53 protein-coding genes, 1 tRNA gene, 1 pseudogene and 1 riboswitch (1 of these 56 running past the window's edge) are annotated in these 55,664 nt (G+C 60.7%); of the genes and pseudogenes, 32 read left to right on the top strand and 23 right to left on the bottom strand.

The genetic code is table 11. The features are described from left to right. From QZ498_RS05145 to QZ498_RS05155, 3 genes are all read right to left on the bottom strand, one after another. Positions 1–407 (bottom strand): ParA family protein (locus tag QZ498_RS05145; RefSeq protein WP_294620754.1); only part of this gene is annotated, 407 nt, incomplete at its 3' end. A 150-nt stretch (positions 408–557) separates the two neighbouring features. Beyond that, a complete protein-coding gene (locus tag QZ498_RS05150; RefSeq protein WP_294620665.1) occupies positions 558–938 on the bottom strand; it encodes a hypothetical protein in 381 nt (126 codons plus the stop codon). A gap of 425 nt (positions 939–1,363) precedes the next feature. After that, positions 1,364–1,954, bottom strand: a complete 591-nt coding sequence (locus QZ498_RS05155) for a recombinase family protein (RefSeq protein WP_294620755.1) — start codon at positions 1,952–1,954, stop codon at positions 1,364–1,366. Between the two features lie 197 nt (positions 1,955–2,151). Between QZ498_RS05155 and QZ498_RS05160 the strand changes: the two genes are divergently transcribed. From QZ498_RS05160 to istB, 4 genes and pseudogenes are all read left to right on the top strand, one after another. Further along, positions 2,152–3,087 carry a transposase gene (locus QZ498_RS05160; RefSeq protein WP_294620666.1) on the top strand — a complete coding sequence of 312 codons (936 nt, stop codon included), beginning with the start codon at positions 2,152–2,154 and terminating at the stop codon, positions 3,085–3,087. 159 nt (positions 3,088–3,246) lie between these two features. Then, positions 3,247–4,278, top strand: coding sequence for an IS110 family transposase (locus QZ498_RS05165; RefSeq protein WP_294620667.1), 1,032 nt, complete (start codon positions 3,247–3,249; stop codon positions 4,276–4,278). A gap of 453 nt (positions 4,279–4,731) precedes the next feature. Continuing rightward, positions 4,732–5,193 (top strand): annotated as a pseudogene (locus tag QZ498_RS05170) (IS21 family transposase); the annotation flags it as partial. Then, positions 5,190–5,999 (top strand): IS21-like element helper ATPase IstB, encoded by an 810-nt coding sequence (gene istB, locus QZ498_RS05175; RefSeq protein ID WP_294620668.1) that lies wholly within the window; start codon positions 5,190–5,192, stop codon positions 5,997–5,999. The pseudogene QZ498_RS05170 and the gene istB, both read left to right, overlap by 4 nt. 84 nt (positions 6,000–6,083) lie before the next feature. Here istB and QZ498_RS05180 read toward each other — a convergent pair whose 3' ends face one another. After that, entirely contained in the window at positions 6,084–6,995 is a 912-nt protein-coding gene (locus QZ498_RS05180; RefSeq protein ID WP_294620669.1) for a hypothetical protein, read from the bottom strand. A 629-nt stretch (positions 6,996–7,624) separates the two neighbouring features. Here QZ498_RS05180 and QZ498_RS05185 point away from each other — a divergent pair. Further along, on the top strand, positions 7,625–8,167 hold the full coding sequence (locus QZ498_RS05185; protein ID WP_294620670.1) for a recombinase family protein: 543 nt from the start codon (positions 7,625–7,627) through the stop codon (positions 8,165–8,167). A 437-nt stretch (positions 8,168–8,604) separates the two neighbouring features. After that, positions 8,605–9,072 carry a hypothetical protein gene (locus tag QZ498_RS05190; protein WP_294620756.1) on the top strand — a complete coding sequence of 156 codons (468 nt, stop codon included), beginning with the start codon at positions 8,605–8,607 and terminating at the stop codon, positions 9,070–9,072. A gap of 145 nt (positions 9,073–9,217) precedes the next feature. On the opposite strand, the gene QZ498_RS05195 is transcribed toward QZ498_RS05190, so the two are convergent. Further along, a complete protein-coding gene (locus QZ498_RS05195; protein WP_294620671.1) occupies positions 9,218–11,245 on the bottom strand; it encodes a PAS domain-containing hybrid sensor histidine kinase/response regulator in 2,028 nt (675 codons plus the stop codon). A 211-nt stretch (positions 11,246–11,456) separates the two neighbouring features. After that, complete coding sequence (locus QZ498_RS05200) at positions 11,457–11,828, bottom strand: hypothetical protein (protein WP_294620672.1); 372 nt, start codon at positions 11,826–11,828, stop codon at positions 11,457–11,459. A 372-nt stretch (positions 11,829–12,200) separates the two neighbouring features. Here QZ498_RS05200 and QZ498_RS05205 point away from each other — a divergent pair, with 372 nt between their 5' ends. Beyond that, complete coding sequence (locus QZ498_RS05205) at positions 12,201–12,467, top strand: hypothetical protein (protein WP_294620673.1); 267 nt, start codon at positions 12,201–12,203, stop codon at positions 12,465–12,467. Between the two features lie 479 nt (positions 12,468–12,946). Here QZ498_RS05205 and QZ498_RS05210 read toward each other — a convergent pair whose 3' ends face one another. Then, a complete protein-coding gene (locus QZ498_RS05210; RefSeq protein ID WP_294620674.1) occupies positions 12,947–13,564 on the bottom strand; it encodes a TetR/AcrR family transcriptional regulator in 618 nt (205 codons plus the stop codon). 104 nt (positions 13,565–13,668) lie between these two features. Here QZ498_RS05210 and QZ498_RS05215 point away from each other — a divergent pair, with 104 nt between their 5' ends. The 5 genes from QZ498_RS05215 to QZ498_RS05235 all read left to right on the top strand — a co-directional run bounded on the left by QZ498_RS05215 (position 13,669) and on the right by QZ498_RS05235 (position 18,311). Next, complete coding sequence (locus tag QZ498_RS05215; RefSeq protein ID WP_294620675.1) at positions 13,669–13,962, top strand: hypothetical protein; 294 nt, start codon at positions 13,669–13,671, stop codon at positions 13,960–13,962. Between the two features lie 89 nt (positions 13,963–14,051). Beyond that, the gene (locus QZ498_RS05220; protein WP_294620676.1) at positions 14,052–15,338 is read left to right on the top strand and encodes a homoserine dehydrogenase; all 1,287 of its coding nucleotides are present in this window, start codon (positions 14,052–14,054) and stop codon (positions 15,336–15,338) included. 68 nt (positions 15,339–15,406) lie between these two features. Further along, complete coding sequence (glpX, locus tag QZ498_RS05225) at positions 15,407–16,372, top strand: class II fructose-bisphosphatase (RefSeq protein WP_294620677.1); 966 nt, start codon at positions 15,407–15,409, stop codon at positions 16,370–16,372. Between the two features lie 3 nt (positions 16,373–16,375). Further along, the gene (gene recJ / locus QZ498_RS05230) at positions 16,376–18,124 is read left to right on the top strand and encodes a single-stranded-DNA-specific exonuclease RecJ (RefSeq protein ID WP_294620678.1); all 1,749 of its coding nucleotides are present in this window, start codon (positions 16,376–16,378) and stop codon (positions 18,122–18,124) included. A gap of 112 nt (positions 18,125–18,236) precedes the next feature. After that, positions 18,237–18,311 (top strand) — tRNA-Glu (locus tag QZ498_RS05235). A gap of 38 nt (positions 18,312–18,349) precedes the next feature. On the opposite strand, the gene idi is transcribed toward QZ498_RS05235, so the two are convergent. The 6 genes from idi to pqqA all read right to left on the bottom strand — a co-directional run bounded on the left by idi (position 18,350) and on the right by pqqA (position 22,137). Beyond that, a complete protein-coding gene (gene idi, locus QZ498_RS05240) occupies positions 18,350–18,877 on the bottom strand; it encodes an isopentenyl-diphosphate Delta-isomerase (RefSeq protein WP_294620679.1) in 528 nt (175 codons plus the stop codon). Between the two features lie 159 nt (positions 18,878–19,036). Next, the gene (pqqE, locus tag QZ498_RS05245) at positions 19,037–20,113 is read right to left on the bottom strand and encodes a pyrroloquinoline quinone biosynthesis protein PqqE (RefSeq protein WP_294620680.1); all 1,077 of its coding nucleotides are present in this window, start codon (positions 20,111–20,113) and stop codon (positions 19,037–19,039) included. Further along, entirely contained in the window at positions 20,113–20,397 is a 285-nt protein-coding gene (gene pqqD, locus QZ498_RS05250; RefSeq protein ID WP_294620681.1) for a pyrroloquinoline quinone biosynthesis peptide chaperone PqqD, read from the bottom strand. Before pqqD ends, pqqE begins: the two co-directional genes overlap by 1 nt. Then, on the bottom strand, positions 20,394–21,122 hold the full coding sequence (gene pqqC, locus QZ498_RS05255) for a pyrroloquinoline-quinone synthase PqqC (protein ID WP_294620682.1): 729 nt from the start codon (positions 21,120–21,122) through the stop codon (positions 20,394–20,396). Before pqqC ends, pqqD begins: the two co-directional genes overlap by 4 nt. Then, complete coding sequence (gene pqqB, locus QZ498_RS05260) at positions 21,119–22,006, bottom strand: pyrroloquinoline quinone biosynthesis protein PqqB (RefSeq protein ID WP_294620683.1); 888 nt, start codon at positions 22,004–22,006, stop codon at positions 21,119–21,121. The genes pqqC and pqqB overlap by 4 nt, the downstream gene beginning before the upstream one ends. A gap of 23 nt (positions 22,007–22,029) precedes the next feature. Continuing rightward, positions 22,030–22,137 (bottom strand): pyrroloquinoline quinone precursor peptide PqqA, encoded by a 108-nt coding sequence (gene pqqA, locus QZ498_RS05265; protein ID WP_154149101.1) that lies wholly within the window; start codon positions 22,135–22,137, stop codon positions 22,030–22,032. Positions 22,138–22,226: 89 nt separating this feature from the next. On the opposite strand from pqqA, the gene QZ498_RS05270 reads away from it, so the two are divergent. Together QZ498_RS05270 and QZ498_RS05275 are read left to right on the top strand one after the other, a co-directional pair. Then, a complete protein-coding gene (locus tag QZ498_RS05270; RefSeq protein ID WP_294620684.1) occupies positions 22,227–24,383 on the top strand; it encodes a 4Fe-4S binding protein in 2,157 nt (718 codons plus the stop codon). Next, positions 24,380–25,267, top strand: coding sequence for an FAD:protein FMN transferase (locus QZ498_RS05275; RefSeq protein ID WP_294620685.1), 888 nt, complete (start codon positions 24,380–24,382; stop codon positions 25,265–25,267). Before QZ498_RS05270 ends, QZ498_RS05275 begins: the two co-directional genes overlap by 4 nt. Before the next feature lie 174 nt (positions 25,268–25,441). Here QZ498_RS05275 and QZ498_RS05280 read toward each other — a convergent pair whose 3' ends face one another. The 6 genes from QZ498_RS05280 to pedF all read right to left on the bottom strand — a co-directional run bounded on the left by QZ498_RS05280 (position 25,442) and on the right by pedF (position 31,427). Further along, entirely contained in the window at positions 25,442–26,227 is a 786-nt protein-coding gene (locus QZ498_RS05280) for a xanthine dehydrogenase family protein subunit M (RefSeq protein WP_294620686.1), read from the bottom strand. 22 nt (positions 26,228–26,249) lie between these two features. Continuing rightward, positions 26,250–28,622, bottom strand: coding sequence for a xanthine dehydrogenase family protein molybdopterin-binding subunit (locus QZ498_RS05285; protein ID WP_294620687.1), 2,373 nt, complete (start codon positions 28,620–28,622; stop codon positions 26,250–26,252). 90 nt (positions 28,623–28,712) lie between these two features. Then, positions 28,713–29,195 (bottom strand): (2Fe-2S)-binding protein, encoded by a 483-nt coding sequence (locus tag QZ498_RS05290; protein WP_294620688.1) that lies wholly within the window; start codon positions 29,193–29,195, stop codon positions 28,713–28,715. A gap of 24 nt (positions 29,196–29,219) precedes the next feature. Next, positions 29,220–29,759, bottom strand: coding sequence for a CoxG family protein (locus QZ498_RS05295; protein ID WP_294620689.1), 540 nt, complete (start codon positions 29,757–29,759; stop codon positions 29,220–29,222). 72 nt (positions 29,760–29,831) lie between these two features. Continuing rightward, positions 29,832–30,728: an ABC transporter substrate-binding protein gene (locus tag QZ498_RS05300; RefSeq protein WP_294620690.1), complete on the bottom strand. Its 897-nt coding sequence runs from the start codon at positions 30,726–30,728 to the stop codon at positions 29,832–29,834. Positions 30,729–30,746: 18 nt separating this feature from the next. After that, positions 30,747–31,427: a cytochrome c-550 PedF gene (gene pedF / locus QZ498_RS05305; RefSeq protein ID WP_294620691.1), complete on the bottom strand. Its 681-nt coding sequence runs from the start codon at positions 31,425–31,427 to the stop codon at positions 30,747–30,749. Between the two features lie 173 nt (positions 31,428–31,600). On the opposite strand from pedF, the gene QZ498_RS05310 reads away from it, so the two are divergent. From QZ498_RS05310 to QZ498_RS05360, 11 genes are all read left to right on the top strand, one after another. Then, a complete protein-coding gene (locus QZ498_RS05310; RefSeq protein ID WP_294620692.1) occupies positions 31,601–32,764 on the top strand; it encodes an ABC transporter substrate-binding protein in 1,164 nt (387 codons plus the stop codon). 5 nt (positions 32,765–32,769) lie between these two features. Next, positions 32,770–33,726 carry a YVTN family beta-propeller repeat protein gene (locus tag QZ498_RS05315; RefSeq protein WP_294620693.1) on the top strand — a complete coding sequence of 319 codons (957 nt, stop codon included), beginning with the start codon at positions 32,770–32,772 and terminating at the stop codon, positions 33,724–33,726. A gap of 66 nt (positions 33,727–33,792) precedes the next feature. Continuing rightward, the gene (locus tag QZ498_RS05320) at positions 33,793–34,245 is read left to right on the top strand and encodes a hypothetical protein (RefSeq protein WP_294620694.1); all 453 of its coding nucleotides are present in this window, start codon (positions 33,793–33,795) and stop codon (positions 34,243–34,245) included. Next, complete coding sequence (locus QZ498_RS05325; protein WP_294620695.1) at positions 34,242–34,961, top strand: ABC transporter ATP-binding protein; 720 nt, start codon at positions 34,242–34,244, stop codon at positions 34,959–34,961. The genes QZ498_RS05320 and QZ498_RS05325 overlap by 4 nt, the downstream gene beginning before the upstream one ends. After that, positions 34,958–35,749, top strand: a complete 792-nt coding sequence (locus tag QZ498_RS05330; RefSeq protein WP_294620696.1) for an ABC transporter permease — start codon at positions 34,958–34,960, stop codon at positions 35,747–35,749. The genes QZ498_RS05325 and QZ498_RS05330 overlap by 4 nt, the downstream gene beginning before the upstream one ends. A gap of 73 nt (positions 35,750–35,822) precedes the next feature. Then, on the top strand, positions 35,823–36,371 hold the full coding sequence (locus QZ498_RS05335; RefSeq protein ID WP_294620697.1) for a sel1 repeat family protein: 549 nt from the start codon (positions 35,823–35,825) through the stop codon (positions 36,369–36,371). Between the two features lie 119 nt (positions 36,372–36,490). Next, on the top strand, positions 36,491–36,907 hold the full coding sequence (locus tag QZ498_RS05340; protein WP_294620698.1) for a c-type cytochrome: 417 nt from the start codon (positions 36,491–36,493) through the stop codon (positions 36,905–36,907). 330 nt (positions 36,908–37,237) lie between these two features. Continuing rightward, positions 37,238–39,004, top strand: a complete 1,767-nt coding sequence (locus QZ498_RS05345; protein WP_294620699.1) for a PQQ-dependent methanol/ethanol family dehydrogenase — start codon at positions 37,238–37,240, stop codon at positions 39,002–39,004. Between the two features lie 148 nt (positions 39,005–39,152). Further along, positions 39,153–39,827: a response regulator transcription factor gene (locus QZ498_RS05350; RefSeq protein ID WP_294620700.1), complete on the top strand. Its 675-nt coding sequence runs from the start codon at positions 39,153–39,155 to the stop codon at positions 39,825–39,827. Positions 39,828–39,871: 44 nt separating this feature from the next. Further along, positions 39,872–41,065 carry an FIST N-terminal domain-containing protein gene (locus tag QZ498_RS05355; RefSeq protein ID WP_294620701.1) on the top strand — a complete coding sequence of 398 codons (1,194 nt, stop codon included), beginning with the start codon at positions 39,872–39,874 and terminating at the stop codon, positions 41,063–41,065. Further along, a complete protein-coding gene (locus QZ498_RS05360; protein ID WP_294620702.1) occupies positions 41,046–43,280 on the top strand; it encodes a PAS-domain containing protein in 2,235 nt (744 codons plus the stop codon). Before QZ498_RS05355 ends, QZ498_RS05360 begins: the two co-directional genes overlap by 20 nt. Here the strand turns inward: QZ498_RS05360 and QZ498_RS05365 are convergent. Beyond that, positions 43,277–44,236: a LysR family transcriptional regulator gene (locus QZ498_RS05365; RefSeq protein WP_294620703.1), complete on the bottom strand. Its 960-nt coding sequence runs from the start codon at positions 44,234–44,236 to the stop codon at positions 43,277–43,279. The two genes, QZ498_RS05360 and QZ498_RS05365, sit on opposite strands and share 4 nt — an antisense overlap. Positions 44,237–44,367: 131 nt before the next feature. On the opposite strand from QZ498_RS05365, the gene QZ498_RS05370 reads away from it, so the two are divergent. The 3 genes from QZ498_RS05370 (at position 44,368) to QZ498_RS05380 (ending at position 48,926) form a co-directional block, all read left to right on the top strand. After that, the gene (locus QZ498_RS05370) at positions 44,368–45,378 is read left to right on the top strand and encodes a TAXI family TRAP transporter solute-binding subunit (RefSeq protein WP_294620704.1); all 1,011 of its coding nucleotides are present in this window, start codon (positions 44,368–44,370) and stop codon (positions 45,376–45,378) included. A gap of 85 nt (positions 45,379–45,463) precedes the next feature. Then, complete coding sequence (locus QZ498_RS05375) at positions 45,464–47,680, top strand: TRAP transporter permease (protein WP_294620705.1); 2,217 nt, start codon at positions 45,464–45,466, stop codon at positions 47,678–47,680. Positions 47,681–47,684: 4 nt separating this feature from the next. After that, positions 47,685–48,926 carry an FAD-binding oxidoreductase gene (locus tag QZ498_RS05380; RefSeq protein WP_294620706.1) on the top strand — a complete coding sequence of 414 codons (1,242 nt, stop codon included), beginning with the start codon at positions 47,685–47,687 and terminating at the stop codon, positions 48,924–48,926. Here the strand turns inward: QZ498_RS05380 and QZ498_RS05385 are convergent. After that, on the bottom strand, positions 48,905–49,963 hold the full coding sequence (locus tag QZ498_RS05385; RefSeq protein WP_294620707.1) for a GGDEF domain-containing protein: 1,059 nt from the start codon (positions 49,961–49,963) through the stop codon (positions 48,905–48,907). The two genes, QZ498_RS05380 and QZ498_RS05385, sit on opposite strands and share 22 nt — an antisense overlap. After that, entirely contained in the window at positions 49,960–50,556 is a 597-nt protein-coding gene (locus tag QZ498_RS05390; protein WP_294620708.1) for a heme NO-binding domain-containing protein, read from the bottom strand. Before QZ498_RS05390 ends, QZ498_RS05385 begins: the two co-directional genes overlap by 4 nt. Before the next feature lie 121 nt (positions 50,557–50,677). Further along, positions 50,678–50,784, top strand: a riboswitch (TPP riboswitch). A gap of 62 nt (positions 50,785–50,846) precedes the next feature. On the opposite strand from QZ498_RS05390, the gene QZ498_RS05395 reads away from it, so the two are divergent. The 4 genes from QZ498_RS05395 to QZ498_RS05410 are packed head-to-tail and all read left to right on the top strand — an operon-like array spanning position 50,847 to position 53,924. Continuing rightward, on the top strand, positions 50,847–51,782 hold the full coding sequence (locus QZ498_RS05395; RefSeq protein ID WP_294620709.1) for an ABC transporter substrate-binding protein: 936 nt from the start codon (positions 50,847–50,849) through the stop codon (positions 51,780–51,782). Next, on the top strand, positions 51,779–52,456 hold the full coding sequence (gene tenA, locus QZ498_RS05400; protein ID WP_294620710.1) for a thiaminase II: 678 nt from the start codon (positions 51,779–51,781) through the stop codon (positions 52,454–52,456). Before QZ498_RS05395 ends, tenA begins: the two co-directional genes overlap by 4 nt. Beyond that, positions 52,453–53,175, top strand: coding sequence for an ABC transporter ATP-binding protein (locus QZ498_RS05405; protein ID WP_294620711.1), 723 nt, complete (start codon positions 52,453–52,455; stop codon positions 53,173–53,175). Before tenA ends, QZ498_RS05405 begins: the two co-directional genes overlap by 4 nt. Continuing rightward, on the top strand, positions 53,175–53,924 hold the full coding sequence (locus tag QZ498_RS05410) for an ABC transporter permease (RefSeq protein WP_294620712.1): 750 nt from the start codon (positions 53,175–53,177) through the stop codon (positions 53,922–53,924). Before QZ498_RS05405 ends, QZ498_RS05410 begins: the two co-directional genes overlap by 1 nt. A 131-nt stretch (positions 53,925–54,055) precedes the next feature. Here the strand turns inward: QZ498_RS05410 and QZ498_RS05415 are convergent, their stop codons facing one another. Next, positions 54,056–55,664, bottom strand: the 3' portion of a protein-coding gene (locus tag QZ498_RS05415) for an iron ABC transporter permease (protein WP_294620713.1). Its footprint extends 59 nt past the window's final position; the window shows 1,609 of its 1,668 coding nt (coding positions 60–1,668); the start codon falls outside the window, past its right edge; its stop codon occupies positions 54,056–54,058.

A 55,664-nucleotide genomic window follows, 5' to 3' on the forward strand; every position in this document is an offset into this window, starting at 1 on the left:
ATTGACCTCCGCGCCATACGCTCTTGGTTGCGGATTAAGCGAATGGTCTTTGCGGCGCCGCGCGCATCCATCGACGAGCCTTGGGTAGGGATAATCACCAGGTCGGCCATGCCGATGGCATTCGCGACCATGAGACTTGCTGTGCCTTCGAGATCAACGATGACAAATTGCGAGGATTGTGCGGCCTCGTCGATTTGTTCAACGATCGAGTCCTCGGTCACGTCGCTATGAACGGTGATCGTTTCGGGTTTGTCGGGCAGGCTTGCCCATTGAGAAATCCATTTTTCTGGATCGGCATCGAGCAAGGTCACGGAGGCACCCTTCTCTGCAAGCTCTGTCGCGAGCAGAAGTGCGCTTGTGGTCTTCCCTGCCCCGCCTTTGGGGTTTGCGAATGCAATAACTGGCATGGCGGTTCTTTCGGGTTCGGGTTCAACAAATCGACGCAATGATACCAGATAGCTACCAGTTAGCCAAATGTTATCTAGTAGCTAACCGATACTAAACAGGTATTAATATAGTAGCTAGTAGCTATCCAATACCAATGGGCTATCTATTAGCTACCACTCAGCGACTTTCGTTCGCCGCTCCGGTCCATCATCGCGATCGCGATCCCTACGACGGGCACGTTCCCGCGCTTCCCGAGCCTTCTGGCGACGGATAGCCTTTTCAAGCTCAAGGGCTTTCCGGCGCTCCTCTGCATCCGGTCCCTTATAGTCAGGCTCAAGGTGGCGCGGACCGCGCGCACGATCCGCCTGCTTCTCGGCGCGGCGCTTTCGGTTGCCTTCGGAAAACAGCCCGGTCTTGCCATCCTTGTCTGGCTGCGTGCGAAGCCTCTGTCTTCTCTGCTTTGGCTCCGGCTCGGACTTGTCAGGGGCGAGCGCTTTCTCAGCCGCGGCGCGACGATCTTTTCGGCCCGCATTGGCCAGGAAGTCAGGCATCTCGGTTGGATCGTCCGCGCGCGACGGTTGGCTGCGCGGCGGGGCAGGGGGCGTGCCCGCATCGCCTCCACGGCCGTCGCCGGTGTCATCACGGCTCTTGCCTGTCTCGCCCTGGCCGCCCACCTCGGCCTCGTGAGGCGACGGCGGCGGTGCGTGCCTATCCCAAATCCCTGAGAGCCCCTCACGCGGCTCTGTGATGGCATCTGAGCGCTGCTCCTGCTCGGGCTCGGCGGGAAGGGCAGGGGGCTCCTGAGAGGGCAGGGGAGGGGTCTCTTTCTCCTCCGACTGCCGCTGATCGGCGGCTTCGCGAGCGAGCAGGATATCCTCCGCTCGCTGAGCGCGCGCCTGTGCCGCGCGCAAGAGAGACTGCTCGCGCTCGAAACGCTGCTCTTGGGGTCCTTTCCGGCTGAGTGCAGGATCGTACGTTAGGCGGCCAGGACGCGTCTTCCGTTGTCTCGGAGCTCTCCGTTAGGGCCGACATATCGGTAAATAGTGACAGGCTTGACGCCGAGCTCCTTTGCGAGCTGCGCGACGGAGGTATCGCGGTTTGACATGGCCGCCTGCGCAAGGCGCACTTGAGCTTTGGTCAGCGCGAATTTGCGACCGCCTTTTCGCCCTCGCGCCCGGGCCGCCTTGAGACCTGCGACAGTGCGCTCGCGGATCAGTTCCCGTTCAAATTCCGCCAGAGCTGCAAAGATGCCGAATATCAACCGCCCTGCAGCGGTGGTGGTGTCGATCTGCGCCCCTTGGCCGGTCAGGACGCGGAGGCCGATCTCGCGATCGGTCAGTTCCTGCACGATTGTAACGAGGTGTTTGAGATCACGGCCGAGGCGGTCGAGCTTCCAGACGACCAGGACATCGCCTTTGCGCAGAGCCTTGAGGCACGCATCGAGGCCTGGCCTGGTGTCGCGCTTACCTGAAGCCTGATCTTCGTAGATGCCGTTGGCTGCCACGCCCGCTTCGATGAGCGCGTCTCGCTGTAGGTCGAGGGATTGGCTGCCGTCGGCTTGTCTTATGACTTGAGCAGGCTTCCGTGGTATTGGAAGCCACTGCACGCCACGCCATTTATGGCGTGCAGTGGCGGCGGTTGGATCGTAAGCGGCTGGGTCTATTGAAGGACCGTTCTCGAGTTTGATCGACCGCCGTCTTCCCCTTGGGCCTGAACGGATACGCGTGTTTCAGTCACGCATGACAAGCATAGGACGTGGAGAAGATGACAGAGCATACCATCGGCGTGGATATTTCCAAATCCCATTTGGATGTTTTTGACGCGGAACGCCGCGAAGCGAAGCGTTTTGAGAATTCCATCAGCGGATTTCGGGCTTTTGAAAAATGGCTAGGCAAGGCGCACATCGCCCGTGTGGTGTACGAACCCACCGGCCCGTATCATCGCAATTTCGAAGAACGATTTTGTGACAAACTTCCCTTGGTGAAGGTGAACCCACTGCAGGCGCGCCGGTTCGCCGAGGCCTGTGGAACGCGCGCCAAGACCGACGCATTGGATGCGCGAGGACTGGCGCGCATGGGGGTCGCCCTGGAGCTGGAACCTGACATCCCGGTTGCGAAGGCAGCGCGTATTCTCAAAGACTTACAGGTTGCGCGAGCGGCCCTGATCAAAGAGCGGACACGTTTGAACAACCGCGGGTATGTGCAAACGAATACCGTCCTTAAGCGCCAGACGAAAGCGCGTCTGGCCTTAGTGGAAAAGCAGCTCAGCGAACTTGACCGGGAAATTGATGCCCTGATCAAAGCGGACAAGACCTCTGCGCGGCGCCGTGAAATTGTCCAGTCGATCCCCGGCCTGGGCAGCGTCGCCAGCGCCGCAATTCTCACCTATCTGCCAGAGATCGGAACACTGGACCGGCGCCAGGTTGGCAGCCTCGCTGGCGTGGTACCTTACAACCGCGACTCAGGGCAGTGGAAGGGTAAGTCATTCATCAGCGGAGGACGCAAACCACTGCGGGACGCGCTCTACATGCCAGCGCTTGTGGCGATGCGCTACAACCCAGATCTAAAGACAAAATACGAGGCCCTGCGAGCCGCAGGCAAACCCGCAAAAGTCGCCATCGTCGCGATCATGCGCAAGCTCATCGAAACCGCAAACGCCTTGGTCAAAGCAGACCGCTTATGGGTGCCAAAAAGCTCTTGATCAAGATGCTGTAATGGGGCTTGGCGCTCAACATCACTGTTGTGAATTGCCATCGGGGATTTGTTGAGGTGTCGTTGCCCTTGGCACGTCGGAAGCGTGTCAACGGGGTCGTGCGGTTAGGCGGGCCCCAGAATTTCTTTGCGAAGAAAGGGCAACATCATGGAACTGTATATCGGTTTGGACGTCTCTCTGGCAAGCACGGCGATTTGCGTGGTGTCGTCCCATGGTAAGGTGATCAAAGAAACGACAGCGGCCAGCGAACCCGAAGAGCTGGAACGAGCATTGCAGTCGCTGCCGGGCACCGTGGTCGGTGTCGGTCTGGAGGCCGGGCCGTTGTCACAATGGCTCCATCGGCATCTCACCGAGGCTGGGTTCGATACGGTTCTGATGGAAACACGACAAGTGAAGGGCGCGCTCAAGGCGATGCCGATCAAGACCGACAGGCGGGATGCCGAAGGCATCGCGCGGCTTTTGCAGATGGGCTGGTTTCGGCAGGTCCACTGCAAGTCGATATCGGCGCAGGAATTGCGCGCGCTGTTGTCTGCGCGCAAGGCGATCCAGCAAGCCATCATCAACCTTGAGCTGTCGATCCGTGGCGTGCTGCGAAATTTCGGGCTGAAGATGGGACGCGTGGCCAAGGGGCGGTTCGAGGACCGGGTGCGGGAGCTGGCCGATGGCAATGTCATGCTGCAAGCCGCCGCAAATCCGATCCTGACAGCGCGCAAGGTGCTGCGTACAGAGTTGGCGGGCTTGGAGAAGCTCTCGCGCGACCATGCCAAATCCGACCCCGTGTGCCGCCAGTTCATGAGTATGCCTGGCGTGGGGGCGATCGTGGCGCTGACGGTCAAGTCGGCCATCGATGATCCGGATCGCTTTCGATCCTCGAAGGACGTCGGCCCGTGGGTAGGCTTGACCCCAAGGCGCGAGCAATCCGGGGAACGCGACATCTTGGGTGCCATCTCCCGAGCCGGCGATGTAGGGCTACGCACCGCGCTCTACCAGGCTGCCTTGGTAATGCTGAACCTGGGTCGCCCCAGCTGGCTGACGGCATGGGCGTGGAATGTCGCCAAGCGGCGCGGCAAGAGGCGTGCGACTGTTGCGCTGGCGCGTCGCATCGGGGTGATCCTGCATCGCATGTGGCAAGACGGCACTGAATTCCGCTTCAAGCGTATCGAGACAGCGGCTGCGTGAGCGTCAAAAGCCACCGATAACACGGAACCTGCAAGAAGGAGGTATCGGGCCGCGCCGATACGCGGCGGCTCACCGAGGTCCCGACCGGGACGCGGTCCCCGATGATGCCGTTATCCGTCTCGCAGCCAGACACGCATAGTCTGAGCGCGTGAATAAGATAGGCACTCGGGATCCGCATTTGGACCAGGCATGATGTGGCAGCCATCGCGCTGACTACGGACGGAAGCATCATCCCGGTATGGGAAGCCTTTGGAGCAATCGCAAACGTGCAGCCCAGAGCGGCAACACCGAAAAAACGGTTGGCTTGGCAGAGATCCGGTGCGTCCGGCCCTCCGATATATCAGGTCTCCGCGCCGAACGCACCTTGCGTCGTCACCACGCCAAACCGTAGGTGACTGTTTTATCGACTGGAAAACCGCTTGACAGAAAACGCCCCATTACGGAAGACGGATACTCGAGGTGTTTCTAGGGAGCACGCTCCTGATGACGCTGCCGCGCGGTCGTGCCTTCCGGGATGGCAGCCATGGCCATGTGGTCAACTATCACCACGTCATCCATTCGCTGCGCAAAAAGCCTATGGCTCTGATGGGGTTGGTCTACCGTGATCAGCTCTTTCCGCGGCAGGCCTTCCGCGACATGTTCGAAGTTCTCTTGGAGAGAGCCGGCGAGAAGGCCGCGTGCCGCGTAACGGTCGATCTTCTGGCGCTGGCCCACGATCGGGGGTGTGAAGCCGAACTGGCCGCGCACCTCGAAGAAGATCTCTCACAGCACCGCACACCAGACATTCCAACGCTGCGGGCGCTGTTTGGCCCATCAGAAGATACGCTTCCGACCGTCAAGGTGCAGTTGGCCGATCTCAAGTCCTATAACCGGCTGGCCAGCACCCCGGCATCCGATCTGGAGGTAACAGCATGACATCGACCCAGACAGATGCCGCCCGCCTCAACCTTGCCCTCACCGAGTTGCGCTTGCCGGCCATCAAAGCCCTCTGGCCACGCTTCGCGGAGCAGGCCGATAAAGAAGGGTGGCCCGCCGCACGCCTGCTCAGCACCTTGGTGGAACATGAACTGGCGGAACGTGATCGCCGCCGGATCGCGCGACATCTGGCACAAGCCAGACTGCTGCCAGCAAAGACGCTGGAGACCTTCGACTTCTCAGCCGTCCCCATGGTGTCCAAAGCGCATGTCAGCGCCATCACCGCGGGCGACAGCTGGATCTCAAAGGGCAGCAACATACTGCTGTTCGGCCCGCCCGGTGTGGGCAAGTCGCATCTCGGATCGGCCATCGGCCTGTCCCTTGTCGAGAAAGGCTACCGCGTGCTCTTCACCAGAACCACCGACCTGGTTCAGAAGCTGCAGCAAGCCCGGCGCGATCTCGCCCTCGAAAGCACCATCGCGAAGCTGGATAAATTCCACCTTCTGATCCTCGACGACATCACCTACGTCACCAAGGATCAGGCCGAAACCAGCGTCCTCTTCGAACTCATCAGCGCACGATACGAGCGCCGCTCAATGCTGATCACGGCCAACCAACCTTTTGGGGAGTGGAACGCAATCTTCCCTGATCCGGCCATGACCTTGGCCGCCGTCGACAGACTCGTTCATCACGCAACCATCTTCGAGATGAACGTGGAAAGCTATCGGCGCCGCGCTGCCGAGCAGGCAAAAGGTCCTGGACGACCAGCACAAAGAGCGACACCAGCCAACACCAAACCTGATTGACGCCCCGCGACAATCAAAACCCAGAAAAAACTTGATGGTGGCGGCAAAGCCCGCCATCATCACAAACGTTGCGACCAAGGACTCTCATCCTGATTGACGCGCAACTCTCACCCAGATTGTCGCGCTACAGTCTTTGATCTCGGCTTTTTTGAAGCCTTCGGCAATCAAGTTTTCGTAAGGGTTCAGCACCTCACAACCAAGCCAACTTGGATGAACTTTACCGGTCATTGCGGTCAGAATTGTTGGGTTACAGGCACTAATATCAACCTCGACAATTGCTTCCCCGTTCAAGGTATACTTGGCTCGCTCTGTTGGTGGCTCATTCGTGTAGGCGCACTGGTATCGCCCACCCACGTCAAGGTCATAAGCGTTGAACAAACGTGTCCCATAACCAAGTTTAGCGCCTTCAGGGGTAACCAAAGGCATAGCTGTATGCCAATCGCGTAATTTGATAAAATCTTGGTAGACTTGGGAACTTTCACTGATCGAAATAGTTTGCGTGTCTTTGCTCTTGTCGCGTCGAACCGTGGCCGTCACCGGGTTGAGGTAGCTGCAATTCGTGAATGATAACTCTGTTGACGCAACCTTGCTCCAGAGGCTGTGAGAGATTTCAAAAAGCTCAGCCTTGCTATCAAACCCGTAACCGTCAGTGTCATTGTAGTGACCCCGCACCTTGATGATCACACCACTTTTGATTAGCGCCTTTCGAAACGCCTCGATGACTTTCGTCCCGATCTTTGTTCTATTATGCCAGTGATTTCTGTTGCCTCTGAAGATGAAATTCCTCCTGCCCTTCTTCTGCATCCGTCGAACAGCACTCAGGAAGTTTGCAGCCAAGCACGCCCGCTTCCTGTTGAGAGTTGCCGCCTTATCTTTCCCAAGAGGGAGACCGCCATCACGATGCAGTATTTCTAGCAGTTCCCAGACTAAATCATTGGTGGCTACATGGTCAGGATTGGCGTCCTGAGAGATGAAAAAGAACTCTGGATTGTCCATGAACATCGCCTCACAAAAAAGTGCTTAATAGAGCCTGATGAATTCCGCTAAAGTGAGAGACTTGGTAAGAGTATTATATTCATAATTATAGATATACCTTACAGTGGGTAGCTTGAGTCCGTCCCTATTGGTCGTACTATAAGCTTGATGCAGCCGGGTTATGTCTGAATACATTCAATCAAGAACGCTACAGAGCTGAATTCCCGCAATAATATCAGCAACTTAAGGGGTTTGTTTTGCTGTTAGATCATGGGGTTAAGCCCTCTTTGTTGCAGTGGCGCTTTGCCCTCGCCATAGGTGACGAAGTGTAATGATGCCAAGGGGTTACCAATGGTTCGCTCTCTATTTTTTGGGGCTTTATTTCTATCTCGGGGATGGCTTTCCACCGCTGGGCAGTTCAACAGGGCCTTGGCTCAAAGGTCGATTTGATAGACGTAAAGTTGTTTCAGGCAGGGTCACCCCTCTGAGCAGCTTTAACCCGACTAAAGCGCACGATTGTCACATCCAAGTGTAGTCTAGTGACGCTACTGTGACTGTTACCAAAAAGCGGTAACATTAGACTTAAATTTGCTTTCTGTTGTTACCGAATCACTGTAGTCTAGTGTCAGATGTTACCAATGGAGAATGTCATGGCTACTATCGGATACCGTCGCGTCAGTTCAGAAGGCCAGAACCTAGATCGCCAAGACTTGGGTGAACTGGATAAAGTGTTTGAGGAAAAGCTCTCAGGTAAGTCCGCCAAGGATCGCCCAGCGCTGCAAGCCATGATCGACTATGCCCGTGAAGGTGATAGCGTGGTTGTCTACTCCATCGATCGACTTGCCCGTGACCTCAGAGACCTTCAGGACATTATTAGCACCCTAAACGACAAAGGCGTTGATATTAGCTTCTTGTCTGAGAGTCTGACCTTCAGCGCCGACGCTGATGATGCATTCGCCAAGCTACAATTGCAGATGATGGGTGCCTTTGCTGAGTTTGAACGCAACATCATCCGTAAACGCCAAGCTGAAGGGATTGCCAAAGCCAAGGCCGCTGGGAAGTTCAAGGGCGGCAAGAAACGGATCGACCGCGATCAAGTCCACAAGCTACGCTCTGACGGCCTCAGCACCTACAAGATTGCAGAACAGATGGGCATCTCTCGAATGTCAGTTCATCGCATTCTAAACGAGTAAATATTACTGACATAATATGTGAGGGGTTCTGCTTAGGCGCGTAGGGAACCCTTAGTTTCACACAGCTAGGGATTGCGTTGGTCTAGTAACGCCCCCAATTTTTAAGAGAAAGTTTTTACTTTTGCGCTTAGACCCAAACAGAGTGTCACTGGCGCTGTGCCCAAGACTCAAACTCAGCAATTGAATCGAAGGTAATACGACGCACAACCAACTTTCCGCCATCTTGCCGCAGCTTGATACCATTGACCTCCGCGACGACGGATTCGTTATCATCGCCAGAGTCCAAGCGCGTAGTACTCCGATTTTCGGGAGTAGGCGTTAGCACTTTGCGGTTTTTTTTCACCTCCACCACAACTGCATCAAAGGCGAGGAGTTGTATACCAGGGACTAACAGCCCCAATGTGGGTACAAAATATAGCCATCCCTCAGAAAAAGAGATGATCAACCCAACCACAGAAAGAGCAATTGCCACATACCCAACCATTCGCAGTGTCAACATAGGTAATCCACGCTATCTATTTTTAGCCTCAAGCATAGCCTCAACCAATTTACCAACTACACCTGCCACGGAATTGTTCCGCTCCTTTGACTTATTTTTTTTGCCACAAATGAGAAACATCATGCCACAGAACCCACCCCCTGAATTCCGCGCCGAAGCAGTGCGTGTCGCGTTGACGAGCGGGCTGCCACGCAAGCAGGTAGCAGCAGATTTTGGCGCCGGCTTCTCAACGTTGAGCCGCTGGATAAAGCAGGACCGGCGTAATCCTGAGAAACCAGTCGCCCAATCTGATCTCAAGCGCGAGGTCGCAATCTTCGAATACATCAACGGCTTCTACAATCCACGTCGAAGGCACTCAGCATTGGGATGGAAAAGGCCATTGGCTTTCGAAAGAAAGGTCGCTTAAGTGAGCAACCGGAGCGGCACGAAAGCGTGACGGGTCCGTGAAGCCCTCTTTTCCCACGAAAAGTCTCTGACGGCAGCGCATATGGGACAGATTTAAGGTTTTTTAACGGAGGATTTCTGGTTCATCATAAAAAAATCAGCACAACTCAATGGGTAGGCAAAGATAAAGACTCTTCCAGCTCCATAAGCTTGGCTCGCAACAATCTAGCACTTTCCGCGATGCCCCCCACGTCAGAAGTAAGCGCGGTGGCTTCAACGTCGCTTGCCCAGTTTTCCACTTCCCGAAAACCAACTGTCCTCGCCGAGCCCTTTAACGTATGCACCTGTAAAGCGACTTCAGCGTAGTCACCGTCGGTCTCCGCTTCTATGATACTGCCAAGGCGCCGGTTAGCGTCCTTCAAGAACTTGCGCGCAAGGTCTAATAGCCCCTGTGTGCCAAAATCAGGTAAAAGCTTTTTATGGACCTCCGGTGCTATCACCTGTTGCAGCGTTTCCAACGCCGTAGCTGAGTTGTTCGAAAGTGGTAGGTCCGCTGCGTTACTCTCCATGCGTCGTACCGCCGGCCTCGGCTCAAGATTCAGCGCGTCTTCCAATTCTCGTTTGAGCGTTTCATATTCAACAGGCTTGGCAAGGATACGCTCGACACCCAGAAGCACTGCTTGTTTCTCAATGAAGTCTGCTGTGTGTGCGGTAAGTGCCAGAATGGGTGGCAGTTTTTCCTTACCATATTTTGACTGGATGAAGGATATGGCCTCGAAGCCATCCATCTCAGGCATTGAGACATCCATCAGAACGAGGTCATATTTGCCTGGTTCAAATTGCTCAGTGGCGCTGCGGCCGGTTTCTGCAAGGTCGGTTTTTAGGCCCATGCGCCGCGCAAAGGTCAGGAACAACTTTTGGTTAATGATATTGTCTTCTGCCACGAGGATGCGTCGCCCCTCTAGTTCCAAGACGGGCGGCTCATCTGTTTCAAAAGCATCCACATCTGACCCCTCTTTAGAGGTGACATCCAGCTCGAACCAGAACGTTGTTCCCTCGCCCAACCGGCTCTCGACACCGATATCGCCATCTAATCCTTCGATGATACGCTTACAAATTGCCAAGCCTAGCCCTGTTCCTTTGGCCGCAGCACTCAAAGGGTTGTCAATCTGTGAGAAATCCCTGAACAGGTTCGTCTTGTCCTTCTCGGAGATCCCCACCCCGAAATCTTCTACTTCAACCCGCAAGCGCCATTTCGCACCCTTTTGATCCGCATTTGCGCGGATAATAATTGGTCCGTCCTGCGAATAGCGAATTGCGTTGCTGACGAAATTGGAAATCAATTGTCGAAGACGGTTCGCGTCGCCGATGAAATAGTTTGGTACGCTGTTACTAATTTTGGTGACAATCGAGCGGTCCTGTCCACTATCTGAAGACCCGAAGATCACCTTGGCGGTATCAAGGACATCGCGAATACTGACAGGCTCCTGCTCGAACACCAGAACGCCCGCTTCCATCTTGGAAAAGTCGAGTACGTCATCGACAATCCTGTTCAGGCTTTTGCCCGCCAATTTGGCGTATTGTAGGAGTTCCTTTTTTTCGGGGTCAGTTTCGTCAAGCGCCATCAGATCAATAATACCTAACATCCCGCCAAGGGGGGTGCGTATTTCGTGGTTCATCGTTGAGATAAACCGACTGCGTGCGAGTGATGCCGCTTCTGCTCTTTCAAGCGCCTTTTGCATAGCGGCCGTTGCCATCTTGCGATCTTGGATGTCGCGCCCAATCCCCAACATGCCTTGTAAGTCTTGCGCGGCATCAAACAGAGGTGCGGCATTCGTATCATGCCATCGCCATGTGCCATCCGCATGACGCACGCGGTATTCCAATCCCGCTTCAGCTTGTTGATTGGTGACTATTCGTTCGAAAAAATTCTGACAATGAGGCAGATCGTCAGGATGGATGACGTTCGCGAAGTGCTGTCCTACCAGCTCGTCCTGCTGGTAGCCGAGTACATCGAGGATACGGGGCGACAGAAACTTGAACGTCCCATCTAGCGATAAAATATAAACGACGTCATTGGCTGTATCGAGGAATGACCGAAACTTTTGCTCACTCTCGTGCAGTTTTTCACGTGTCTCCGCTAGCGCTTTGAGTGTTTGTTCTAGTTGTTTTTGCGTATCCAATTGAAAGCCCACTTTTCTTCACGCACCGCCGGAATTTTGCCGCACCTTGGCTGTTCGCGCTTCCCTTGGCCAACTAGCCTGGTAACGTCAAGATTTATTGCATCAAAGATTCAAATTCTGTATTCAAGGCATCGCCTTTCCAGAGCCACCCACGAAAGTAATAACGAACGATACTCGCACTGTGCTTTTGCAGTCACTACGGCGCAATTTTGGCATTGATGATTCATTCATCCGCAATCAACTCTGCGTTCGCAGCGGCAAATTCATCGTCGGATAAAGCACCAGAAGCATGCAGTTTTTGTAGCTTCCCGTTTTCCTCACTCAAGCTGGCTTTTGGGGGAGCCTGAGGCTTATGTGTTTCTTTCGTTTTAGCTTCGATGAAACTCTTTATTTCTGCTGCTAGCTTATTCTTGGCATCATTGCCGCCTTCAAGCGCACCTCCGAAGGTAACTGTGTTTTCATCGCTATATGCGCTTGTTAGCCCTCCCCGAAGTTCATTACCTCCCCCGAGAGTGAATTGAATGTAACCGACAGCAACCCCAGCTTCCTTAACCTCGATGCCTGTGATTGAGCGAAAAGGAATCTCTTTTTTCAAGTCGTTCCTTTGCTGAGGAAGCCCATGACGCCTTTAGGGGCAATTACACCTTCGTATCGTAGACCTCTAGGTTCATTCCGGTTGCTTCGAGCAGAAAAGTCGGTTCCGTAAGCCACCTTGCTGAAATCAGTCTGACAGCCGAGCACATCAATCGTAGACTGACATGGAACCATAGAGTAATGCCCACTCAGTTCGAGCTGTAGCCCAAGGTGATTGTTGGTGATGCTGGCAAGTCTAGTCACTGGCTACAACCGTCCATTTGCTTTGAGGGTCTGAGTAAGCCTTATCAGTCCTTACTGACTTTAAGGTTGAATGTCCTATGTGTGCCCTGCGGGTCGATAAACGCAGCACAAGATTTAAAGGAGAACTACCTTGGACGGACAAGCAATTTACGATCGCAAACAGGCTGAAGCGTTGCGTCAAGAGCAAGTTTTTGAGCGTGCTTTGGCCGAACTTGAGATTGAGAAGCGCCGGAAGCTCGCAGGTGGGTACGCTGTCATGGCTGCCGCCTACACATTTGAACCGGCTGTCACAAAAAATGGATGGCTTGCAAAATCCGTTAGACTTTCAAAACTTTTGCTAGTTACGATTGTTGGTGTTGTTCCAAACTACTACGTGGCGATGCAGCTTTTGAACTGACGCTTGGGCTTATGCTTACGTTTTTATCTGAGTTGATTTTCGTCAATGCCCAGACCATCGACCCGTGTTGTCAGTCTTTTGGGTCTCGCTCGTTGGTTTGCTCATTCCTGACGAAATAGACCTAACAGGTGAGCGGGTCGATGGCATTACTGTCCCTTGCTATTTTGCGAATAAATTATCCCCAAGCAATTTATCGTGGCCCGCTCACTATCGATTCAAAGTAGAATTGGGTACTAAATCAAACAGCATGGTGGGCACTAAGCAAAAATAATTATCATTATTTTTCAGTTATTTAGGAGATAAAGGGCGAGTCCGGTACTCGCCTCCAATTACTTCCAAATCATGGGATTATCGGCTGGATAGCCGGGTCTGACACAAAATGGGCGCGCGGCCTGTTAACCACGGTCATCGGCTCTTGTGACACCGACGCGATACCGACAGAATACCGACGTGATGCCGATAGGGATTTATTCTGTATTTCAGGCAGTTAACTCTGATTCAATGCGCTGCGGCGCAGTCACCGCCTTGCGCACCATGTGCCAGTATATCTCTTCAACCTCAGGCAGGCTCAGACGTCCACCTTCGCGGAACCATGTGTTGACCCCGGTCAGCATGGCGATCACCGCCATTGTGGCGATCTTCGGCTCGGCCACATCGAAGGCGCCGCTGGCCACGCCGCGCCGCAGGATGTCTTCCAGCTGATCCTCGTAATTCCGTCTAAGCCCTTCAATTACCTCGAAGTTTTCCGGCGTCAAATTGCGCAACTCCATGTAGGAGATGAAAACAGCCTCGGGCCTTTCATGGTGAAACCGGATATGAAACCGGGTGAATTGCTCCAAGGCACGCGCCGGGCACCCCGGCACCGGTGTTTCGGCACGGGCTTCCAACAACTCTTCCATGTGACCTTTGAGCAGATCGAACAACAGCGTCTGCTTGTCAGGTGTGTAGTTATACAGCGCCCCCGCCTGCACTCCGACCTCTGCCGCAATTTGTCTCATGGAAACAGCGGCATAGCCATCTTTCGCGAAAAGGCACAACGCCGCTTCGCGCACCTTCGGGCCGGTGATTCCAGAGTGGGAGCCTTGCGTCCTTGCCATGACGATACATTATCTGAACAGATGTTCAGCTCAAAGCCCCGCTTGCCCATCCCGCCCAAAGAATGGCAATAGGGTTACACCCGCCCCGAAAGGCCCCGTGTTTCATGCGATACCTTGCCCTCTCTTGCCTCGTCGCCACCATCACCCTCGCGGCCTGCAGCCAGTTTCCCGAACTGGAGGAGGATGCAGCACTTGGCGCACGCGATGCCCGCTACCCCGAGCTGGTGCCGGCGGAATCCCTTCGCGCGCAGGCTCCCGGCGCGCGGATCACCGACGAAAGCCAATCCGCCTTGGATGCCCGGATCGCCCGCCTGCGCAGCCGCGCCGCGCGTCTCAAAGGCACCGTGGTGGACGGTGGTACCCGGGCAAGGATGTCACAAGGCGTTCGCCAACCCTGAGCCCGCGAAAACCCGCGTTGCAAGGCTCGAAGGAACCCGTTACATCGCCCTTCCAGACCCATAAATCAACGACCGATCGGAGAAGCCCCATGACTGACCCCCTGCGCCTTGGTATCGCCGGACTGGGCACCGTGGGCACCGGCGTTGTCAAAATCGTCCGCCAAAAGGCCGCCCTTTTGGAAGATCGCGCCGGTCGCGCCGTGACGATCACGGCCGTTTCGGCCCGCACCCGTGACAAGGATCGCGGTGTGAACCTGTCGGACTATGCGTGGGAAGATGATCCTGTCGCACTCGCCACCCGCGACGACGTCGATGTTTTCGTGGAACTCATGGGCGGTTCGGACGGCCCCGCGAAGGCGGCGACCGAAGCTGCGCTCAAGGCTGGCAAACATGTGGTCACCGCCAACAAGGCGATGTTGGCCCATCATGGCCAAACCCTTGCAGAACTTGCTGAAAAACGAGGCCGCTCCATCCGCTATGAGGCCGCCGTTGCGGGCGGCATCCCGGTCATCAAATCCCTGATGGAGGGTCTGGCCGGGAACGAGATAACCCGCGTCATGGGCGTGATGAACGGCACCTGCAACTATATCCTCACCCGGATGCAAGCCACCGGCCAAGGCTATAACGCGCTGTTCGAAGAGGCCGACAAACTGGGCTATCTCGAAGCCGATCCCAATTTGGACGTCGGCGGCATCGACGCCGGTCACAAGCTGGCGATCCTGTCCTCCATCGCCTTTGGCACGCAGGTCGACTTCGACGCTGTCGAACTGGAAGGCATCCAGTCGATCACACTGGAAGACATCAACCACGCCGCCGACATGGGCTATCGCATCAAGCTTCTGGGCGTGGCGCAATTGACGGGCCGCGGGCTGGAACAACGCATGTCGCCCTGCCTCGTCCCCGCCTCCAGCCCCTTGGGCCAGCTTGAAGGCGGCACCAATATGTGCGTACTCGAAGGCGATATGGTCGAACAGATCGTGTTGCGCGGCCCCGGCGCGGGTGAAGGCCCCACCGCCAGCGCGGTGATGGGCGACGTGATGGATATCGCCCGTGGCGTGCGCCTGCCCACTTTCGGCAAACCCACTGAAAAGCTGATCAAGGCCAAGGCCGCCCGCGCGGTGACACCCGCCCCCTATTACCTGCGCATGGCGCTTGACGACAAACCCGGCGCTCTGGCCAAGGTGGCAACCGTTCTGGGCGAGGCGGGCATTTCCATCGACCGGATGCGCCAGTACCGCCACGACGACAGCACCGCCCCGGTTCTGGTCGTGACCCACAAAACGACCCGTAGCGCCTTGGACACAGCACTTGAGGCCATGTCGAAACTCGACGTCATGGCCACCTCGCCCGTCGCCCTGCGGATCGAAACCGTTTGACCGCGCCCTTGTGCGCAAGACCCCGGGCCGCTAATGCTGACGCGGCTTGAAAACAACAAGGATTTGCCATGACCGCCCCCGTGGATTTCAATGACCGAATGCTTTCACTGGGCTTGGCCCGTGTCTCCGAGGCCGCCGCACTGGCCTGTGCCGACCTGATCGGGCGCGGTGACGAAAAGGCCGCCGACCAAGCAGCGGTAAACGCGATGCGCGAACAGCTGAACCTGCTTTCGATCAAGGGTGTCGTGGTCATCGGCGAAGGCGAACGCGACGAAGCGCCGATGCTTTACATCGGTGAAGAGGTGGGCACAGGTGATGGCCCCGGCGTGGATATCGCGCTTGACCCGCTCGAAGGCACCACACTCACCGCCAAGGCCATGCCCAATGCCCTCACTGTCATCGCCATGGCACCGCGCGGCACGCTCCTGCACGCGCCCGATGTCTATATGGACAAGCTCGCCATCGGTCCCGGCTATGACAAGGATGTTGTCTCGCTTGAGATGAGCCCCAAGGAACGGGTCGAGGCATTGGCCAAGGCCAAAGGCTGCGCGCCGCACGAAATCACCGTGTGCATCCTCGAACGCCCCCGCCACCAAGAGATGATCGACAGCGTCCGCTCCACCGGGGCAGCGATTCACATGATTACCGATGGCGACGTTGCCGGCGTGATGCACTGTGCAGAACCCGCCCTGACTGGCATTGATATGTATATGGGGGCCGGGGGTGCACCCGAAGGCGTGCTGGCTGCCAGTGCCCTGAAGTGCATGGGGGGGCAAATGTGGGGCCGCCTCCTGTTCCGCAATGACGATGAAAAGGGCCGCGCCGCCAAGGCGGGCATCACCGACCTCGACCGCGTCTATTCACGCGATGAAATGGTCACCAGCGAGGTGATCATCGCCGCGACCGGGGTCACCGACGGCTCGGTTGTAAAGGGCATCAAGCGCCGCCCGGAATACGTGGAAACCGAAACGGTCCTGATGCGGTCGAAAACCGGCTCACTGCGCCGGATGACCTACCGCAACCCTCTGCGCTGACGCGTGGCCGAGGGCTTTCTTGGCATCACACACTCCCTGACGGGGCGGCATTGGATCGGCCCGTCTTTGGAGGTTGAGCGGCAGGCCGAAGCCATGGCACAGGCCACCGCCCTGCCCCGCCCGCTTTGCCAAACGCTCACCCGGCTTGGCGTCGCAACCGAAGAAGGCGAGGCTTATCTCGCACCACAACTGCGCGACCTGCTGCCCGACCCGCGCAGCCTCAAGGACATGGAACTCGCCGCCGCCCGCTTTCTGCAATCCGTAGACCGGCGCGAAAAAATCGCGATTTTCGCTGATTACGACGTTGATGGCGGCAGCTCCGCCGCGCTGCTGATCGACTGGCTACGCCAGATGGGCCTTCCCGCTACGCTCTATATTCCCGACCGGATCGACGAGGGCTATGGCCCCAATGAACCGGCCATGGCCGATCTGGCCGCCAAGCATGACCTGATCATCTGCGTCGATTGCGGCACGCTGAGCCATGAGGCCATCGCCGCCGCCAAGGGGGCGGATGTGCTTGTGCTCGATCACCACTTGGGCGGTGAATCCCTGCCGCCTGCCTTGGCCGTGGTGAACCCCAACCGACAGGACGAGCCCGGCGATCTGGCGCATCTCTGCGCCGCTGCCGTGGTCTTCCTGATGCTGGTCGAAGCAGGCCGCCAATTGCGCGAGGCGGGCAAACTCGGGCCGGACCTTATGGCGATGCTCGACCTTGTGGCACTGGCCACCGTGGCCGATGTGGCCCCGCTCAAGGGCGTCAACCGCGCCTTCGTGCGCCAAGGTCTGCGCGTCATGGCCCGGCGTGACCGCCCGGGCCTTGTGGCGCTGTCGGATATCTCACGCCTCGATACCGCCCCCGCCGCCTATCACCTTGGCTTCGTCCTCGGCCCGCGCGTCAATGCCGGGGGCCGCGTCGGCCGCGCCGATCTGGGCGCGCGGCTTCTGGCCTGCGATAACTTGGCCGAGGCGAAATCCATGGCCGAACGGCTGGATCAACTCAACACCGAACGGCGTGAGATCGAAGCACTGGTGCGCGCCGCTGCCCTTGATCAAGCGGAAGAACGCGGGCTGGACGCGCCGCTTGTCTGGGCCGCGGGCGAAGGCTGGCACCCCGGTGTCGTCGGCATCGTCGCCTCGCGCCTGAAAGAGACCACCAACCGCCCCGCCATCGTCATCGGCTTTGACGGCGACGAGGGCAAAGGCTCGGGCCGCTCTGTCTCGGGTGTCGATCTGGGGGCCTCGATCCAGAAACTCGCCGCCGAAGGCCTTTTAATCAAAGGCGGCGGGCACAAGATGGCCGCAGGCCTCACCGTGGCGCGCGACAAACTCGACGACGCCATGGCCCGCCTGTCCGAGCTTTTGGCCAAACAAGGCGCAGGCACCGCAGGCCCCGCCGATCTGCGCCTTGACGGTGTGCTGATGCCCGGCGCAGCCACCGTTGACCTAGTCGAACAGATCGAAGCCGCAGGCCCCTTCGGTGCGGGCGCCCCCGGCCCGCGCTATGCCTTCCCCGACATGGCCATCCAATTCGCCAAACGGGTAGGCGAATCGCACCTCAAACTGCGCTTTGGCGACGGTATGGGCGCCAGCATGGAGGCGATTGCCTTCGGAGCTTATGACGGACCGCTCGGACAGCGGCTTGAGCAGCATGGAGGTGCGCGCTTCCACCTTGCCGGGCGGTTGGATATTAACACTTGGGGCGGGCGGCAAAGCGTGCAACTGCGCCTTGAAGACGCCGCGGAGGCGGGTTGAGAGCGAGTATGAAGGGCGGCGCCAAAAGAATGGTTTTCCAAGACGTTTTTTTGCAAAAACCCTCTTGCGCGTGTCGCCGCTTTTGCCTAGTAACCGCCTCACGCCACGGTATGGCCCGTTCGTCTATCGGTTAGGACGCCAGGTTTTCAACCTGGAAAGAGGGGTTCGATTCCCCTACGGGCTACCACCTTTTGCCTTATATCACCGATATTTACACCCCGGCGCTTAGGAAAAGATCTGCGCCGCGTGATCCTTTAGGTAAATCCGCAACCACGGGGTAAAAACCTCAGCCTGCGTCTGGGTGTCTTGTGCAAGGCTGTCGATCTCGACCCATGCCACATCCATCACTTCCTCGGGGTTGGGGGCGGTCGGGATACGGTGATCAACCCGGGCCACGAAAATATCGACCAATTCATGCTCGATCAGCCCCCCGCCGACATCGGCGCGATACTCAACCTGTTGCCGGTACGCGAGGGCTAAGCCCTTGATTCCCAACTCTTCTTTCAGACGACGATGGGCGCAGGCCTCGGGCGCTTCATCCCAATGCGGGTGGGTGCAACAGGTGTTCGCCCACAGGCCCGGCGTATGATACTTCCCCAAGGCGCGGCGCTGTATAAGCACTTGATTTTCATAAAGAACAAAGACCGACACCGCCTTGTGCCGCAGCCCCTCAAGATGCGCGCGCAGCTTTTCGACCGGCGTCAGGGTGCCATCGACCCAAGCGGGGATAAGAGTGTGATCTTGGGCGGTCATCTGATCCTGAAAAGGTTAACGTGGGACATGGTTTGGCTGCCGGTTTTAACGCGCAGCCCAACCGATGACCAGCGTACGACTCGTACGAATGTATCCCGATTTTCGTACGAAAATCCTGTGGTTTCTGAACCAAGTCGTACGAGTCGTACGAAACGCCGCTCAGGCGTTCACGCGATAGGTCAAGTCGGCCTCGTCCTCCCCCTCGGCCAACATCGCGACAACGCGGTGATGATCGGGGGATTTCACGCAGACCGGATCAGTCGCGCCGGCGTCACCGGCCAGCGCCAAGGCCTGACAACGGCAACCGCCGAAATCGACCTCTTTGCGATCGCAGCTTTGGCAGGGTTCGGGCAGCCAATCGGTGCCGCGATAGGCGTTGAAGGCGGCGCTGTCATACCAGATGGATTTGAGCGCGGTGTCGCGGACATTATCGAACTGCAAATGCGGAATGGTCTGCGCCGCGTGGCAGGGCAGAACGCTGCCATCCGGGGCCACGTTCAACCCCGCCGAGCCCCAACCGCCCATGCAGGATTTGGGATAATCGGCGTAGTAATCGGGCGGTACGAAATCGAAGGCCAGCACCCCGCGCAGGCGCTTGGATGCCTCGGCCACTTTGTCCTTGGCCGCCTCGGTCTGCTCGCGCGTGGGCAGAAGGGCCGCGATGTTCTTGGTGGCCCAGCCGTGGAACTGCACGCAGGCCACTTCCAAACGCCGCGCGCCCAGTTCCACCGCCATGTCAATCGTGCGGTCCAGATCATCAAGGTTTTGCCGGTGCATGACCGCGTTGAGTGTCAGGGGAATGCCGCGCTTGGCGATCTCTTCCGCCGCCTGCATCTTGCGATCAAAGCCACCGCGATAGCCGCCGATTTTATCGGCCAGCTGCGCATTGGTCCCTTGCAAGGACAGTTGGATATGATCCAGCCCCGCGGCCTCCAGCGCGTCCAAGCGGCGCGGGGTCAGGCCAATGGCCGAGGTGATGAGGTTGGTATAAAGCCCCGCCGCATGGGCGGCGCGGGTCAATTCCTCAAGATCGCGGCGCGAGGCGGGTTCGCCCCCCGAGAGGTGCAATTGCAGAACGCCCATTTCGGCGGCTTGGCGGAAAACATCGGCCCATGTTTCGGTATCGAGCTCCGCCTCCTTCGCCGCCATCTCCAACGGGTTAGAGCAATAGGGGCAGCTGAGCGGACAGCGGTGGGTCAGTTCCGCCAGCATGGCGATGGGGGGCGGCACGCTCATCAGTGCACCATCAGGTAAAGCCGGGCGCGCAACCCGACAAGGAAGCGTTGCACATCCTGTTCGATTTGCTGGGCCGGGGCGTTGTAGGTTTGGGCGAGGTCTTGGATGATCTGGGCGAAGGTATCCTCACCATTCACCCGACTCAGGATGGCGACGCCGATCTGATCCAGTTCCACGGCTTTTTCCGGGGCCAAAAGCACGGTGCTGCCGCGCACCCGATCGTCATGCAGGCGCACACCGCGCGGCAGGTAGGGGCGGTCGTCGGGGGATAGCGCAAGGCTCATGCCAGCCCCTCGCCCGGTTGCCACGCGCCGGGCGGGATGCGGCCCGGACCGACATAGGCACTATGCAGCGCGTCCAGTTGCGCCCAAAGCACGTTGGTTTTGAAAATCAGCGCCTCGGCGGCCATGTCTTCCTTTTCGGGCGTGTCGGCGTGGGTCAGCACCCATTCAAGGCCAAAGGCCACATCCTTGGGTGCTTCGGTCAGGCGTTTGCGGAAATAGCTGAGACTGTCGGGATTGGCGAAATCGTAATGCTCCAACAGGCCTTCGATGCGTTTTTCGTGGATCTTTGGCGCGAAGAGTTCCGTCAGCGAGGAGGCCACGGCCTGTAGCAGAGGCATATCGCGCACATAGCGGATATAGGCATCCACGGCGAATTGCGTGGCGGGCAGCACCCCGCGCCCCGAGGCGACATAATCAGGGTCCAGCCCCACCGCCTCGGCCAGTTTGAGCCAACGGCGGATGCCGCCGCCCTCTGCAACCCCGCCATCGTGATCTTCGATCCGCGAGCGCCATTCACGGCGCATGGCCGGATCGGTGCAGCGCGACATGAAGGCGGCATCCTTCATCGGGATCGCCGCCTGATAGGCCCAGCGGTTGATGACCCATGCGCGCACCTGATCGGCGGTGCAGCCCCCCGAATGCAGCAGGTGATGGAAGGGGTGTTTATCGTGATAGCGTTCCGCCCCGATTTGGCGCAGGCGGGCCTCAAGACCTTCGCGGCTCATGGCGTGATCTCCTGCCCGTCTTGGGCGATGGTCCAACCGGCGGCCAGCGCTGTGGCGCGTTCGGGGCTATCCGGTTGCAGGATGGGGTTGGTGTTGTTGATGTGAATGAAGGTTTTGGCAGTCTTGAGATCGGCCAGTTTGGCGATGGAGCCATCCGGGCCACTGACCGGGATATGGCCCATGCGGCGGCCGGTTTTGACGCCGGTACCGGTGCGGATCATTTCCTCGTCATCCCAAAGGGTGCCGTCGAAGAAAAGCTGATCGGCGTCTTGGAGTTGCGCCAAAAGGTCGGGCGTCACCTCGGCGCAGCCGGGGATGTAGTAGGCCACCTTGCCGCCGCCTTCGAGGCGGACGCCAACGGTTTGCTCGCCCATCAGATCGGTCTGAACGCTCTCGCCTTCCATGAATAGCGGCACCTTGCCCGGTACCGCGAACAGCCGCGCGGTGAGGTTTGGCAGAAGGGGAATGTCGGTGTTGAGGGCGACACGCTCGCGCGTCACCTTCTCGCGGTTCACCGCGTCGAAAATCCGATTCTGCGCCAGCACATCGAGGATGTCGCCGGTGGCGTAGAGGGTGAAGGGGGTTTGTTCACGTAAGCTGAGCAGCCCGGCGATATGGTCGATATCGCCGTTGGTCAGCAGGACCGACGCGATGGGCGTATGGCGCAGGTTGCGCGGGTGCATCGCCGGGTTATCCAGCATCTGCTGACGGATGTCGGGCGAAGCATTCAGCACCGCCCAATCCCGCCCATCCAGTGACACCGCCAAAGACGATTGCCCGGATGCAGGGATTTTCCCCGCCCGGGCATCGTTACAATTCTTGCAGCCACAGTTCCACTGCGGCAGGCCGCCACCGGCAGAGGCCCCCAAGACAAGAAAACGCATCCCGGGCCCTCCGCCTCAAGCGATCAAAACAGATCGTGCTCGTAATCGCGGCCTTCGTCCTCGGCCGGAGAATACATGTTGATCTCCATGCCGCAGTTGACTTCTTTCAGTTTCGGGGCAGTCCAGGACATGCGTTTTCCTCCCATAGCTGTCTGGTTCACCTCATAGGCTATCGGTTGACCGGTCGGCGCGAAATGCTCCTTTGGTCGTAGCCATCGCTATGGGCAGGGTTTCGCGTAAGACCTTTGTCGAATGTCACAGGCGCGGGCACGCGCATACCCTGCGGATCATGGGAGGACGGTTTTTCAAATGCGCGCTACTGGTGCTTGGGCTGCTTTGCGCGCTACCGGCTTGGGCCGAACTGCTGACGCGCGAGGCCTTGGGCAACTATGTGCGCGCGCCTTATTCGGTGGGCGCGCCGCTGAATGACAAGGGGGTTTACAGCCTGCTCAATTCCGGTGGGGCCGAGGCCGGTTACGTGTTTGAAACCGAACCCCTGGCCCCCCTGCCCGGCTTTTCCGGCGCGCCGATCAACATGCTTGTAGTGCTGGACCTTGAGGGGCGGTTTATCGACGTGCAACTGATCGAGCATAACGAGCCGATCTTTGTCTCGGGGCTGGGCCAAGCGCCCTTTCATGCCTTTTTCGAACAATACGGCGGGCTGTCGATTTCCGATTCCATCGTCGTCGGCACCCCCTATGGTGACAGCGGCGGCGGCTCCTCGCTCAAGTACCTCGATGGGGTGACCAAGGCCACCGCCAGCGTCCGCATCGCACATGAATCTGTCATGGGCGCGGCCCTCGCCGTGGCGCGCGAAAAGATGCAAGGGCTGGCCAGCGGGCCACCGGCCTTCCCCGACCTCGCGCATGACGAGGCTCTGACATGGGCCGACCTGGTCGACCAAGGTATCGCCACGCATCATGTCGTGACCAACGCAGAGGTTAACGCGCTGTTTGACGGCACCCTGTGGGAGGATGACGACCCAGAGGCACAAGACGCCCCCGAAGAGGCCTATCTTGACCTTTGGGTGGTGGACATTGGCCCCCCCGCCATCGCCCGCGCCGCCCTCTCGCCGGACACCTTTCAAGAGCTGCAAAACTTCACCGAGATTTCCCCCGATGATGAACCGATCCTGCTGATTGAAACCGCCCGCCACGGGCTGGTCAGCGAGGATTTCGTGCGCAACACCGCGCCCGATTGGATCTCGGCCGAACAAGACGGGCTGCCCGTGGCCCTGCGCGATGCCGATCTTTTCGTGGAACTGGCCGAGGGCGCGCCCGATGAGGGCACCGCCATGATCCTGCGCACCGACCGCCGGCTTGGGTTCGACCCCTCGCGCGAGTGGGTGCTCAAGGTGCTGGCCACCCGCGAGCACGGCATGTTCCAGCCGCAAACAGGCTCTGTCACCCTTGATGTCCCGCACAGCACCCCCGAGCGGTTTTTTACCCGGCCCCAACACATCAAACCCGTGCCGCCATGGCGCGAGGCGCTGCGCAACCGGCAGGGTGATTTGATCGTGCTGGGCGTTTTCCTGACCGGGCTTGTGGCCCTGTTGGCCTTCGGCATGACCCGCTTTGCCGGGGCGCGGAACTTTACCCCCCTGCGCCTTGGTATCCTCGCCGTGGTCACCGGCTTTATCGGCTGGTGGGGTCAAGGGCAGCTTTCCATCGTTACCGTGCTGGGCGTGATCCGCACCGCCTGGGAGGGGGGCAGCTATGCCTTCCTGCTCTATGATCCCTTTTCCCTGCTGATCTGGGGTGTAACCATCGCGGGATTCATCGCTTGGGGTCGCGGGCTCTTTTGTGGCTGGCTTTGCCCCTTCGGCGCGCTTCAGGAATTCGCCCACCACGCGGGCCGCGCCCTGCGCCTGCCGCGGGTTGAACCCTCGCCCAAATGGGACAACCGATTGAAATACCTCAAATATGTGCTTTTGGCGGGGCTGGTGGCCGTGGTGTTCATCGCCCCGCAACAGGTCGACAAAGCCGCCGAGGTGGAACCCTTCAAAACCGCCATCACCACCTTTTTCATCCGCGAATGGTACTACGTGGCCTATGCGGCCTTCTGGCTGCTGCTCTCGATGGTCCTTTTCAAGGGCTTCTGCCGCTACCTCTGCCCGCTTGGGGCTTTCATGGCCATTGGCGGGCTGTTGCGTGGGCGCGACTGGATCGCACGGCGCACCGAATGCGGCTCGCCTTGCCAACTTTGCCGGGTAAAATGCAACTATGGCGCTATCAAGGACACAGGAGAAATCGACTATTCCGAATGTTTTCAATGCCTTGACTGCGTCGCCATCCATGACGACGCAAGCCGCTGTGTGCCCCTGGTTCTGAAGGCGCGCGGGCGCGGAACCGTCAAACCGGAGGTCGCCGCCGAATGATCTCCCGCCGTCGTTTCCTCGCCATTTCCGCCGCAGCACTTGCCCTACCCGCGCGGGCCGAGCCCGTGCGTTGGCAGGGCTATGCCATGGGGGCGGAGGTTTCCCTGACGCTGGAGGCCCCTGAGGCACAGGCGCGGGCCGCCTTGCGAGAGGTGCAGCACATCCTGCGCGAGATCGAGGCGCTCTTCAGTCTCTACGAGCCTTCTTCGCGCCTCTCACAGCTTAACGCCACCGGGCGGCTGGAGCGGCCCGCGGCGCGCTTCACCGAGCTTCTAGACCTCTGCGATCAGGCCCACCGCCTGACAAACGGACGCTTTGACCCCACGGTGCAACCGCTCTGGCAGGCCCTCGCACAAGGCAAAGACCCAGACCCGGCCCGCCGCTTGATCGGCTGGGACAGGGTGAGCATAGGCCTGCAGGCGATAACCCTCGCCCCCGGTCAAGCGCTGACCCTCAACGGCATCGCCCAAGGCTATGCCACCGATCTGGTCAGCGCGGCCTTGAAGCGCGCAGGGTTGCCCCGCGTCCTGGTCAATATCGGAGAATTCACGGGCTGGGGCCGCGATTGGCAGGTCGGCGTGGCCGACCCCACCCACGGGCTGGTCGCCCGCCAAAGCCTGAACACCCGCGCGCTGGCCACCTCAAGCCCGGGTGCGATGCCGCTGGGCCAGAACCAAAGCCACATCCTCGACCCCTTGGGCCAAGCCCCGCAATGGTCCACCGTCAGCGTCGAGGCCGACACGGCCTCAATCGCCGATGCGCTCTCCACCGCCTTCTGCCATGCAGGCCGCGATGAGATCAAAGCGACCCTGCGCGCCACCCCGGGCCACCCCAAGGCCCTCTGCGTCGCGCCAAGCGGAACACTCCACCGCTTTAGCGCCTGACCCTTCATCTTTCCCAAAATACTCCCGCCGGAGGCCTCCAACAGAGGCCACCAAACGCAGCCTCTGATCAACGCGTCACACCCGCCAAACGCGCGAGGGCCCGGGGTTTCCCCCGGGCCCGAGATATCAAGCGCGCGGCCCCGCCGGGGCCGCGTTCCTTTTGGTCACACCAATTTACGCCGCCTCAACGGCGCGCTTGGTCATTACCTTGACGATATGCGCGCGATAGTCGCCCGAGCCGTGCAGGTCACTGATCATGCCATCACCCGACAGGCTCAGGCCCTCAAGCGCCCCGGCGGAGAAATCCGACGTGAGCGCCGCTTCGGCCTCGGACCAGCGGAACACGCCCTCTTCCGAGGCTCCCGTCACCGCGACGCGCACGCCATCGGCGAACTTGGCCACGAAGACGCCCACAAGCGCAAAGCGCGAGGCGGGTTGCTCGAACTTCATGTAGGCGGCTTTTTCCGGCACCGGGAATTTCACCTCGGTGACGATCTCGCCTTCCTCAAGGGCCGTGGTGAACATGCCTTGGAAATAGTCATCCGCGGCAATCTCGCGCCGGTCGGTCGTGACCGTGGCACCCGAGGCCAGCACGGCGGCCGGGTAACAGGCCGCCGGGTCGTTATTGGCCACGCTGCCACCAATGGTGCCGCGATTGCGCACCGCCGGGTCGCCGATCTGCCCGGCCAGCGCGGCCAGCGCGGGGTATTTCCCCGCGCCTGCCGCCACCTCGGCATGGGTGGTGCTACCACCAATGCAAAGCCGGCCATCATCGTCCTCGCAAATGCCGCGCATCTCGTCGATACCCTTGAGGCTGACCAGCGCCGAAGGCATGGCAAGGCGTTGCTTCATGGTGGGGATCAGGGTTTGCCCCCCGCCCAGCGGCTGCGCATCCTCTTGTTTGAGGGCTGCGACCGCGTCTTTCACCGTCGAGGGTGTTTCGATATCGAAGTTATACATCGTTTCAGTCTCCCTTTCCGGATCAGCTGTTCATCGCGGCCCAGACACGCGCGGGCGTGACAGGCATGTCGATGTGTTCCACGTTGGTATAGCCGCCCCGGTGCAGGGCGTCGATCACCGCGTTGACCACCGCGGGAGGGGAGCCGATGGCCCCCGCCTCGCCACAGCCTTTCACACCCAAGGGGTTGTGCGTGCAGGGCGTCTGGCAGGAATGGTCGACGTCGAACATCGGCATGTCATCGGCGCGCGGCATGGTGTAATCCATGTAAGACGCGCTGATAAGCTGGCCGTTCTCGTCATAGGCGCAGTTTTCCATCAGGGCCTGCCCGATGCCTTGCGCCACGCCACCGTGGACCTGACCTTCGACGATCATCGGGTTGACCACGTTGCCGAAATCATCGGCAGCGGTGAAGCCCAGCACCTCGACCTTCCCGGTCTCAGGGTCCACTTCCACTTCGCAGACGTAAGCGCCCGACGGATAGGTGAAGTTCGACGGGTCATAGAAGGCGGTTTCCTCCAGCCCCGGTTCGATCTCTTCCAGCGGGTAGTTATGCGGCACATAAGCGGCCAGGGTCACATCGCCCCAAGCCACCGACTTATCGGTGCCCGCGACGCTGAATTGCCCGTCCTTCAACTCGATGTCGGACTCGGAGGCTTCCATCAGGTGGGCCGCGATCTTCTTGGCCTTGTTGATGATCTTCTCGGTCGCCCGCACCATGGCCGAGCCACCCACCGCGATGGAGCGCGAGCCATAGGTGCCCATGCCCATCGGCGTGTTGGCGGTGTCGCCATGTTCGATTTCGATCATGCCTTCATCAATGCCGATCATATCGGCCACCACCTGAGCAAAGGAGGTTTCATGCCCTTGCCCGTGGCTGTGCGATCCGGTCATCACGGTGATGCCGCCGGTGGCATTGACCCGCACGGTGGCGGATTCGTAAAGCCCAGCACGCGCGCCCAACTGCCCCACAAGGTTCGACGGCGCGATGCCGCAAGCCTCGATAAAGTGGGCAAGGCCATAACCGCGCAGCTTGCCGCGCGCCTTGGACTCTTCCGCGCGCTTCTCAAAGCCCGCGTAGTCGGTCATCTCCAGCGCTTTATCCAGCGTGGCGTGATAGTTGCCGGTGTCATAGGTCACGGCAACCGGCGTGTCATAGGGGAACTCCTCGGGTTTGATGAAGTTCTTGCGGCGCAGTTCTGCCGGGTCCACGCCCAGTTCCCGCGCGGCCTTGTCGATCACGCGTTCAAGTTGATAGGTCGCCTCGGGGCGGCCTGCGCCGCGATAGGCATCGACCGGCGTGGTGTTGGTAAAGACCGCCTTCACGTTCACGTAAATCACCGGCGTCTTGTAGTTGCCCGCCATCAGCGTGCCGTGCAGCCAAGTTGGGATCGAGGGTGCAAAGGTCGACAGATACGCGCCCATATTGGCGTAGGTGTCGGTGCGCACGGCGGTGAACATGTGGTTTTCATCGAGCGCCAGTTCGATCTTGGTCTTGTGGTCGCGGCCATGGGCGTCCGAGATGAAGGCCTCGGAGCGGGTCGAGGTCCATTTGACCGGACGGTTCACCACCTTCGAGGCGTGGGTCACGAAAGCCTCTTCGGCGTAGTGGTAGATTTTCGAGCCAAAACCGCCGCCCACATCGGGGGCCACAACCCGCAGCTTGTGCTCGGGGATCGACAGCACGAAGGCCCCCATCAAAAGCCGGATCACATGCGGGTTCTGCGAGGTGGTGTAAAGCGTGTATTCATCGCGCGCCCGGCTGTAATCGGCCACGGCAACGCGCGGCTCCATCGGGTTGGCGACAAGGCGGTTGTTGGTCAGCTCAAGGGTGACAACATGGGCGGCGTTCTTGATCGCCTCGTCCACGGCCTCCTTGTTTTCTTCCACGAAACCCCAGTCGTAGCAGAGGTTCGAGGTCAGTTCGTCATGCACCTTGGGCGCGTCCTCGGCGAGCGCCGCTTTCATGTCCAAGACCGGCTCAAGCTCTTCAATGTCGATCTCGACCGCTTCGGCGGCGTCGCGGGCTTGTTCCAGCGTTTCGGCCACGACACAGGCAATGGGGTCGCCCACGTGGCGCACCTTGCCTTCGGCCAGAATGGGGTGCTTGGGTTCCTGCATGGGTTGCCCGTGCCGGTCGGTCACTTGCCAGCCGCAGGGGATGCCGCCCGCACTTTCGAAATCGGCGGCGGTAAAGACCTTCAGCACGCCGTCCATCGCCTGCGCCGCGGATGTGTCGATGCTGTTGATCTTGCCATGGGCCACGTCCGAGCGGATGAACCACGCGTAGGTCTGGCCATTGACGTTGATGTCGTCGGTGTAATTGCCGGCCCCGGTCAGGAACCGGACGTCTTCGCGCCGCTTGCTGCTGGCGCCGATGCCTCCATCTTTGGGCATGTCTTTCCTCCTCAAAATCCATGATCGCGCCTTTGGGGCACCATAGCCCGCCGCGCGAAGAACGCCCCCGCAAGGGGCGCGTGATGAGCGTTACTCGGCGGCGACCGCAGGCACCTCTTGGCCGCTGGCGGCCAGGATCGCGCGGACGATGTTGTGATAGCCGGTGCAGCGACAGATATTCCCCTCAAGATACTCGCGCACCTCGGCCTCGGTCGGTGTGGGGTTATCGCGCAACAGGGCGGCGGCGGTCATCACCATGCCCGGGGTGCAGAACCCGCACTGAAGGCCGTGGTAATCCTGAAACGCCTGCTGGATCTTGTTCAGCGTGCCGTCAGGCGCGGACTGGCCTTCGATGGTGGCCACCTCGGCCCCTTCGCATTCGGCGGCGAACATGGTGCAGGCCTTCACGTCCTTGCCATCCACATGCACCACGCAGGCACCGCATTGGCTGGTGTCGCAGCCGACATGGGTGCCAGTGAGGCCCAGGTTCTCGCGCAGGAAACTGGACAGAAGCGTCCGGCCTTCCACCTCGCCGGTCCGGGTTTGCCCGTTGACCGTCATTGTTACTTTCATGGATTCTCCTCCCTTTTGATCCAATCAGCTGCTGAAGGCGCGCTTCAGCCAGCCCTTCTTTTTGCCTTCGCCCTCGGCATCCTCCGCTTCGGCGGTGTCGGCCTCGGCGCTGTCCTCGTCGCCCGGCCCTTCGACCGCGGTCTGGAAACGCTCGAAAAACTGGTCAGCCATCTTCTTGGCGAACCCGTCGATGATGCGGCTGCCCAATTGGGCCAGCTTGCCGCCCACCTTGGCCTCCACATCGTAACTCAGCTTGGTGCCCTCGGGCACCTCTTCGAGGCTAACATCGGCCCCGCCCTTGGCAAAGCCCGCAGCCCCGCCCTTGCCTTCGCCGGACAGGTGAAGGCGCTCGGGCTCGACCATCTCGGACAGGGTCACCTGACCTTTGAAGGTGGCTTTGACCGGGCCGACCTTTTGCACGACGACGGCCTCGAACCCCTCTTCGGGGCTGCCGGTCATTTCCTGACAGCCGGGCACACATTCCTTGAGTACATCCGCCGAAAGCAATGCGGCCCAGACCTCATCGCGAGGGGCGGCAATCACGCGGGAATCGGACAGTTTCATTGTCTTGTCTCCAATCTTTTCATGTCACGCTATGCGCTAACCCGCCTTCTGCCTAGTAAGACCTTGGTGTCGTCACCGGTATTTCGGCACCACGTGGGTCAGACCATAGCGGGTGAATATCTCTTCCATGCGACCATCCTGCATGGCCGAATAAATCGCGTCGTCCACGGCATAGCCCAGCGCACGATAGGCCATATGGACCGCGACGCCGCTGACCCATTTGCCGACGGCAAAGCCGGGCAAGGGCGGTGTGTGAATGTCCAACTCGTCGGTCAGGCCAAACTCAAGCTGCGCGCGCGGGCCCATGGCGGCCTTGACCTCGGCATTGGCGAGGGCCTGCATCGCGTCCTGTGTTGTGGGGAAGCGGCGGATATTGGCCCGCAACTGCCCGCCCGCCAATGCCGAGAGGTAGAAATCGGCAATCGAGTCGTTTTCCACCGCGACGGTATCGAAGCGGAAATAGGCCGGCACCGGAGGATCATCGGGGTAGGCATCCCGGCGAAAGGCAATCGCCACCTCTTCCTCGTGGTAGCGCCCGGTAAAGACCACCTGCTCCACCCGGCAGGCAAACTCGCTGTCATAGGGGATGTGCAGCATCACGTTGGCCACGCGTCCGCCCACGATGGGGCCTTTCCAGACCCAGTTGCGCAGATCGGCCTGCAGGTTTTCGCCTGCCGCCACCAGCCGGAAACGTGGCTCAACGCCCAGATCCTCGGCAATGAGGCGGCCAATCTCGATGTCCACGCCCTTGATCTTGCCGCCCTCTTCATAGGACCACGGCGCGAAATCCTCGTAGGCGGCAAACTCGATATAGCCCCGCTCGACAATGGTATCGAGGTCCGCCCCCACGATATCGCGGCTGGCGTTCTGGGGTTTGGGTTGGGGCACATAATCGGCGCAACGTGCCAGCGCGGCGCCGGCAAAGGCCACCGCCATGATCAGGGAGAGTAGGATCGCGCGCAGTGTCATGTGCCCCAGCCTGCCGCGTTATTGCGCGGCAGACAAGCCGATGGTCAGTTGCTCGGCGGCCTGGGTCACTTGCGGGTCATCCCCTTGCAACAGGATCGCCGCCCGCATCGCCACACTGTCGGCCACCGGCGCGCCCGAGGCGGTTTCGACCGCTTGCGCGATCTCGTCCAGCTCGGCGCGCAGTGCCTCGACGTCGCCGCCATCGCCCATGGCGTCAAGCTCATCGCGAATCTCTTTCAGACGGTCTGCGTGATCGTCCAGCGCGCCATCGTCGGGGCGGGTTTCGATATAGGTGCGGATTGCCCAGGCGGCCTTTTGGCCCAGAAGCTCACCAAAACCGGGCATCTTGGTGATGCCGTTTTGCGTATAGCCGTGGCGGAACCGCTCAATATACCATTCGTCACCGTATTCTTCCGCCTCAAGATAGCGCACGTCGGGGGCCAAACCGCCTGATACCGCGCCCAAACCATGACAGCGCGCGCAGTTCTGGTTGTAGCCCGAATCGCCAATTTCGATCGCCTTGGCCCAAACCTCTTCGCCCACCTTGTCGGCGCGATAGGGGTTTTCGATCAGCCATTCCTCACCCACGTCTGGCAGCGCGCTGGCGTCCACCGGTTGCGGGGCCGCGTCGCCATGGGCAAGGGCCATACCGCCCATCACGATCAATGCACTTGTGGTGCTCCAAGTCTTCAAGGGCATGGGGTTCCTCCTCCGTCATGCGTTTGGCCCGGTTGTAGCGCAGCGCATCCGCGCCCCGATATGCGACCTTGGTTGAAGGTGGCGGCAATCGGCCCGCAAAGGCACCAAGACCTTGGTCTAATACACCTTGGCGACCCCCCGCGCTTAACTGGCATGAACGGGAGGAGACACGCATGTTACGAAAGCTGCTAACGCTGGCCGCCGCGGCCTTTGCCTTGCCTGCATGGGCCGAGGTGGCGCTGCCGGTGACCTACCTGAAGCTGGAGGTGCCGCGCCCGCCGGTTTTGTCGAATCTTGATCCTGTGCCGGATGATTTGGGCGAAGCGGGCGCGCAGCTTGGCCTTGCCGACAATCAGACCACCGGCAAATTCCTTGGCCATGACTATAGCCTGACGGTGACCCGCGTGCCCGAAGGCGGTGATTGGCTGGCCGCCGCGCGCGCGGCGCTGGCCGAGTCGCCCTTCCTGATTCTCGATGCCCCCGCGCAGGCGCAACTGGAACTGGCCGATCTGCCCGAGGCGGAGGGTGCGGTGCTGTTCAATGCCACCGCCGCCGATGCCGCCCTGCGCGATGAGAGCTGCCGCGCCAACCTGCTGCATAGCCTGCCATCCGAGGCGATGCGCGCCGATGCGTTGATGCAATTTCTGGTCAAACGCCGCTGGACCGACCTTGTGATGATTGCGGGCGATCACCCCGGCGATAAGGCCTTTGCCGAGGCGATGCGCCGGTCGATCACCAAGTTCGGCCTGACGTTGAAGGCGGAGAAGACATGGGTATTTGACGCCGACATGCGCCGCAACGCCAGCCAAGAGGTGCCGCTTTTCACGCAAGACTTCGGTGATTACGACATGCTTCTGGTCGCCGACGAGTTGGGCGATTTCGGCCGCTACATCGCGTTCAACACTTGGCAAGCGCGGCCCGTGGCAGGCTCTGAAGGGTTGAAACCCGTGGCGTGGTCCTGGGTGGTCGAACAATGGGGCGCGGCGCAGATGCAGAATCGGTTCGAGGAGCTGGCAGGGCGCGATATGCGCTCGGAAGATTACGCAGCCTGGGCCGCGATCCGCAGCCTGGGCGAGGCCGTGACCCGCACCCAAAGCGCCGATGCGGCCACCCTGCGCGCCTATATCCTGTCGGATGATTTTGAGCTGGCCGGTTTCAAAGGCCGCAAGATGAGTTTCCGCAACTGGAACGGCCAATTGCGCCAGCCCATCCCGCTGGTCACCCCCCGCGCCGTGGTGGCCAAGGCCCCGCTTGAGGGGTTCCTGCATCAACGTACCGAATTGGACACGCTTGGCATCGACCAAGGCGAAACCAAATGCACCGCTTTTCAGGAGTAATGCCGATGAAACATGCCCTCGCCCTTGCCGCCACGCTTTGCGCCGCGCCCGCGCTGGCCGATGAAATCTGGGTCAGCAACGAAAAGGACGACACCCTGTCGGTGATCGACATCGAAACGCTTGAGGTCGTCCGCACCATCGAGGTGGGCGAACGGCCGCGCGGCATCACCTTTTCCAAGGATTATTCAGTGCTTTACATCTGCGCCTCGGACAGTGACGCGGTGCAGGTGATGGACCCTGAGACTGGCGAGATTTTGCATGATCTGCCCTCGGGCGAAGACCCCGAACAATTCGTGCTGCACCCCAACAACCGGCATCTTTACATCGCCAATGAGGATGACGCGATTACCACCGTGGTCGATACCGAAACGCGTGAGGTGATTGCCCAGATCGACGTAGGCATTGAACCCGAAGGCATGGCCGTGTCGCCCGATGGGAAAATCGCGATCACCACCAGTGAGACCACCAATATGGCGCATTGGATCGACACCGAAACGCGCGAGCTGTTCGCCAATACGCTGGTCGATTCCCGCCCCCGCCATGCCGAGTTTATCAAAGGCGGGAGTGAGCTTTGGGTGAGTTCGGAAATCGGCGGGACGATCACCGTCTTTGACGTGGCGACTCAAGCCGAGAAGGCCAAGATCAATTTCGACGTCAAAGGCGTACACCCCGACCGGGTGCAGCCGGTGGGATTCGAGTTTTCCGCCGAGGAGGCCACCGCCTTTGTCGCCCTTGGGCCATCCAACCACGTCGCCGCCGTGAACCCCGAAACCTATGAGGTGGAGGAATACATCCTTGTCGGGCGGCGCGTCTGGCACATGGAGTTCAACGCCGACCGCTCGCTTTTGTTCACCACCAACGGGGTGTCGGGCGATGTGACCGTGATCGACGTGGCAAGCCGCGAGCCGGTGAAAACCATCAAGGTCGGGCGCTTTCCTTGGGGCGCGGCCTTCCGCCCGTAACGCCCTCATCTGACACCGACGCAATACCGACAAAATACCGACGTTCTACAGACAGGAGAATTCACCATGTTTCGCCCCCTTCTCAGCGCCACGATTTTCGCCCTTGCCCTGCCCGCCGCAGGCCTTGCCGATGACGATGATGACGGCCCCAGCTTTGGCATGGCTGGTATCTTGTCTTCGGGCAATAAAGAAGACCTGCCGCCGGTGATCCTGTCCGCCGGGATGCCCCTGTCGGATGCGCCGTGGGAGTTGAAATCGGGCACTTATTACGAGTTTGAAATTCAGGGCGACGGAAGTCAGGAATTGGCCCTTGTGGGACCAGAGTTTTTCCGCGCCATCTGGATTGATGAAATGGTTGTCGAGGGGCTTGAGATCCGACCCCTGGGGTTGGATTCGGTTGAGTTTGACGAGGCGGGCGAGATGGAAATCGGCTTTGTCGCGATCAAGCCGGGCAGCTATTACATGAAAATCCCCGGCAGCACCGGGGAAACGCAGCGGTTGGAGATTACCATTAAGTGACAGGGCTTTACGTCCAGAACCTCAGCTATGCCTATGGCGCAAAACAGGCATTGCGGGATGTGACATTCGGGGTCGAGCCGGGGCAGTTTTGTGCCCTGCTCGGCCCCAATGGCGCGGGCAAGTCGACGCTGTTTTCACTGCTGACGCGGCTCTTCACCACGTCACAGGGGCGTATCGAAGTGGCGGGGTATGACATGTCCCGACACCCCCGCGCGGCGCTGGCGCGGATGGGGGTGGTGTTCCAGCAACCAACGCTTGATCTGGACCTGACGGTGCAGCGCAACCTGAGTTATTTCGCGGCGCTGCACGGGCTGTCCGGGCGGGACGCCGAAGCCCGGATTTCGGCGGCCCTTGAGCGGTTGAACATGGCCGAACGCGCAGGCGAACGGGCGCGTGATTTGAACGGCGGCCACCGCCGCCGCCTTGAGATTGCCCGCTGCCTGATCCACGACCCGGCGGTCCTGTTGCTGGACGAACCCACCGTCGGGCTGGACGCCGCCGCCCGCCGCGCGATCACCGATCACGTGCATGACCTGTCGCGCGAGGATGGGCTGACCGTGCTTTGGGCCACGCATTTGACGGATGAAATTTCCGATAGGGATCAAGTGGTTATCCTGCATCAGGGGGAGGTTTTGAAAGACGCGCCCTGCTATGAGGTGACCCAAGGCGCGCCGTTGCAGGATGTATTCCTAAGCCTCACCGGGGCGCCCGCATGAAGGCCGCGCTGACTGCCCTGCGCGCGATCGTGATCCGCGAGGCGCTGCGCTTTGTGCGGCAACGGTCGCGCTTTGTCGCGGCGCTGGTGCGGCCCTTGGTCTGGCTGGTGGTCTTTGCCGCAGGGTTTCGCGCCGCCCTTGGCCTGTCGATCACCCCGCCCTACCAGACCTATATCACCTATGAGATTTACATCGTGCCGGGGCTTTGTGGGATGATCTTGCTGTTCAATGGCATGCAAAGCTCCCTCAGTCTGGTTTATGACCGTGAGATGGGGTCGATGCGCCTGCTTTTGACAAGCCCCCTGCCCCGGTGGTGGCTCTTGATCTGTCGGCTGCTGGCCAGCACGGTGATTTCGGTTTTGCAGGTCTATACCTTCCTGATTGTGGCGGCCTTGTACGGCATCGATTTTCCGCTGATGGGATACCTTTACGCCCTGCCCGCCCTGATCGTGGGGGGCGTGATGCTGGGCGCGCTTGGGCTGGCTTTGTCGTCGACCATCAAGCAGTTGGAGAACTTCGCAGGCGTGATGAACTTCGTGATCTTCCCGATGTTCTTCCTGTCTTCGGCGCTTTATCCGCTTTGGAAAATGGCCGAAAGCTCGGTGCTTTTGCGTGATATTTGCGCGGCCAACCCTTTTACCGATGCGGTCGAGTTGATCCGCTTTGCGTTATACGGCGCGTTCAACGCGCCCGCCTTAGGGTGGACCGTTCTGGCCGGGGCGGTGTTCATCGGGCTGGCGCTTTGGGGGTATGACCCGGCGCGGGGCATGAAACGGCAGAAGGGCTGACCAAACCTACGACCATGCGGGCGGTGAAATGCGCGGACCTTTGCGTTATGGTCCTGCACGGAGGAGGCCCAAGATGTACCGTATCGCAACCGCGCTTTTGCTGACCAGCACCCTAGCCGTGACCGCCGAGACGCGCACGGTCGAGGATGATTACGGCACGCTGAACCCGCAAGACACCGGCTTTGGCCGGGTGATGAGCAATATCGACCAAGGCGTGGTGGATATGCCGACCTGTGCGACGGGCTATTACATCACCAAGTCGGGCCGCCACGGGGCCGCGCGGCAGTTGTTCGAAGCCTGCGCCGCCGCCGGATACACCGGGGCCATGACCTGGATGAGCCAGTTGGACAACAACGGGCTTGGGGGCGACTACAACCCCGATGCCGCCGCCGATTGGGACAAGCGCGCCGCCGATCTGGGCGACCCGGTGGGCAAGTTCAACTATGGGCTGGACCTGATGCGCGGCCATGGCGTGGCGCGCGACGAGGTATTGGGCCGCGCTTACGTGGATGCGGCGGCCAGGGATGGCCTGAAGATCGCCAAGCGCCTGCAAGGCGCGGGGTATGATCTGGATGAGGTCACGCCGGATGCGGACGATTGGAAATACGCGCCGCTTTTCTGAACATCTGTCGTCAGAAACTACGACCAAAGGATGAGGCGCAAAGACTGCTGCGCTTGACCTAGGTCAAGCACGCCCGGGGACGCCACGCGGTAAAATGGGGCCCTATTTTGGAGGATCCCATGAAACATGTCATTCACGCCCTGGGCCTTGCCCTTCTGGCCACTGGCACCGCCCCGGCCATGGCCGAAACCGCCTTTGACCAGATCAAGATCGAAGCGGGCGAAAAACTTTACGATGCCGAATGCCGCCGCTGCCACGCGCCGGATTCCGACCATGCAAGCTATGGCCCGCCGCTCAACAACGTGGTGGGGCGCGGGGCCGGAACCGTGGAAGGCTATGATTACTCGATCGCGCTGGAAGCCTCGGGGATTGTCTGGACGCCTGCCGCCCTGCGCGCGTGGATGGAGGATAACGACGGTTTCATGCCCGGCACCAAGATGCGCCATGTGGGGATCGAAGACCGCACCGTGCAGGATTTCATCCTTGCCTATCTGGACAGCATCACCACGCAGGACAATTCCGAGATATCCGACTAAGGTCTAATAGCTTGGCCAATGCCCGGTGCGTCCAAGGGCGCGCCGGGCTTTTTCATGCCTTAACCAAGCGTGATCGCCACCCAGGCTGCACCAGCGTAAGCCATTGTCATGGCAAGTGAAATTCGCGTCACGCGCATAGGTTTACGCTGCATGGGCCAAAGCCTTTCCTTGGGTCGATATCACGTAGTGTACCTTGAAAAGGGTGAATGCCGCCCTACGACCATTGTTCAATTTCGCGGTTCATCAACGCCCTGAATAATCGCTCGTAGCCATAGCTCCGGCCTCGTCGGGGATTCGGGCTAAGAGGACAAAAGTCTAGGGAGGACACCTATGAACCGGTTTATCATGGCCGCCGTGGCCGGGGTGCTGGCCACCAGCACGGCCCACGCGGACGTCACCGAAGAAGATCTGGCCAATGACCAGACCATCACGGATCAAATCGTGACCAACGGCATGGGGCGTCACCTGCAACGCTACAGCCCGCTCGACACGCTGAACAAAGACAATGTTGACAAACTGATGCCCGCCTGGGCCTTCAGCCTTGGTGGCGAAAAGCAGCGCGGGCAGGAAACCCAGCCGCTGATTTACGACGGGATGATGTATATCACCGGCTCGTATTCGCGGCTCTATGCCATCGACCTCAAAACCGGCAAGGAAGTCTGGCAATACGATGCCCGCCTGCCCGAAGGTATCCTGCCCTGCTGTGACGTGGTGAACCGTGGTGCTGCGATCTATGGCGACAAGATTTTCTTTGGCACGCTCGATGCACGGATCGTGGCGCTGGATTTGAAAACCGGCGATGTGGTCTGGCGTGACAAGATCGCCGATTACAAGGCGGGCTATTCCTATACCGCCGCGCCTTTGATCGTGGATGGCCTTGTGGTCACCGGCAACTCGGGCGGTGAGTTCGGGATCGTGGGTGAAGTTCAGGCGCGCGACGCCGACACCGGCGATATGGTCTGGACCCGCCCGGTGATCGAAGGGCACATGGGCACGCTCAATGGCGAAGAAAGCACCATGACCGGCACGCTGAATGCCACATGGCCGGGCGATATGTGGAAAACCGGTGGCGGGGCCACGTGGTTGGGCGGCTCTTACGACGCCGAAACCGATACGCTGGTCTTTGGTACCGGTAACCCGGCGCCTTGGAACAGCCACCTGCGCGGTGCGGGCAAACCCAGCGACGATGGCATGGGCGACAACCTTTACGCCGCCTCGCGTCTGGGCATCGACCCTGAGACCGGTGAGATCAAGTGGCACTTCCAAACCACCCCGCGCGAAGGCTGGGACTATGACGGCGTGAACGAGGTCGTGGCCTATGAGGACCGCGAGGGCAACAAGCGCTACGCCACCGCCGACCGGAACGGCTATTTCTATGTGCTGAACCGTGAAGACGGGGCCTTCGTCAGTGCCGCGCCCTTCGTGAAGGATATCACCTGGGCCGAAGGCATCGACGAGACCGGCCGCCCGATCTTTGCCGAGGACAACCGCCCCGGCGACCCGGCGGAGGCCGCCGATGGCAAGAAGGGTGAGGTTGTCTTCTCGGCCCCCGGTTTCCTTGGTGGCAAGAACTGGATGCCGATGGCCTATTCGCAGCGCACCGGCAATTTCTATGTACCTTCGAACGAATGGGGCATGGATATCTGGAACGAGCCGATCACCTACAAGAAGGGTGCCGCCTATCTGGGCTCGGGCTTTACCATCAAGCCGATGTATGAAGACCATATCGGCAGCCTCAAAGCGATCGACCCCGACACCGGCGAATGGAAGTGGGAATACAAGAACGACGCGCCGCTTTGGTCGGGCGTCATGACCACGGCAGGCGGCCTTGTGTTCTTTGGCACGCCCGAGGGCGAGTTCATCGCGCTGGATGACGAGACCGGCGAGAAGCTGTGGTCGTTCCAGACCGGCTCGGGCATCGTGGGTCAGCCTGTGACATGGGAACAGGATGGTGAGCAATATGTCTCGGTCATCTCGGGCTGGGGCGGTGCTGTGCCGCTCTGGGGTGGCGAAGTGGCCAAAAAGGTGAACTACCTCAACCAAGGTGGCTTGCTCTGGACCTTCAAACTGCCCAAGGAGCTGGCCTCGGCCAACTGATCCGCGTCACGCAGATTGCAAAGCCCCGCCGCTCCGGCGGGGCTTTCCTTTTGCGCTACCTCTACGACTTTCGGCCACTAGGCGGGGGCAGTCCGGCTTGCTAGGCTTGCTTTGAAGGCTGGCACAAAACAACAAAAGGCCGCAGACCATGCTTGCACAGATTCCAAAGGGGTGCGATTTCCACACCGTCTTGATCGTAGACGATCATCCATTGTTTTGCGATGCCTTGTCGATGACGCTGCAAACCGTGGTGCGTATCGGTGATGTTCACACTGCCGACCGTCTGGAAAAAGCGATGCAGCTTCTCGATGACGGGCTGCAACCCGACGCGGTAATGCTGGACCTGAACCTGCCCGATGTGGATGGCCTGGACGGGTTGATCCGGCTCAAGGCCAAGGCCAATGCACCGATCATCGTGGTCTCGTCGCTGGCCGACAACCGGGTTGTCAGCCAGGTGATCCGCGCCGGGGCGGCCGGATATGTTCCCAAACACAGCCAACGCGAGGTCTTCCGCACCGCCTTTGACGCCCTGCGCCGCGGAGAGACGTTCCTGCCCGAAGGTTGCGTTTTGATGGAAGATGACGGCGCAGATGACGCCATCAGCCGGCTTGCGACGCTGACCAATCAACAGGCGCGCATCCTGCAACTGATATGCGAGGGCAAGCTGAACAAGCAAATCGCCTACGACCTGTCGATCGCCGAAACCACCGTGAAGGCGCATGTCACCGCGATCATGCGCAAGCTGGGCGTGCAAAGCCGTACGCAGGCGGTGCTGATCGCGAAACAGGCATCTTTCGCCAATGTCTTGCAAGAACAGGGCTGACTTGGCAGGGTAAACATTCGTCGCGCTTTTAGGGAGGGAGCACGATGGAGCAGGCAATTGGCCTGAACGCGACCTGCGGTCGTGTCCCCGGCATTGTCCGGACAGCTTGCGTTTCTTATGACACCGCCGACTGGGCGGGCGAATTGTTGCGGGCGATGGGCGATGACCCCATGGCCCTGATCATCCTCTTTGTCACCTCAAGCGCCAATGCGGCAGAGGTCATCGCCCAGGCCGCGGCGGGTTTTGCCCCGACACCGGTGGTCGGCTGCACCACCGCCGGGGAATTGACAGGCGCAGGCTATACCGAAGATCAGATCGTCGCCATGGGCCTGCCCAAGTCGCATTTCCGGGCAAAAACACGGTTGGTCCCGAATTTGGACAGGTTCGATGCGCAAGACCTGATCGACGAGATGATCCGCAACCGCAACGCCATGATGGACGACGTTCCCGACTGGCATCATGAATTTACCTTTCTCATGATCGACGGGCTATCGACCAAGGAAGATGCCCTGACCTCGGAACTGGCCGTTGGCCTTGGTCCGGTGCCCTTGTTCGGCGGCTCGGCGGGCGATGGCACGCGGTTTGAACATACATATGTGCTTTATGCGGGGCAGGCATATGAAAACGCCGCGATCCTGACGCAGGTGCGCACGCGCTGCCCGATCAAGGTGTTCAAATCCGACCATCTTGTTCCCTCATCGCAGCGCATGGTCGTCACCGATGCCGACCCCGGCCGCCGCATCGTGCGTGAGATCAACGCCGAACCGGCGGCCCGCGAATATGCCCGTATTCTGGGCAAGGACCCCGAGCAACTGACCACCTTCACCTTCGCCGCGCATCCGGTGGTGGTGCAAATCGGCGGACAGCACCACGTCCGCGCCATCCAACAGGTGGCCGACAATGGCGATCTGGTGTTTTTCTCGGCGATCGACGAAGGGCTTGTTTTGACATTGGCCGAGCCGCGCAACATGGTCGACCACCTTGAACAGGAAATGACCGCCCTCACCAAATCTGCAACGCCGGACACGATCCTTGGTTGCGATTGCATCCTGCGCCGCATGGAAGCGCAGGAAAAACAAATGACCGTGGCGCTGTCCGATATTCTTGCCAATAACCGCGTGGTGGGCTTTTCCACCTATGGCGAGCAATTCAATTCGATCCACGTCAACCAGACCCTGACAGGCGTGGCGATCTACCCGCCCGAGGATGAAAAAGCGCATGACACCATCGCTGATTGATCCCAACGATCCGCTAGAGCGGCAGAACGAGAAGCTGCTCAAGATCGCCGAGTCGCTCATGCGGCGGGTCGAGGAATCCACCGATGCCTCGGGCGCGGCCTATGCGCAGTTTCAACGCGCCGCGATGCTGGAACAGGAGGTGCGCGCGCGGACGCTTGAACTGGAACGTGCGCTTGACCTTTTGAACGAGTCGAACGCGCGACTGGCCCAAGCCAACCGCGAGACCGAGGCCGCGCGCTCGAACCTCGCCAATGCGATCGAGACGGTGCAGGAGGGCTTTGCCCTGTTCAATGCCGATGAAGAGCTTGTCATGTGCAACAGCCGTTTCGGCATGCACATGCCCGACATCCGCAGCGCGCTGGTTCCCGGGCTGACCTTCACGCAGTATGTCGAATTGGTTAGCCAATCCAAGCACCTGTCCCTGCCGGAAACGGAAACGCCGCAAGAATGGTCGCAACGGCGCATGGCGCGGCATTCGGACGAGCATGTGATCTTCAATGTGCGCATGATCTGGAACCGCTGGGTGCAGGTTTCGGAACACCGCACGCCGGATGGTGGCACGGTGATCTTGCAGACCGATGTGACAGATATCATGCGCATGGAACGGCAGGAGCGCGACCGTGTCCTCGACGATCAGGCCCGCCTGATCCGCGCCACGCTGGAGCATATCGACCAAGGGCTTTGCATCTTCGACAGCAAGCTGCGGCTGGTGGGGTGGAACAAACGCGCGAGCGAACTTTTGGCCCTGCCCGCCGCCCGTTTCCAGATGGGGGCGCAATTTGGCACGCTCCTCAATCGGTTCCGTGCGGATATCACCTTCACCGACGGGATGAGCGCCGAGGACATCGAAGCCTGGGTGGGCAGCGAAGGCGCGCGCCCACCGCTCAGCTTCGAGATTCACCGGGGCCGCTCGCATATCCTGTCGGTTTTTGCGCAGGAAATGCCGGACCGTGGTTTCGTGATTTCCTTTACCGATGTCACCGCCGAACGACAGGCGGCGCAGGCGATCATCGAAGCCAAGGAACAACTCGAACAGCGGGTCGCCGACCGTACCGAGGAACTGGCCGACGCCCTCAAGGATGCCGAACGCGCCAATGCCACCAAGTCGCGCTTTGTCGCGGCGGCCAGCCACGACCTGCTGCAACCGCTCTCGGCGGCCAAACTTTACGTCGCCACCCTTGGAAGCAACGCCGAATCCGAAACCGCCCGCAGCGTGGCCACCAAGGCGAGCAGCGCATTGGGTAGCGTCGAACATATTCTCGAAGCTCTGCTGGATATCTCGAAGCTGGATTCCGGCCGGGCCTCGGTTCACATCTCGGCCGTGCCTCTTGGCCCGATGCTCTCGCAACTGGGCGATGCCTTCGGCCCCGCCGCACAAGCCAAGGGTCTGGATTTGCGCATCCTCCCCAGTGCGGCGCTTGTGCAAAGCGATCCGACCTATCTGCGGCGCATTCTGCAAAACCTGATCTCGAACGCGATCCGCTATACCGATGAAGGTCGGGTCCTCATCGGCACGCGCCGCCGGGGCGATCATCTGGCCATCGAGGTATGGGATACCGGCCCCGGCATCCCCGAAGCGGCACGCGAAACCATTTTCCAGGAGTTTCAACGTCTGGAAGCCGCCGCCAGTGCGGCCGAAGGCATGGGCCTTGGCCTTGCCATAGTCGAGCGCGCCTGCACACTTCTGGACCACTCGCTGGACCTGCGCTCGGAAAGCGGGCGCGGCTCGGTCTTTTCTGTTCAGGTTCCGCTGGCCCGCACCACCGGCCCGATCAGCACCGGCCTTGAAACCCAGACAAGCGCCAGGGACCGGGACCTGCAAAGCCTGATCGCGTTGGTGGTGGAAAACGAAGACAGCATGCGCGCCGCATTGACGATGATGCTTGAGACATGGGGCATTCAGGTTCTCGACTGCAAAAACGAGCACGAGGCCAGCACGCTGTTGCGCGAAATCGGTGTCGCCCCCGATGTCATCATCGCCGACTACCAGTTGGACAATGCCCGCCTTGGCACCGATGCGGCCAGCCATATCAGCGCCGAGTTCGGCCCCCTGCCCGTCTGTATCATTTCGGCGGATCGCTCCATTGAATTGGCCGAAACCTGTGGCAGCCGGGGCTTTACCCTGATCCATAAACCTATCGACACCAACAAGCTGCTGACCTTCTTGTTGAACTGTGCCTCGGGTCAGGAGCCGCCAGCGGTTCCGATGCCCTAATGTGGCCCCGCCCCGCGATTTTCGATTTTCGGACGTGATCCGATGTCTTCGAGATGCGTCATCAGGGCCGACCGCCAAGCGGATTTGAGCGCCAGCGCCACTTGGCTAAGGGGCCGCAACATCGGGGTCAGGATCGCATATTCATAGCGCGGGGCGTCCTTCAAGGGCCGAAACACCACCTCGCCTTTGAGATTTTGGGTGATCCGCTCCGAAACCACGGCCAAGGGCCCGACGATCGCAAGGCACCGCCCGGTGCGCACAAAGTGCAGAAGCGGCGAAAAGGTCTGGCTTTCAACGGATACGGCAAGCGGCAAGCCTTCGCGCTGAAACCGCTCGACAATGCGCTCGCGGTGGGCATGGCCCGCTTGCAGCGCGCCCAATGGCCGGCCTGCCAGATCCTCCAATGCAAGCTCAGAGCACCCGGCCAGTTCATGCGACGCGGGAAGCGCCACGAAACTTTCCGCAGTGATCTGCTCGGTGTGGTACTGCGCGTCGCGCCCCGTGGCGGTCGGCGCGTCGCAAAACCCGAAATCAATGCTTTGCGTGCGCACCAATTCCTCGATCTGCATCGAACTGCGCGAGGTGATGCTCACATCAAACTCCCCGCTGTCGCCCAGCCAATCGGCGACGAAGCGCGGAAACAGGAAGGACGACGGCCCCGGCATGGCCGAGACGCGCAAGGACCCCGCACGCCCGGCGGCAAGGCTTTTCATGGTGCGCGACACCGTGTTGAGACGGTCCAGCACCCGCTCGGCCTCGACCAGAAGGTATTGCGCTTCGGGGACCGGCACCAACTGTCGGCCTCGCCGCTCGAACAGCTTCATGCCAAGCGTGTCTTCCAGCGAGCGTATCGCAAGACTGACCGCGGGCTGCGTCCGGCCCAGCTTGCGCGCCGCATCCGACAGCGAGGCCGAGGTCATCACCGCGCGAAAGGCCGAGAGTTGCGTAAGATTCATGGCAATTCCATTAAGAAACCTATGAATAATAAAAGTTATTCAAATTTGTGTAAATCTATTCCTCTGTTACGCTCAAGGGCAAGTGGCGAGAAACGCCACGGTTCAACCACCAAAAACGGGGAGTTATCCATATGACATTACTCAAGAAAATAACTGGTGCGGCGCTTGCGCTGAGCCTTGGGGCAGGCACCGCGCTTGCTCAAGAGCCGACCTTTTTCCGAATCGGAACCGGCAGCGCCGGGGGCACCTATTTCCCCATCGGCGGCACCATCGCCAACGGTATTTCCGCCCCTCCCGGCTCGCGTCCCTGTGACGAAGGCGGGCAATGCGGTGTGCCGGGCCTGATCGCCATCGCGCAATCGACCACCGCCTCGGTCTTCAACAACACCGCCGTGCAAAACGGCGAGCTTGAGGCCGGCATGGCCGCCGCCGACGTGACCCGTTCGATGTACATGGGCAGCGGCAAGTTCGAGGGCAAGCCGCATGAAAAGCTGCGGATCGTCGCCAACCTTTATCCCGAAGACCTGCACCTTGTGCTGCCCAAGGGGCAAAGCATCGACAGCCTTGCCGACTTGGAAGGCAAGCGCGTGGGCATCGCACAGGCCGGATCGGGCACGCAGGTGGCCGTGCTTCAGATGCTTGAGAAATGGGGCATCACCCGCGACAACATCGAAGAGGCCGAATTGAACAACTCGCAATCTGCCGAACGCCTCGCCGATGGTCAGCTTGACGCCTATTTCTACGCCGCGGGCTGGCCGGTTTCCGCCATGGTGCAACTGGCCACCACCAAGGGGATGGAATTGCACAGCTTCTCGGACGAAGACCTTGCCATCATCAACGAGGCGGTGCCCGCCTATATCCCCTCGTCGATCCCGGCCGGTGTCTATGAAGGCATTGATTACGAGGTGAAAACCCCCGCCGTTTCGGCGCTGTTGAACGTGTCCTCGGATCTCGACGAGGAACTGGTCTATGGCATCACCAAGGCGCTGTGGAACGACAACACCCGCAAGCTGCTGGACAATGGTCATGCCAAGGGCAAGCAAATCACGCCCGACACCGCGCTGGACGGTGTGATGGCTCTGGGCGTGCCGCTGCATCCGGGCGCCGAAAGGTTCTACAAGGAAGCGGGCCTGCTGGAGTAATCCGGCGCCGCTTTGAGACAGCCAAGGGGGCGGCCCCGTCGCCGCCCCCTTTTGCATCCGGCAAAACAAAAATACGGGGGGCACCATGGCCGAGGGACAGAACGAGGCGTCAAGCGACCTGAGCGCCGACGACCTCAAGGATATCGAACGCAAGTATGACGAAGGTGCCGCCACGCGCACCGTGGCCCCCGGCTTTGCCGCCTTCCTGCGCTATGTCGCCTTGGCCTTTGCGGTCTATCACTACCTTACGGCGGGCTTTGCCCTGCCGCCCGATTTCTGGCACATGGGCTGGCACCTGTCGGGGCTCTTTATCCTGACCTATGCCTTCTTCCCGCTGTTCAAAACCTCCTCGGCCTTTGATCTGAAAACCGGGGGACTACGAATTGGCGGTGTTCCGGTCCTCGATATCATCGCCATGGTTCTTGGCGTGGCCTCAGCCCTCTATCTGGGCCTTGCATGGCGCGGGATCGAGTTTCTCGGGATCGAGGAACAGACCTTCCGCATGGGCAACCCGAACAATTACGACATGGTCTTTGGCTGTATCCTGATCGTGCTGGTGCTGGACATCGCGCGCCGCACGCTGGGCTGGGTGCTGCCGCTGATCATCTGCCTCTTTATGTGCTATGCCCTTTTCGGGCCGATCTTTCCCGGCATCCTTCAGCATCCGGGCGTGAAGTTCAGAACCTTCGTCTCGTCGATGTATTTCCCGCAGGAAGGCATCTTTGGCGTCACGCTTTGGGTGGTCTCGACCATCGTTTTCCACTTCGTTCTCTTTGGCGTGATTGCCCAGCGCACCGGGCTGGGCCAGCTTTTCATCGACAACGCGACGATCCTTGCAGGCCGCTATACCGGCGGGCCGGCCAAGGTCTCGGTTGTGTCCTCGGCCTTTTTCGGCACGATCTCGGGCTCTTCGGTGGCCAACACCGTCTCGACGGGTGCCCTGACCATCCCCAACATGAAGCGGCTGGGATACCCCGGCCATTTCGCCGGCGGGGTCGAGGCTGCGGCCTCGGCCGGCGGCCAGATCACCCCACCGATCATGGGGGCGGCGGCCTTCATCATGGCCGAGTTTCTGGAGCTGCCCTATACCACCATCGTCATTGCGGCGATCTTCCCGGCACTGCTGCACTACGTGGGCGTGTTTGCCGTTGTCCACCTGATGGCGCGGCGGTTGAACCTGCAAGGGTTGGCCAAGGACAAGCTGCCGCAATTCGCCGCCGTCTGGCGCGATGGCTGGGCCAATATCGTGCCGCTGATCGGCCTGCTTTTGGTGCTGTTTTCGGGCTACACGCCTTTCATGTCGGCCTTCTGTGGCATTTCCCTGTCGCTGATCGCGGGGATGAGCCGGATCAAAGAGCCATTGAGCCTGATCTATGCCATGGGTTTCATCGCTTTCGTGATCTGGAAATACATGGGCGGCGGGTTTGATTTGTCGATGTCGCTCATGCTGATCGCGGGCAGCGTCATTGCCTGTTTCAACCCGCAACGCCGCATCACCTTGGGCGAGATGGCCGATACCTTCGAGACCGGCGTGAAATACGCCCTCGCCGTCGGTGCGGCCTCGGCCGCCGTCGGCATCGTGATCGGGGTGATCAATACGACCGGCGTGGGTTTCCGCATCGGCTTCATGGTGACGCAAGCGGCGACCGCCCTTGGCACGGACCTGCATTGGCTGTTCACCTATGGCACCTTCGAGCTGTTCTCGATCTCGGACCTGACGCTCTTTATCAGCCTCGTCTTCATTGCGCTGGCCTGTATCCTGATGGGCGCGGGCATCCCGACCACGGCGCTTTACATCATGCTGGTCTCGGTCGCCCAACCGGCGCTGGCGCAACTGGGCATCCCGCCCATCGCGAGCCACATGTTCGTGCTTTACTATGGCGTGGTGGCAGAGATCACGCCGCCGGTCTGCACCTCTGCCTATGCGGCCTCGGCGATTGCCAACTCGAACCCCTTCCGGACCGGGATTTCCGCCTTCACGCTTGGCCTGGGCAAGGTGCTGGCGCCGATGGCCTTCGTCTATGCGCCGGTGCTGCTGTTCGTGTCGGAAACCGGCTTTGATTTGTGGGAGTTCAGCTATACCGCCACAAGCTGCATCGTCGGGGTGATCTCGCTCTCGGCGGCGGTGGTCGGCTACTGGCTGGCGCCGATGGGGGCGCTGTCGCGGTGGCTTCTGGCGATCTCGGGGTTGATCTTTATCGCGCCCTCCTTGCAGGCCGATTTGGTGGCCTTGGTGATCGCCTCGCCGGTGATCCTGAGCCAGGTCATCGCCCGCCGCCGTGCGGCACCCGCGACGGGCTAGCCCCGTGGCAGATGACGTGACCATTCTGGGCGCCGGTATCGTCGGTATCTGCGCCGCGCTCTCTTTGCTTGAACGTGGGCAGCGGGTGCGCCTGATCGACCGGGGTGAGCCGGGGCAGGAAACATCCTTCGGCAACGCCGGGGTGATCTCGCCGTGGTCGATCATCCCGCAATCTGCCCCGGGCCTGTGGCGGGCCTTGCCGGGGATGCTTTTGTCGCGCAACAAACCACTTGCAGTGCGCGCCGACACCTGGCCCCGAATGATCCCGTGGGGCCTGCGCCTTTTGTCTTTCGGCACCGAAGAAAAAATGCGCGGTGCGGCCGATGCGATGGACCACCTGTGTGCCCCGTCGGTTGACCTGTACCGCCGCCATCTTTCGGGGACAGGCCACGAGGCCCTGATCCGGGACAGCCATTACATTCACGCCTTTCGCGATGACGCCGCGGCGCGCGATGCCTTCGAAAGCCTTGGCTACCGTATTCGCGCCGAGAAAGGCGCGCCCATGGATGTGGTGGACCACGCCGCCCTCAAGCGATTGGAACCCGCCATCGGACCGGTCTACCGCGCCGGCATCACCATCGGGGCGCAGGCACGCTGCATCAATCCCGGGCGCATGGGGCAGGTCTTGGCCGAGAAGGCCCGGGCGATGGGTGCCCGGATCATCTGCGACGAGGTGCGCGCGCTCACGCCAACGACTGACGGCTGGGCAATCGCCGGGCGCGACCGAACCTATGACACGCCACACGTCGTGATCGCCATGGGCGCATGGTCGGCGGCCCTGCTTCGGCCGCTGGGATATCGGCTGCCGCTGATGGCCGAACGTGGCTACCACATCGAATGCGCGAACCCGGGCATCAGCCTTGCGAACTCGATCATGGACATGGACGGCAAATTCGTCGCCTCGAGCATGGAAGGCGGCGTGCGGATTGCCGGGCAGGCCGAGTTCGGTCGCGCCGATGCGCCCCCCGATCAAAGGCGGCAAGCCATTCTTGCGCGACAGGCCAAGTCGGTTTTCCCCGACCTCAACGTTGAAGACACGCGTTTCTGGATGGGCCGCCGCCCGTCCTTCCCCGACAGCTTGCCGGTGCTTGGCCCGTCCGAGCGGCACAAGGGGCTGCACTTTTGCTTTGGCCATTCGCACTATGGCCTGATGATGGCCCCGAAATCCGGCGAGGTCTTGGCGGATCACCTGACAGGCGTCCGCCCCAATACTCCGATCGCGGCCTATCGCGCATCGCGGTTTTGAGGGATCGGGCCTTTCATATCCCGGGCCAGACGCATCATCTTGTCAAAGGTCACATGCCGTCCACGGCCCTGATCCTTGGCCACATATAGCGCGCAATCGGCGTCCTGCATCATCTGGTCGAGATCGACCTGCGCATAATCGCAACTCAGGCTCGCTCCGATGCTGGCGGAAATCCGACATTCCTCATCGCCAAAGGGGATGGGCCGCTCCAGCCGCGCGATCAACCGTCCGGCAATCTCGGCCACGCGGTCGCGGTCGGTCAGCCCGGCAAAGATCAAGACGAACTCATCCCCGCCCGTGCGGATGATCGTATCCCCGCTGCGCGTCTCGCTCACCATTCGGCGCGCGACCTGTTGCAGCACATGATCCCCCGCCGCGTGGCCCAGCGTATCGTTGACCGATTTGAAATAGTCCAGATCAAGGTTCATCAACACGAAATCGCGCTCGGTCTCCATCAGCCGGTCCAGCACGGGCTGCATCGCGCGGCGGTTTTTGAGGCCAGTCAGTGTATCGGTATAGGCCTGCTCCTCCGCGGCAATCTTGGCGCCTTGAAGCCGCAGGTTCAGCTTGCGCGAGGCCTCCATTGCCGCCGATTTCGCCTCGATCAGGTACAGCATCTCGATGGCAAGGTCGGTGGCCGCGAAATCGGCACTTGTCAGGGAGAAGTCACGTACCGCATCCATCACCGATATCCCGAAAGACAGATTGACGATCACGCCGTTTTTGGGCCCTATCGCGCCACTGTCGGGCAAGGCAACCAAGACCCCCTTGAGCGCGGTGCGCGGCGCGGCGCGCAGTTCGAGATGCAGTTTCGCGCCTGCGGCGCGCCGCAGGTCTTTCATGCCCGCGCCCAGCTTGGGGCGCTTCAATTCCACCAGTTCGAGGAACCGGCGCCCCTCCGGCGCGGTGTCGCCACATAGTTTTTCAAAGGTCGGCCCGGCATGCACCACATGCCCCGTGGCATTGAGCACCGCATGCATCGGGCAGAGTGTATCCAAAAGCGCGTAAAGCGCGGTGTTCACATGCCCCTCGCTCATCTCAATGCCGCCCCCAGATCAAAGGCTCGCCCACTGGCAAAGGCCACGTCCAACAACCGCACCTCGATGATTTCAACCTTGCCGCGCTTGCCCTTGTGATCCAGGAAAACAAGCGCGCCATAGTCATCGGCCATCGCCCGCAACAAGCCTATCATCACCGCGCCGAAGGCGATGCGCCCTCCGGCCATCGGGCCCACCGTCAGGCTGTAGTAATCCCGCGCGTGATCCTCCAGTTCCAGCGTCGGCAGCGACAAGTCCGGCACGGCAAGCTGCGCCCGCCCCGGCAAATCGTCGAGAGAGTGCAGGAACTCGACGAAATCCGTCCCCCCGAAGCGCAGCAACCGTCGCAGCGCCTCAAGATTGCCATGCGACACAAGATAGGTGCCGATATCCTCAAGCACCTCGGTCATGGGCTTGTTCAGCGAAACCGCGAGTTCCCCCAGAACTTCATGCGTGATCTCATCGTCATAGGACAACATGGCCTCAAACTCGGCAAATCCGAGGTCAAGCCGCTGCATGATCCCAAGCCACATCTCGCGCCCATATGTATCGCGGGTAAAGCGTTCCACCGCGCGATTGACCAAACCGTGCATCGTTTTCTCCATCGTGGGTGGCTCACCTTGGGCAAAGGCCGGTTAAAATCCGCTCAACATATAAAATCCAAAACAGATTTCGCGCAGCCCTTGCCGGGGCCGGAACGCGCTGCTAAGTGACGAGTATCCGTTGGGGTGCCCCCGTTACTGAGGGGCTGAGAGGCTACGCGCCAACCCACCGAACCTGATCCGGTCAGTACCGGCGGAGGGAACGGAGCAAGACACAAGGGGTAAAGCCCCTTTTTGCGCCCCCCTTCATCGTCTGACTTTGACACAAGAAGGAGGCCACGATGAAAGCCGCACTCACCCTCGCCGCCAGCCTGCTCACTGCTCTGCCCGCCATGGCACAGGACGAGATGACCCTTGTCTTGGATTGGTTCGTCAATCCCAACCACGGCCCGATCATCGTGGCGCAGGAAAACGGCTATTTCGCTGAAGAAGGCCTTGAGGTCGAGGTGATCGCCCCCGCCGACCCCTCCGCACCGCCGAAAATGGCCGCCGCAGGCAAGGCCGATCTGGCGATTTCCTACCAGCCGCAACTGCACCTGCAAGTGGCCGAGGGGCTGCCGCTCAAGCGGGTTGGCACATTGGTGGCCTCGCCGCTCAACTGCCTTCTGGTGTTGGAGGATGGCCCCGTCGAAACAGTGGCCGACCTCAAGGGCGGCAAGGTCGGCTTTTCCGTCGCGGGCGTGGAAGAGGCGCTCTTGTCGGCGCTGCTGACCGATGCGGGACTGACCCTCGACGATATCGAGTTGATCAACGTCAACTGGTCGCTCTCGCCCTCGCTGATGTCAGGCCAAGTCGATGCCGTGATCGGGGCCTACCGCAATTTCGAGCTGAACCAGATGCAACTCGAAGAGGTCGAGGGCCGCTGCATGTACCTCGAAGAGATGGGCGTGCCCGCCTATGACGAATTGATCTATGTCGCCAATCCCGAAACCGCCGACATGGACCAAATCGCCCGCTTCCTGCGTGCCACCGAAAAGGCCACGCAATACATCGTCAACCATCCGCAAAAATCTTGGGAGGTTTTCTCGGGCACCTCGAGCGACCTTCAGGATGAATTGAATGAAATGGCATGGGACGACACGATTCCGCGTTTCGCGCTGCGTCCCGCAGCACTCGATCACGGCCGCTACAAGGAGTTCAGCGCCTTTCTGGCCGAGGCTGGCCTGATTGACGCGCCACAAGCGGTGGACGACATCGCCACGGACCCCGCGCAATGACCGGTTACGGCCAAACCTTCGCGCTTTGGCGCGACGCGGCGGGCCAACACTGGCCCGCCTACACCCGGCACCGCTTTGTTCAGGGCTTGGGCGACGGAAGCCTGCCGCGCGCGGCCTTCCTTGACTACATGGTGCAGGATTACCTGTTCCTGGTGCATTTCTCCCGCGCTTGGGCCTTGGCGGTGACCAAGGCGGAAACGGTCGATGAAATGCGCCTGGCTGCCGGCACCGTAAATGCGCTCATCAACGATGAAATGGCGCTGCACATTCGCAGCTGCGCCGATCTGGGCCTGACTGAATCAGACCTGTTCGAGGCCGAGGAAAAGCCGCAGAACATCGCCTATACGCGCTATGTGCTGGATGCCGGACACGCTGGTGACTTTCTGGATCTGTTGGCCGCCCTCGCCCCGTGTGTCATGGGCTATGGCGAGATTGGCGCGCGCCTGAAGGCCGAGGCCAGATCCGACGCCTACACCGATTGGATCGCCACCTATGCCGCAGAGGACTATCAACAGGTCTGCCGCGATGTGGGGGCACTCATCGACACCGCCGTCACCCGTCGGCTTGGCGCGACAGCACAGGACAGCCCCCGCTGGCCCGCGCTCTGCCACCGTTTCACCACCGCGACCCGCCTTGAGGTGGGCTTCTGGGACATGGGGTTGGAGGCCGCATGACTGCCCCGGGGCTGGCACTTACGGGCAGCGCGGCCTTCGGCGACACGCCCGTGTTCGGCCCCCTCACCCTTGAGGTGCCCGCCGGGCAATGGACCTGCCTGCTTGGCCCGTCCGGCGTGGGCAAGACCACGCTGTTGCGGCTGGTGGCCGGTCTGGATGAGCTGACACAATTCGACGGCCGTATCACCACGACCGATGGCGACCCCCTGCGGGGCCGCATCGCGCTGATGGCGCAAAGTGATCTGCTGATGCCGTGGTTGTCGGTTCTGGAAAACACCCTGCTGGGCGCGCGCCTGCGCGGCGAGACCCCGGACAAAACCCACGCGCGCGACGTGCTGGCGCGCGTCGGCCTCTCGGACCACCAAGATAAACGCCCCGGCGCCTTGTCCGGCGGGCAACGCCAGCGGGTGGCGCTGGCGCGCACGCTGATGGAAGACCGGCCCGTCGTTTTGCTGGACGAACCCTTTTCGGCACTCGATGCCAAGACGCGGGCGGAAATGCAGGATATGGCGTGCAAGGTGTTGGAGGGACGCACGGTGCTGATGGTGACCCATGACCCCGGCGAGGCCGCGCGCCTTGGCCACCAGATCGTTGTCATGGAGCAAACCGGCCTGCGTGATGTGACGCCTCCGCCCGGTGCGATCCCCCGTGCCGTGGACGCGCCCGAAACCCTGCGCACCCAAGCCGAGCTTTTGGCGCAACTGCTGAGGGCGGCGTGATGCGTGGGCTTTGGAAAACGCCCGGCGCGTCAATCGCGGGATCGGCGCTTCTGGCCATCCTCCTCTGGCAGGCGGTGGTCAGCCTTGCCGCCCCGCCCTCCTATATCCTGCCGGGGCCTTACGACGTGGCCGAAACGCTGATCACCCAGCGTGGGCAGATATGGCACCATACATGGTACACGGCCTCCGAAGTTCTCTTGGGCCTTGCATTGGGCGCGGGCCTCGGCGCGCTCTCGGCCATCGGTTTGGCGGCCTCGCCATTGGCCACCGCCCTTTTGCGTCCGATGATGGTGTTTTCACAGGCGATCCCGGTGTTCGTACTGGCCCCGATCCTGACCCTTTGGCTGGGATATGGCATCTGGCCCAAGGTGATCATGGCACTGCTGATCATCTACTTTCCCGTCACATCGGCCTTCTTCGACGCTCTGATGCGTACGCCACAAAACTGGCTGGACTTGGCCCGCGTGATGGGGGCCAGCCGCGGGCGCGTGATGCGGCATATCCGCATCCCCGCCGCTCTGCCGGGGCTGGCCTCGGGGCTGCGGCTGGCCGCCGTCTATGCGCCCATCGGGGTGATCATCAGCGAATGGGTCGGCGCCTCGCAAGGCCTTGGGTATCTGATCTTGCTGGCGCTTGGCCGGGTGAAGGTGGACCTGATGTTCGCAACCACCATCGCGCTCGCGGTGATGACCTTGCTGGTTTACGCCGGGGTCGACCGCGCCTGTCGTCGCTGGCTGGACCGGGCCTAGCGCTCATTCGGCCCTGTCGGGCCTCTTCGCGAGAAAGGCCGCAAGGCCTGCTGAGCGACGGTTGGGGGCTTTGCCCCCGCCGCCCTGCGGGCGACTCCCCCAGGATATTTTTGAACAGAAGAAAACGGGCGTTACCCAGCGTGGATGGCCGTGCCCATCTTGGCGCTGCGCTTGCCCGTGCTGTTGTCGCGTCCCAGAGTGCGGCACAACAGGGCCACCGGGATCAGGCCAAAGCCCACCAGCACCAGCGAAGGGACCGCCGCCTGTGACAGCCGCTCATCCGAGGCCAGCCTATGCGCCTGTACCGCCAGTGTCTGGAAGTTGAAGGGGTGCAGGATCAGCGTGGCGGGCAGTTCCTTCATCACATCGACGAAAACGATCAACAGCGCGGTCAAGACGCTGGTGCGGGCCACGGGCAAATGCACCCGCCACAAGAGTTTCGGTCCCGGTTGTCCCAGCGACCGGCCTATCGCGTCGTAATGTGCCGGCACCGTCGCCATGCCGCTGTCATAGGCATTGAGGGCGGCGGCCATGAAGCGCGCCATGTAGGCCACCACCATAAGCCAGATCGACCCGGTGATCAGCAATCCGGTGTCGATACCGAAGGCGGCCTCCATGATGTCGTCGATCAGGTTGTCCAACGCCGCCATCGGCACCATCAGCCCCACCGCGATCACCCCGCCCGGCACCGCGTAGCCAAGCCCGGCGGCGATCACCATGGCCTTGGAGCGGCGCCCCGGGTTGGTGCGTGCTCGGAACCCGATCAGAACCGCACCGATGACCGTCAGAACCGAGGCCACCGCCGCCACGGTGACCGAATTCTGCATGAACCCAAGATAGCGCGCCGACAAAAGGCTCTGGCCCGAGCCATAGGCCATGACGCCGAGCATCACGACCGGAATCACAAAGCCCAATAGCACCGGCAAAAGGCAAATCAGCATGGCGATCCAGCCCGACGCCCCCTTGAGCCGCGGTTTTTCCATGGTCTCGAACCGCGCGCCGCGCCCAGCGGTGCGCGCGCGCCCACGCTGCGCCCGCTCCAACCCCGCCAGCAAAAGCGCGAAGGTCAGAAGGCACAGCGACAATTGCGCCGCCGCGCCGCGGTCGCCCATCGAAAACCATGCCTGATAGATGCCGGTGGCGAAGGTCTGAACGTTGAAGAAGGCCACCGTGCCGTAATCCGCGATGGTCTCCATCACCGCCAGAAGCGCCCCCCCGGCAATCGCGGGCCGCGCCATCGGCAGCGCCACCCGCCAGAAGGCCCGGATGGGCGACCGGCCCAGTGTCCGCGCCACCAGAAAGGCATTCGAGGATTGCTGTTTGAACGAGGCCCGCGCCAGCAGATAGACATAAGGATAAAGCACGATGGTCAGCATCAGGGCCGCGCCGCCAAGGCTGCGAATCTCGGGAAACCAATAATCGCGCGGGCCCCAGCCCGTCACCTCGCGCAAAAGCGTCTGCACCGGGCCGGGATGGTCCAGCAGATGGGTATAGGCATAGGCCAGAACATAGGCCGGAAAGGCCAGCGGCAGCGCCAGCGCCACTTCCAGAAGCCGGACACCGGGAAACCGGTAGACCGTCACCAGCCACGCGGTGATACTGCCCACCACCGCGGTCGACACGCCAACGATCGCCACCAGGGCCAGCGTCGCCCCCGCATAACGTGGCAGAACCGGGCCAAGCACATCGCTCCACGTCTGCCAATCGCCCGTCAGCGCGGCAAGGCCCGCCGCCAGTATA

Origin of the sequence: uncultured Roseovarius sp., assembly GCF_913057115.1 — a bacterium.
In the GTDB taxonomy this organism is placed as follows: domain Bacteria; phylum Pseudomonadota; class Alphaproteobacteria; order Rhodobacterales; family Rhodobacteraceae; genus Roseovarius.

What these genes read in the sequence shown, in the direction of transcription:
- QZ498_RS05150 (WP_294620665.1), bottom strand. Translation starts at nt 938, where the DNA reads ATGCCTGACTTCCTGGCCAATGCGGGCCGAAAAGATCGTCGCGCCGCG.
- QZ498_RS05160 (WP_294620666.1), top strand. Translation starts at nt 2,152, where the DNA reads ATGACAGAGCATACCATCGGCGTGGATATTTCCAAATCCCATTTGGAT.
- QZ498_RS05165 (WP_294620667.1), top strand. Translation starts at nt 3,247, where the DNA reads ATGGAACTGTATATCGGTTTGGACGTCTCTCTGGCAAGCACGGCGATT.
- istB (WP_294620668.1), top strand. Translation starts at nt 5,190, where the DNA reads ATGACATCGACCCAGACAGATGCCGCCCGCCTCAACCTTGCCCTCACC.
- QZ498_RS05180 (WP_294620669.1), bottom strand. Translation starts at nt 6,995, where the DNA reads ATGGACAATCCAGAGTTCTTTTTCATCTCTCAGGACGCCAATCCTGAC.
- QZ498_RS05185 (WP_294620670.1), top strand. Translation starts at nt 7,625, where the DNA reads ATGGCTACTATCGGATACCGTCGCGTCAGTTCAGAAGGCCAGAACCTA.
- QZ498_RS05190 (WP_294620756.1), top strand. Translation starts at nt 8,605, where the DNA reads ATGATCAACCCAACCACAGAAAGAGCAATTGCCACATACCCAACCATT.
- QZ498_RS05210 (WP_294620674.1), bottom strand. Translation starts at nt 13,564, where the DNA reads ATGGCAAGGACGCAAGGCTCCCACTCTGGAATCACCGGCCCGAAGGTG.
- QZ498_RS05215 (WP_294620675.1), top strand. Translation starts at nt 13,669, where the DNA reads ATGCGATACCTTGCCCTCTCTTGCCTCGTCGCCACCATCACCCTCGCG.
- QZ498_RS05220 (WP_294620676.1), top strand. Translation starts at nt 14,052, where the DNA reads ATGACTGACCCCCTGCGCCTTGGTATCGCCGGACTGGGCACCGTGGGC.
- glpX (WP_294620677.1), top strand. Translation starts at nt 15,407, where the DNA reads ATGACCGCCCCCGTGGATTTCAATGACCGAATGCTTTCACTGGGCTTG.
- idi (WP_294620679.1), bottom strand. Translation starts at nt 18,877, where the DNA reads ATGACCGCCCAAGATCACACTCTTATCCCCGCTTGGGTCGATGGCACC.
- pqqE (WP_294620680.1), bottom strand. Translation starts at nt 20,113, where the DNA reads ATGAGCGTGCCGCCCCCCATCGCCATGCTGGCGGAACTGACCCACCGC.
- pqqD (WP_294620681.1), bottom strand. Translation starts at nt 20,397, where the DNA reads ATGAGCCTTGCGCTATCCCCCGACGACCGCCCCTACCTGCCGCGCGGT.
- pqqC (WP_294620682.1), bottom strand. Translation starts at nt 21,122, where the DNA reads ATGAGCCGCGAAGGTCTTGAGGCCCGCCTGCGCCAAATCGGGGCGGAA.
- pqqB (WP_294620683.1), bottom strand. Translation starts at nt 22,006, where the DNA reads ATGCGTTTTCTTGTCTTGGGGGCCTCTGCCGGTGGCGGCCTGCCGCAG.
- pqqA (WP_154149101.1), bottom strand. Translation starts at nt 22,137, where the DNA reads ATGTCCTGGACTGCCCCGAAACTGAAAGAAGTCAACTGCGGCATGGAG.
- QZ498_RS05270 (WP_294620684.1), top strand. Translation starts at nt 22,227, where the DNA reads ATGGGCAGGGTTTCGCGTAAGACCTTTGTCGAATGTCACAGGCGCGGG.
- QZ498_RS05275 (WP_294620685.1), top strand. Translation starts at nt 24,380, where the DNA reads ATGATCTCCCGCCGTCGTTTCCTCGCCATTTCCGCCGCAGCACTTGCC.
- QZ498_RS05280 (WP_294620686.1), bottom strand. Translation starts at nt 26,227, where the DNA reads ATGTATAACTTCGATATCGAAACACCCTCGACGGTGAAAGACGCGGTC.
- QZ498_RS05285 (WP_294620687.1), bottom strand. Translation starts at nt 28,622, where the DNA reads ATGCCCAAAGATGGAGGCATCGGCGCCAGCAGCAAGCGGCGCGAAGAC.
- QZ498_RS05290 (WP_294620688.1), bottom strand. Translation starts at nt 29,195, where the DNA reads ATGAAAGTAACAATGACGGTCAACGGGCAAACCCGGACCGGCGAGGTG.
- QZ498_RS05295 (WP_294620689.1), bottom strand. Translation starts at nt 29,759, where the DNA reads ATGAAACTGTCCGATTCCCGCGTGATTGCCGCCCCTCGCGATGAGGTC.
- QZ498_RS05300 (WP_294620690.1), bottom strand. Translation starts at nt 30,728, where the DNA reads ATGACACTGCGCGCGATCCTACTCTCCCTGATCATGGCGGTGGCCTTT.
- pedF (WP_294620691.1), bottom strand. Translation starts at nt 31,427, where the DNA reads ATGCCCTTGAAGACTTGGAGCACCACAAGTGCATTGATCGTGATGGGC.
- QZ498_RS05310 (WP_294620692.1), top strand. Translation starts at nt 31,601, where the DNA reads ATGTTACGAAAGCTGCTAACGCTGGCCGCCGCGGCCTTTGCCTTGCCT.
- QZ498_RS05315 (WP_294620693.1), top strand. Translation starts at nt 32,770, where the DNA reads ATGAAACATGCCCTCGCCCTTGCCGCCACGCTTTGCGCCGCGCCCGCG.
- QZ498_RS05320 (WP_294620694.1), top strand. Translation starts at nt 33,793, where the DNA reads ATGTTTCGCCCCCTTCTCAGCGCCACGATTTTCGCCCTTGCCCTGCCC.
- QZ498_RS05330 (WP_294620696.1), top strand. Translation starts at nt 34,958, where the DNA reads ATGAAGGCCGCGCTGACTGCCCTGCGCGCGATCGTGATCCGCGAGGCG.
- QZ498_RS05335 (WP_294620697.1), top strand. Translation starts at nt 35,823, where the DNA reads ATGTACCGTATCGCAACCGCGCTTTTGCTGACCAGCACCCTAGCCGTG.
- QZ498_RS05340 (WP_294620698.1), top strand. Translation starts at nt 36,491, where the DNA reads ATGAAACATGTCATTCACGCCCTGGGCCTTGCCCTTCTGGCCACTGGC.
- QZ498_RS05345 (WP_294620699.1), top strand. Translation starts at nt 37,238, where the DNA reads ATGAACCGGTTTATCATGGCCGCCGTGGCCGGGGTGCTGGCCACCAGC.
- QZ498_RS05350 (WP_294620700.1), top strand. Translation starts at nt 39,153, where the DNA reads ATGCTTGCACAGATTCCAAAGGGGTGCGATTTCCACACCGTCTTGATC.
- QZ498_RS05355 (WP_294620701.1), top strand. Translation starts at nt 39,872, where the DNA reads ATGGAGCAGGCAATTGGCCTGAACGCGACCTGCGGTCGTGTCCCCGGC.
- QZ498_RS05360 (WP_294620702.1), top strand. Translation starts at nt 41,046, where the DNA reads ATGACACCATCGCTGATTGATCCCAACGATCCGCTAGAGCGGCAGAAC.
- QZ498_RS05365 (WP_294620703.1), bottom strand. Translation starts at nt 44,236, where the DNA reads ATGAATCTTACGCAACTCTCGGCCTTTCGCGCGGTGATGACCTCGGCC.
- QZ498_RS05370 (WP_294620704.1), top strand. Translation starts at nt 44,368, where the DNA reads ATGACATTACTCAAGAAAATAACTGGTGCGGCGCTTGCGCTGAGCCTT.
- QZ498_RS05375 (WP_294620705.1), top strand. Translation starts at nt 45,464, where the DNA reads ATGGCCGAGGGACAGAACGAGGCGTCAAGCGACCTGAGCGCCGACGAC.
- QZ498_RS05385 (WP_294620707.1), bottom strand. Translation starts at nt 49,963, where the DNA reads ATGAGCGAGGGGCATGTGAACACCGCGCTTTACGCGCTTTTGGATACA.
- QZ498_RS05390 (WP_294620708.1), bottom strand. Translation starts at nt 50,556, where the DNA reads ATGCACGGTTTGGTCAATCGCGCGGTGGAACGCTTTACCCGCGATACA.
- QZ498_RS05395 (WP_294620709.1), top strand. Translation starts at nt 50,847, where the DNA reads ATGAAAGCCGCACTCACCCTCGCCGCCAGCCTGCTCACTGCTCTGCCC.
- tenA (WP_294620710.1), top strand. Translation starts at nt 51,779, where the DNA reads ATGACCGGTTACGGCCAAACCTTCGCGCTTTGGCGCGACGCGGCGGGC.
- QZ498_RS05405 (WP_294620711.1), top strand. Translation starts at nt 52,453, where the DNA reads ATGACTGCCCCGGGGCTGGCACTTACGGGCAGCGCGGCCTTCGGCGAC.
- QZ498_RS05410 (WP_294620712.1), top strand. Translation starts at nt 53,175, where the DNA reads ATGCGTGGGCTTTGGAAAACGCCCGGCGCGTCAATCGCGGGATCGGCG.